Origin of the sequence: Kitasatospora sp. NPDC007106 (assembly GCF_040634455.1) — a bacterium.
Lineage (GTDB): Bacteria > Actinomycetota > Actinomycetes > Streptomycetales > Streptomycetaceae > Kitasatospora > Kitasatospora arboriphila.
Map to the genome: position 1 here is coordinate 1 of NZ_JBEYFP010000011.1, position 44040 is coordinate 44040.

Sequence of the window (44040 nt, forward strand, 5' to 3'; positions counted from 1 at the left end):
CAGCGGACGGGTCCTGGAGACCCCCGGCAACCAGACCGCCAACGGCACCGCCGTCCAGATCTGGGACTCCACCAGCGGCGCCAACCAGCACTGGACCTTCAGGTCGTCCGGGTCGCCCACCCCGGCTCCGACCCCGACCACGCCCGCGCCGGGCGGCACGTGCGCCCTTCCGTCGACGTACCGCTGGTCCTCGACCGGTGCGCTCGCGCAGCCGAAGAACGGATGGGCCTCGGTCAAGGACTTCACGAACGTGGTCTACAACGGCAAGCACCTGGTCTACGCGTCGGACGTCAACGGCTCCTCGTACGGCTCGATGATGTTCAGCCCGTTCACCAACTGGTCCGACATGGCGTCCGCCGCCCAGACCGGGATGAGCCAGTCCGCGGTGGCGCCCACGCTGTTCTACTTCGCACCCAAGAACATCTGGGTGCTCGCCTACCAGTGGGGCCAGTGGCCGTTCATCTACCGCACGTCCAGCGACCCGACCAACCCCAACGGCTGGTCCTCGCCGCAGCCGCTGTTCACCGGCAGCATCCCCAAGTCCAGCACCGGCCCGATCGACCAGACCCTGATCGCCGACGGCGAGAACATGTACCTGTTCTTCGCCGGTGACAACGGCAGCATCTACCGGGCGAGCATGCCGATCGGGAACTTCCCGGGCAACTTCGGCTCGTCGTACACCACCGTCATGAGTGACACGGTGAACAACCTGTTCGAGGCGCCGCAGGTCTACAAGGTCAAGGACCAGAACCAGTACCTCATGATCGTCGAGGCTCGGGGGGCGAACGAGCAGCGCTACTTCCGCTCCTTCACGGCCTCCAGCCTGAACGGTTCCTGGATCCCGCAGGCCGCCAGCGAGAGCAACCCCTTCGCCGGCAAGGCCAACAGCGGCGCCACCTGGACCAACGACATCAGCCACGGCGACCTGGTCCGCAACAACCCCGACCAGACCATGACCATCGACCCCTGCAACCTGCAGTTCCTCTACCAGGGCAAGTCCCCCACCGCGACCGGCCCCTACGACCGACTGCCGTACCGGCCCGGCGTCCTCACCCTGAAGCGCTGACCCCCGGTCCGCGGTGATCACGATCGGGTGCGGCCTGCCGGCACGTAGGAACGGGCCCGACTCGACCAGTTGACCGGTACTTCCGCACAGAGGAACCCCAGCCGTGCGTCGGCTGGGGTTCTTCTTTCGTGGCCTTTCCTCAGCGGGTTCTGCGAACGCCGGCCGTCGGCACGTCGGGTACCGGGGAACGTGCTGGGTTCGTGCTGAATCCCTGCTCGATGAAGATCAGTCAGGAGATCCGCGACGAGCACGGCGACGGCTCCACCGCGGTCGCCTCCGGCTACGACGCCGAGGCGCTGGCCGGCATGGCCGAGAAGTCCGCGGAGTTCGCCGCCCAGGGCAACCGGGTCTACCTGCCGCTGGCGGACTGAGACCGGTACCGACCGCGCTGCTCCGGGAGGTGGAGGGGGCTTCCCGGGGCAGCGCTCCGCCGTGCCCGCCCGACCCGGCCTTCCGTGCCCGTCCCGTCCCACCCGACCGGAACGGGCACGGAAAGTCGGGTCGGGCGGGCTCCGGCCTTCCTACGGTGGTGGTCGCAAGGGAAGGAGACCGGAGTGCTGGACCGGCTGAACCAGGTCATGGCCCACATCGAGGACCACCTCGACCAGCGGATCGAGGCGGCCGAGCTGGCCCGCATCGCGTGGACGTCCGAGTTCCACCTGCGGCGGATGTTCTCCGCGCTCGCCGGGATCCCGCTGTCGGAGTACGTCCGGCGCCGGCGGCTCACCGTCGCGGGGGCCGAGGTGCTCGCGGGCGAACGGACCCTGCTGGAGATCGCCGTGCGCCACGGCTACGGATCGGCCGAGGCGTTCGCGCGGGCGTTCCGGGCGATGCACGGCGTCGGCCCGGGCGAGGCCCGGCGGACGGGCGCGGCCCTGAACTCCCAGCCCCGGATGTCCTTCCGGCTCGTCGTCGAAGGGAGCACCACCATGAAGTACCGGATCGTCGAGAAGCCCGAGTTCAAGGTCGTCGGCCGCAAGGCCCGCGTCCCCCTGATCCACGAGGGCGTCAACCCGCACATCGCCGAGATGGTCCGGGGCATCCCGCCGGAGACCGTGCAGCGCATCGCCGACCTGTCCGACCAGGAGCCCGAGGGCATCGTCTCCGCGGTCGTGCACCTCTCCGACAGTCGGGAGGAGGGCGTCCTGCTGGACTACCACCACGCGGTCGTGACCGGCGCCGACGCCCCCGAGGACCTCGACGTCCTCACCGTCCCGGCCGGCACCTGGGCCGTCTTCGAGAACACCGGCCCCTACCCCCGGTCCCTGCAGTACCTCTGGCGGGACGTCTTCACCGAGTGGTTCCCGTCCAATCCGTACGCCACCCGGCCGGGCCCGGAGATCCTCCGCACCCGGCCGACGGCCGACCGGTCCGAGGCGACCAGTCAGCTCTGGATCCCGGTGGAGCGGACGGTGTTCTGACCCGCCGTCGGGCGCGGCGGCGCGCCCGTGTTCAGGCGCCTGCCGTGACGAGGCCGACCAGCAGGTCGAGCCGGGCGCGGTGGGCCGCGGGGCGGAGGCGGCTGCCCTCGGTGAGGGTGGCCAGGCCGTGCAGGGCGCTCCAGAGGAGTTCGGTGCAGGCCTCCGGGTCGGCGCCGCGGGCGGTGGCCAGGGGTTCCACCGCGTCGTGGAGCTCGCCGAAGACGGCCTTCAGCGGGGCCGGCGTCGCCGCGGTGCCGAGCGCGGGGCCCGTCCCGCGCGTGAACATGGCGGCGTAGACCGCGGGCCCGGCCCGGGCGAACTCCAGGTACGCGTCGGCGAGGGCCCGCAGCCCCGTGCGGGCGTTCCGGTGGCCTGCCCGGGCACGGTGCAGGGCGGTGGCCAGGTCTTCGAAGCCCTCGTCGGCCACGGCCGCGACGATCGCGTCCTTGCCCGTGAAGTGGCTGTAGAGCACCGGCTGGCTGTACTCGACCCGCTCGGCGAGGCGGCGGGTGGTGACGGCACCCCAGCCCTCCGCCTCGGCGAGTTCGCGGGCCGCCGTGACGATGAGCCGGTGCCGTTCCGCTCGTCCGCGCTCCCGGCGCCGTGGTGCTGCCACGCCTCGATCCTAGCATCGCTAGACATCTGAGCTTCGCTATGTCTAGCATCGATCCAAGATCTAGCATCGCTAGGGCACTTCGTAGGGGGAACCATGACCAGGCGTCACATCACCACCGCACTGGCCGCGCTGACCGGCGCCACCGTCCTGTTCTTCGGGCTGAACTTCCTGCTGAACCCCGGGGGCGCGGCCCCCGGCTTCGGCATCGACCCCTGGCCGCAGGGCAACGCGGGCGGCTACTACGTGGTGAAGGGGTTCCGTGACCTCGCCCTCGGCGGCACCGTGTTCCTGCTGCTCGGGCTGGGGCAGCGCCGGGTGCTCGGCTGGGTCGTCCTCATCGACGCGATCGTGCCGCTGGGTGACGCCCTCGCCGTGGTCACCCACGGCGGCTCGGTCGCGACGGCACTGGGCGTCCACGTCTCGGCCGCCCTGATCGTCCTGCTGTCCGCCGTCCTGCTGCTGACCGAGACGGCCGCCGCCCCGGCCGCGGTGACCGTTGCCGAATGACCGCGGCCGCATGACCGCTGCGCCGGGTCCGGGCCCCGAGGCGGGGGATTCCCGGACCCGGCGCACGTGTCGGCCAGGCCCGTACCCGGATCAGAGCCGGCCGTGGTCCTTGAGCACCCGGCGGGACTGCGCGAAGAGCATGCCGACGTTCACGGTGTTGCGGCAGACCACCACGGCGACGATGTCGTCGGCGCTGTCCACCCGGAGGAAGAGGTGCGCCAGGTTGTCGCTGTTGACCAGGATCTCCTGGAAGTAGTGGCGGTCGCTCACCACACCGCGCCGCTCCTTGAAGATGCCCTCGATCATCACCACGTTGCGGCCCTGGAAGAGGTCGAGGGTGGCGGCGGCCAGCATGTCGAGGACCTCCGGCGGGTGCGAGTCGACCGTCTCGACGGACAGCAGCATGCCGGTGGACATGTCGATGATCCCCGAGGCCAGGCACTCGGGTACCTCCGTGCGGAGGCCCTTGACCAGGGCGTTCACCCGGTCGGACATGCTCTGGAATCCCTGCGGTGTGCTCACGGTGCTCCTTCTCGTGGTCGGGTGGTGCGGTGGCGGCCGGACGGGACGCCGCGTCAGGACCGCGGCGCGGTCAGCAGACGGTCCATCCGGTCGGCGGCGGCCTGCGACTCGGTGTGCAGCCGGGCGATGTCCATCCCGGAGTCGCCGAGGACGGTCATCAGGCCCATCCGGCCGATCGGCTGGACCACCACGTAGCCGTGGCTGAACTGCGCCACCGTCCGGTGCAGCAGCCCCTTGCCGGTGGACTGCCCCGCCCGGCGGGCCAGGCCGAGCGCCGCGGCGGCGAGCGCGGCCAGGCTCTCGCTGTCGATGCCCTCCTCGGTGTCCGCGGCGACCAGCAGGCCGTCGACCGCGGCCACCGCGAGGTCGGTGACGCCCGCGACCCGGTCGCGCAGCGCGCGCATTTCGGCGAGCAATTCGCCGTTCTCGCTGCTCACATCTCTCCTGTTCTGGGAATTCACCGGCCGGCGCCGGACGGATTTCTCGGGCATGCCGAACCCGCCCGCCGACGGGCGGGAATCGCGGACGAATGTCCGGCGGTCGCGGCGGGCCGGTCAGGAATCGCGGGCGCGCCGGTGGCGCCCGGCGGCCGACCGCCACGCGAGGACGTCGTTGATGCCGCTGGCACCCCGCCGGCGGACGGGCAGCCGCCCCGCCGGCTGGTGCACCGGCACGGGGTCCGGCGGGCGGCGGGCCGCGGTCACCCCGGGCCGCCCGTCCGGCGCGGGCAGCGGGCCGGACGCCGGCGGGGCGGGCGGAACGACCTCCACCAGGCCCTCGGCCAGCAGCCGGGAGACCTCCACGGTGACCGCGTACAGGCCGCGGCCGAGCCGGAAGGCGATGTCCCGCGCGCTGCGCCGACCGTCCGCGCAGCGCAGGATCTCCCGGCGCTCGCCGGTGAGGCGGCCGGCCGGTCCGCCGCCCGGCTCCCGGTGCGTCCCGGTGGCCGGGCCGATCCGGTCGCGCAGCGGGCAGAGCGGAGGGCGGAGTGCGGCGAGCGCGCGGAGCCTGCGGTCCGTCTCGTGCAGCAGCCACTCCGGGTCCACGCCCTGCGGGGCGGGCAGGTGGTGCCGGGTCGGGCCACAGGCCAGGGTGCAGCCGTCGACCCGTCCGGCGGCCACCGCGAAGGCGCCGTCCAGGGCGGCCATCGTGCACATCAGCTGGAGTTCGGCCGCGCCGAGCAGGTCCCGGGAGACGAGTTCGGCGCCGGTCCGGTCGGCGGCGGCGCCCGCGCGGCAGGCGGCCTCCCAGTCGTCGGTGCTCACCCGGCCGGAGCGCAGCAGCAGGGTGGCGACGTCCGGGGCGCCGGGGGAGTCGACCGCGGTGACGACCCCGGAGGCGAGGTGGAACACCCCGCCGGGGTCGCCCAGCACGGTCAGGGTGCCCGAGGGGCGCCCGTCCGGGGTGCCGGCGAGCGCGGTGGCCAGCCGCCCGGCGGCGTCCGTCCGCACCACGGCGGGCAGTGCGGCGCCGCCCGCGGGGCGGGGTGCGGTCACGCCCGTGCTCCGCGGTCCGTGCGGCGATCGGAAACGGTCATAAAAGGCCGCGCACCGGCAGCGCGGAGAAATATTCGACCGGTCCCGGCGAATTCATGCACGACTCCCCCTCGGCGCAGACCGAATACCGGCGAATTCCCCGCCGATGGCAACGTGCGACATCCAACCGCCCGCCCCGATCCGTAGTCAAGCCATTCCGGTGCGTGATGGACAGCGGCAAATTCCCCGTGATATCCGGCGCGCGACCCGCGGAACGTCCACGGTGGGACGCGGTGGGGCTGCCGTTGCCCCGGCCCGGTTGGCAGACTGGCGGGATGACGTCGAGTTCGCTGGGCAAGGGCGCCAACGTGGTGGTCGGGGTGCCGGAGGTACGGGCCGCGTTCTCCTGGGCGCACGCGCCGGACGGGCCGGTGGCCCGGGTCTGGGCGGTCCAGCTGGGCGCCGACGGCCGGGCCCTCGGGGACGGTGCCGCGGTCGGCGGGGCCAATCCGGCCGACCCCTCGGGCCGGGTCCGGCAGGGCGGTGCCCGCACGGTGGACGCCGACCTCGCCGCCCTCGCGCCGGAGGTCGAGCGGATCCTGCTCTGCGTCACCGTCGACGACGGGTACCTCGGGCAACTGGCCGACCTGGAGCTGCTGCTGACGGACGGCCGGACGGGCGCGCCGCTGGCGCACTTCCCGATCGCCGCGGGCCGGGAGACGGCGGTCGTCGGCGGCGAGCTCTACCGCCGGTCGGGCCAGTGGAAGTTCCGCGCGGTGGGCCAGGGCTGGGCCACCGGCTGGGCCGGCCTCACCGCCGACCACGGAGCCGTCGAGCCGCGGACGGCCGTGGCACCTCCCGCAGCCGCACAGCCGCCCGTGCCGCCGATGCCCGCGCCGGTACCGCCGGCCCCGGCACCTCCCGTGCCGCCGTACCGGCCCGCGCAGCAGGAGCGGCCCCCGGCGGCACCGCAGGCGGAGCAGGCGCTGCCGGTGGACATCCGCAAGCGGCTCTCGCTGCGCAAGCAGCAGGTGGCGGTGAGCCTGGAGAAGCACGGCGCGGTCGGCGTCCGGGCCCGGGTGGTGCTGGTGCTGGACGCCTCAGGGTCGATGTCCGGCCTGTACCGCCGCGGCACGGTCGCCGGGGTGGTCGAGCGGATGGCCGCGGTCGCCGCGCAGCTGGCCGAGGACGGCCGGATGCACGCGTGGACCTTCGCCACCCACCCGGCCCGCCTGCCGGACCTGCACCTCGCCGAGCTGCCGGAGTGGATCCCGGCGCACGTCCGGGTCGGCGAGCTGACCCTGTTCGGGCGCCCGAAGAAGCCGCGGCGCGGTCTGCCGCCGGGCCAGGTCGACATGCGGTTCGTCGGCATCCAGAACGAGGAGCAGAAGGTCATCGCCGAGGTCCGTGCGCACGTCCGGGCGCATCCGGTGGCGGACCCGACGCTGGTGCTGTTCTTCTCCGACGGCGGCGTCTACCGGAACGCGGCCATCGAGCAGGAGCTGCGGGCGGCCGTGGAGGAGCCGGTCTTCTGGCAGTTCGTCGGCCTGGGGCAGGCCGACTACGGGGTGCTGGAACGCTTCGACACGCTGCCCGGTCGCCGGGTGGACAACGTCGGCTTCTTCGCCGTGGACGACATCGACCTGATCTCGGACCCGGAGCTCTACGACCGGCTGCTCACCGAGTTCCCGTCCTGGCTCGTCGCCGCCCGGCAGGCCGGCATCCTGCGCTGACACCGTCCGGCGGTTCCCGGCCGCACCCCGGAGCAGCGGCGGGCAGTGGGTGTCGGTCCACGCGCGGGCGGCCGCAGGCACGTCGGTGATCAGGGCGTCGGCGTGCCGGTCGGCCGCCGTCCGCCAGTCGGCCTCCCGGTCGGGCGTCCACACGTAGACCTGCCGGCCCGCGGCGTGCTCGCGGGCGATCCGTTCCGGGGTGGCGAGGGCCTCTTCGAGGGCGATGCCGGAAAGCCGCAGCCCGCCCGGGTCCTCGGCGTCGGCCGCGCCCTGGACGAGGACGACCGGCAGGCCGGGGGCCGCCGCGTGGGCCGCCCGCAGCATCGCGGGGTGGAAGGAGTACAGCACCACGTCGGCGCCGCTGGCCGCGGCGGCGCGGGCGGCCCGGGCCGCGTTCCCCGGGCTGTCCTGCTCCTTGATCTCCATGAGCAGTCGCGTCCGGGCGCCGGACAGCTCGCGGAGCAGCCGGTCGAGGGTCGGGACGGGCTGCGCGGGGCCGGGGCCGGCGGTGACGTGCAGGGCGGCGATCTGGCCGGCCGTCAGGTCGGCCACCCGGCCGTGGCCGTCGGTGACCCGGTCGACGGTGTCGTCGTGCATCAGCACCGGCACGCCGTCGCGGGTGGTCCGCACGTCGGTCTCCAGCCAGTCCGCCCCGCCCGCGAGGGCGGCCCGGAAGGCGGCCATGGTGTTCTCCGGGGCGGCCTCCGGGGCACCGCGGTGGCCGGCCACGGCGAGCGAGGGGCAGCGCGGTACGGGACCGGCGGGCACCGGTTCGGGGAGCACTCCGAGGCCCGTGGACGCCGCCCCGGCGGGGTCGTCCGCGGCCGTGTGGCGGGCCGTCCGCAGGCTGCCGCGGTGCACGCCGTCGCCGGGCAGGAGGAGCGCGGTGATCACCAGCGCGGCGGCGGCCACCGTCGCGGTCCGTGCCGTCCGCCGGGAGGTCCTCATGCCGGGGATGATGGGCCCGCGCGCCCGTCCGGGGGCCGGTGCCACGGGTGGTGTGCGCCGCTCGGCCCAGCCCGGCCGCCCGTCCGGGTGACGGCGGGGACGGCGGGGTGACGGAGCTGCGGGTGCGGGGGGCACGGCGGGTGCGGCGGGTGCGTCCCGGGTCGGGACCCCGCCTCCGCCGCCGGCTCAGTCGGAGACCTCGTCGGGCCCGGTGAAGCCGGGCGGGGTGTAGCCGGGGCTGGTGAACTCGGCCGTCCGCGGCTCGCGTCCCTCCTGGTCGGTGAGCCCCTCGACGCCGGGGCTGGTGAATCCGGCGCTGCTGTACCCGGGCCGGCTGTAGCCGGGGCTGAGGAGGTCGGGCGGCACCGGCCGGCCGGCGGGCTGCGGGGACAGCGCCGGGGTGGAGCCGAGGTTGTCGTGCAGGTAGGGGAGCAGCGCGCGCTCGCGCAGGGCGGTGTGCCAGGCCCGGCGGGCCTCGGCGACGTCCGCGGCGAGGTTCGGGTCCTGCCCGGCCGGGTTCGCGGAGCCGTCCCGCAGCGCGGTGAGCAGCAGGCCGACGATGCCGACGGCCATGGCGGCGGTGCCGACCGCGATGGCGGCCCAGCCGGCGGTGACCACGCTGCGGCCGAGCGGCAGGGCCGGCCGGGCGGCCCGCAGCGCGTACCCGATGGCGAGCAGCAGGGCGGCGGCGGACCAGGACAGGATCGGGGCGAGCACGGTGAGCACCGGGAACAGCCCGGCGCCCTCCTCGGAGCGCAGCCGGCCGGAGAGCTCGCCGCCGAGTCCGCCGCCCCCGTGGGCGGGTGCGGGTGCGGGTGTGCGTCCGAGGTCCGCGCGCAGCCCGAGGTAGTGGCGGTACTCGGGTGCGGCGGCCGAGGCCACCGTCTCCGCGTTGAGCATCGCCTTGGTGCGCAGCTGCTCGGTGTTGAGATGGGGTTCGGTGTCGCGCAGTGCTTCGAGGATGGTTGCGTCGCGCAGTGCTTCGTCGAGGATGCGCTCGTAGTCCGGGCGGTCCTCGGCGAGCAGGTGCGGGGCGTCGGTCATGGGGACCCCGTTCCGCTGATTCACGGAGGTGGACTGGTGCGACGCGGCGGCCCGGTGGCGGGCGGGCGGCTGCGTGGTGCCTCGATGGTAGGGGTGACCACCGAGGCTCAGACAGTCGCTTTCCGGATTTTCAGCGCCCGGGGCGGACGTTCCGGGCCGCTCGTCGACGCTCCGTCAGCTTCCGCCGACGCGGTGTCAGGAAAGTGCGGCGGAGTTCAGTCGCCGCCCGTTCAGTTCACCGGCAGCCGGGCGATCAGCAGGCGGCCCTCCATGGTGACCCCGCCGTCCATGGCGACGGCCAGCTCGTCCGCGTAGATGTACGGGCCGGGGACGTGCGGCGGCGCGCCGTCGTCGGCGTGCACCGCTCCGGTGAGGTACGGGATCGGGCTGTGGCCGTGCACCACGCGGTAGCCGCCGTAGGCGCCGAGCAGCTCGTGGACGGCGTCCGGGCCGTTCTCGCCGCGGAAGGCGAACCGCTTGGTGAAGCGGCGGAAGCAGTCCCACCACTCGTCGGCGCCCTCGTCCGCGAGCAGGTCGTGGACGGCGTCGTTGACCTCGGCGATCGACTCGCCGTACTCCAGGTAGGCGGTGGTGTCGGAGTGCAGCAGCAGGTGGCCGTCCTCCAGCGCCATCGCGGGCAGCCGGGAGAGCCAGCTGATGTGGTGCGACTCCAGCCGGTCGAGGTCGTGCTGCTGGCCGCCGTTGAGGCGCCAGGCGGCGAGGAAGGAGGCGGTGCCCGCGGTGGACTGGACGGGCTCGTCGCCGTACTTGGCGGCGCCGAGGAAGAGCAGTTCGTGATTGCCCATCAGGGCCCGGCAGTAGCCGCCGGCCGCGGCGGCCTCCGCGGCGAGCTGCATGACGAGCTCGATCACGCCGATGCCGTCGGGGCCGCGGTCGGTGAAGTCGCCGAGGAACCACACCCGGGAGCGGCCGGCCGCCCAGTGGCCGTCCGCGTCGATCAGCGAGGCCTGGCGGAGGGCGGCGAGCAGTTCGTCGAGGTAGCCGTGCACGTCGCCGATCACGTACAGCGGGCCGGGCGCCTCGCCGGGTTCGGGCTGCGGGTACGGGAAGTTCACCGGCTGCTCGGTCAGCGGGGGACCGAGCTCGATGGTCGGCGGGTCGTCGCCGGTCGCGGCGGCCATCGGCGGCTGCTCGTGGACGGCCGGCTCGTGCGGCGCCTGCTCGTGGCCGGCCGGCTCGTGGACGGCCTGCTCGTGGCCCGTCCGGTGCAGGGTGCCGAGCTGCACGGTGGCGTCGTGGCCGCCCGGGTGCACACCGTGGTGGGCCGGGGCGTGCCAGTGCTGCTCGAGGTAGTGCGCGCCGCCGTAGCCGCTGTAGGTCTCGTCGTAGCCGTAGCCGGCCGGCGGCTCGGCGGGTTCGTAGTAGGAGCCGTACGGGAGCACGTCGAGGTCCTGGTGGTGGCGGGGGCCTGAGTGGGGCGTTTCAGGCCCGGGGAAGCGGTCCTCGGGTGTCATTCGACCATCATAGGAAGACCACTCTCCCGGCGTCCTCACCTGGTGGGCATCCAATCCTTCGGAGCGTCACCGGGCCGGGCCGGACGGCCCGGTCCGACCCGGTCTGGGATGGTCTGGACCTCGCGCAGGGGCGGGCCGGCCCGGGCCCGGCCCGGCGCGGCGAGGACCGTGCCGGAGCTCAGCCCCCGCCCGGTGAACGGGGCGGACTGACCGTCCTGCGGGGGCTGCGCCGCTGCGAGGAGGCCCGGACGATCAGCTCCGTCGGCATCAGGGTGCCCGGCGGCGGGCCCGTCCCCGCGGTGCGGAAGCGCGGCGGGAAGAGCCGCGCCCCCTCGGCGCGTTGCCCGCCGGACGAGCCGGCGTCGACTCCCTCGATGGCGTCGATCAGCAGGTTGACCACGGTGGTGCCGATCTTGCGCGGCTTGAGCGAGAGGGTGGTGATCGGCGGCTCGGTGCCCGCGTACACGTCGCTCTCGCTGCAGCAGACCAGCAGCAGGTCGTCCGGGACGCGGAGGCCGTACCGGCGGGCGGCCGCCAGCAGGTCGGTGCCGTTCGGGTCGAAGAGGCCGTAGACCGCGTCCGGCCGGTCCGGCCGGGCGAGCAGCCGGTCGGCCGCCACGGCGCCGGCCGCCGGGTCGTGCGCCGGGTAGGCCTCGTAGACCGGCTCCTGGCCGACCCGCCGGCACCAGCCGAGGTACGCCTCGGTGGAGAGCCGGGTGTAGGTGTCGGTGCTGGTGCCGGTGAGCAGGCCGATCCGGCGGGCGCCGGCCTCCGACAGGTGGTCCAGGATGTCCAGCACGGCGGCCTCGTGGTCGTTGTCGACCCAGGCGGTGACCGGGCAGTTGCCCGGCTTGCCGTCGCTGACGACGGGCACGCCGGACCGGTAGAGCTCGGTCACCAGCGGGTCCTGGTCGGGCGGGTCGATGACCACCGTGCCGTCCAGGGCGATGTTGCTCCAGACGTCGTGCCGGGACGAGGCGGGGAGCACGACCAGGGCGAAGCCGCGGCCGAGCGCCGCGCTGGTGGCGGCCCGCGCCATCTCCGCGAAGTAGGCGAACTCGGTGAAGGTGAACGGCTCCTCGCCGTAGGTGGTCACGGTGAGGCCGATCAGGCCCGAGCGGCCGGTGCGCAGGGTGCGGGCGGCCGCGGAGGGGCGGTAGCCCAGGCGCTCGGCGACCTCGCGCACCCTGCTTCTGGTCTCCTCGGGCAGGCGGCCCTTCCCGTTGAGGGCGTCGGAGACCGTGGTGATCGACACTCCGGCCGCCGCCGCGACGTCCCGGATGCCGGCCCGCTCCAGGCGCCGCGAGGTGGACCGCCGTCCGCTCTGGTTGGCTGCTGCTGTCATGGCGGACCGATCGTATGGCGCATGACAGCAGGCTGTGACCGGCCCCGGCCACCGGTCTGAAGATACGTTTCTCCAAGAGTCGGAACGGATCACACCCTTCGATACCCGCTCCGATCCGGGCCTGTTACCTCTGACATGTGCCGTGGGAACGCGGCAGAATGGCTGATCTGCACCCGTAACCCGATCGGGCATCTCACCCGCATGGGTGAGCCCGGCCGGTATCGTGCGGGGCACCCGACCGGGGTGGCGCGGGTGTGTGGCGAGGGGCGGCGCGGGACCGGCGAACCCGGTGTGCGCGGCCCGGCACGCGCGCCCAAGACAGCACAGAAGGAGAACGACCGTGAGCGGTACCGCAGCGCAGGGGCCCCGGCTGAGGCCGACCCTGGACGGCATCCCCACCTACAAGCCGGGCAAGCCGGCCGGTGCCGACGCGTACAAGCTGTCCTCGAACGAGAACCCCTACCCGCCGCTGCCCGGCGTGCTGGAGGCGGCCACCGCCGCCGCGGGCTCGTTCAACCGCTACCCGGACATGGCCGTCACCGGCCTCACCGAGGAGCTCGCCGCCCGCTTCGGCGTCCCGGTCGAGCACATCGCCACCGGCACCGGCTCGGTCGGCGTCGCCCAGTCCCTGGTGCTCGCCACCGCCGGCCCCGGCGAAGAGGTGATCTTCGCCTGGCGCTCCTTCGAGGCGTACCCGATCATCACCCAGGTGGCCGGCGCCACCCCCGTGCCCGTGCCGCTGACCGCGGACGAGGAGCACGACCTCGACGCCATGCTCGCCGCGATCACCGACCGCACCCGGCTGATCTTCGTCTGCAACCCCAACAACCCGACCGGCGCCGTGATCCACCGCGCCGAGCTGGAGCGCTTCCTCGACGCCGTGCCCGGCCACATCCTGGTCGTGGTCGACGAGGCCTACATCGAGTTCATCCGCGACGCCGAGGTGCCCAACGGCATCGACGTCTACCGCGACCGGCCGAACGTCTGCGTGCTCCGCACCTTCTCCAAGGCCTACGGCCTGGCCGGCCTGCGGGTCGGCTTCGCGGTCGCCCACGAGCCGGTGGCCACCGCGCTGCGCAAGACCGCGGTGCCGTTCGGCGTCAGCCAGCTCGCCCAGGACGCCGCGGTCGCCTCGCTGCGCGCCGAGGAGGCGCTGCTGGAGCGGGTCGAGTCGCTGGTCGCCGAGCGCAGCCGGGTGCTGGCCGGGCTGCGCGCCCAGGGCTGGACGGTCGTCGACTCGCAGGCCAACTTCGTCTGGCTGCGGCTCGGCGAGCGCACCGTCGACTTCGCCGCCGCCTGCGCGGCCGCCGGCGTGGTCGTCCGCCCGTTCCCCGGCGAGGGCGTCCGGGTGTCGATCGGCGAGACGGCCGGCAACGACATCTTCCTGGCGACCGCGGAGGCCTTCCGCAAGGAGCTCTGAGTCCGGGTCTCCCCGAGGCTCCCCGACGGGCCCGCTGCCGGCGACGGCGGCGGGCCCGCCGCATGCCCCCGTCCGGGCCCTCCGGCACCCCGGCAAGTTCAGAAGCTCGGACGTAAAGACTGGGAACTTCCTGGGAGGCGGATCAACGCTTCATCCCCAAGGAGTAGAGAGAGCCACCCTGGCGCCGTGATGTGCGTGGATTGTCCGGATTGACGGTTCCAGGTGGTTCCCAGGAAGGCGCCAGCAACCGGAAAGAGCACGGGGCGAAGCTGTCCGCCATGAAGGTGCTCCCGCGACGGCGCCGTGCCGTCCTCGTCAACTCCGCGCTCGGTGTGGCCCTGCTCGGCGGGGCCGCGCTGGCGTACACCACCGTGGACTCCGGAACCAGCTCCGCCGCGAGCGGCACGCGGGTGCGGACCGCCACGGTCGCCAAGGGCACGGTCCTGGCCACCGTGTCCGGTTCCGGCACGCTCTCCTCGCCCTCCGACACCGGGCAGGACTTCGTCACCGGCGGCAAGCTCACCTCGGTCAAGGTCGCCGTCGGCGACACCGTGACCAAGGGCCAGGTGCTGGCCACCGTCGACACCACCGCCGCCCAGCAGGACGTCGACGCCGCCGAGTCCGCCCTGTCCACGGCCAAGGCCAACCTCACCAAGGCCAAGGCCGGCGAGACCGTCACCACCACGACCGGCGGCTCCGGCGGTTCGACCGCCGGCACCACCGGCGGCCGCGGCGGCACCAGCGCCCCGCAGACGCCGACCACCACGACCACCACCAAGGTCGACGCCGCCCAGGTCGCCCAGGCCCAGCAGCAGGTGGACTCCGCCGAGACGGCCCTCACCAACGCCGAGACGGCCCTCGCCGGCACCACCCTCAAGGCCACCGCGGACGGCACGGTCGCCTCGGTCGCCGGCAAGGTCGGCGACACCGTGAGCGGCACCGGTGGCTCCTCCGGCAGCGGCGCCTCGGGCACCGGCAGCAAGAGCAGCGGCACGGGCACGGGCACGGGCAGCAGCACGTCCTCCTCCACCACCCCCACCGGCTTCGTGGTGCTGACCAACCCGAGCGGCATGCAGGTGACCGCCAACTTCTCCGAGCTCGACTCGCTCAAGCTCAAGAAGGGCGAGTCCGCCACCGTCACCCTCAACGCGCAGTCCGACACCAAGCTGAACGCCACCGTGCTGTCCGTCAGCTCGCTGCCCAGCTCCTCCGGCGGCAACGGCAGCAGCGCCGTCCAGTACGGTGCGGTGCTGCAGATCACCAGCGACACCGGCAAGCTGCGCACCGGTCTGAGCGCGACCATCTCGGTCACCGTCGGCGAGGCCGACAACGCGCTCTCGGTGCCCACCGCCGCACTGGCCGGCACCGGCAGCTCCCGCACCGCCACCCTCGTCCACGAGGACGGCTCCACCGAGCGGGTGTCGGTCACCGTCGGCATCGAGGGCGACACCACCGTCCAGGTGGTCGAGGGACTCGCCGAGGGCGACAAGGTCGAACTGACCTCCACCACCGCCGCCACCGGCAACGGCTTCCCGAACGGTGCCTTCCCGGGCGCGGGCGGGGCGGCCGGCGGCCTCGGCGCCGCGGGCGGAGCCGGCGGCTTCGGCGGCGGTGCCCGCACCACCGGCGGCACCCGCACCGGCGGCGGCACCCGCTGATGGCCGCCACCAAGCCCCCGGTGATCCGGATCAGCCGGGTGACCAAGTCGTACGGCCAGGGCGACTCCGCCGTGCACGCGCTGCGCGGCCCGTCGGCACCGGGCACCGGCGAGCCGCTGGGCGTCAGCCTCGACATCGAGGAGGGCGACTACGTCGCGGTGATGGGCAGCTCCGGCTCCGGCAAGTCCACCCTGATGAACATCCTCGGCTGCCTGGACGTGCCCACCTCCGGCCGCTACCTGCTCGACGGCACCGACGTCGGCCACCTCGACGAGAGCCGGCTGTCGCTGGTCCGCAACCGCAAGATCGGCTTCATCTTCCAGTCGTTCAACCTGGTGCCCCGCACCACCGCCCTGGCGCAGGTCGAGCTGCCGCTCGCCTACGCCGGGGTGCGGGCCGCCGAACGGCGCCGCCGGGCCCTGGCCGCGCTGGAGCTGGTCGGCCTCGCCGACCGCGCCGGGCACAAGCCCAACGAGCTCTCCGGCGGCCAGCAGCAGCGCGTCGCGGTCGCCCGCGCCCTGGTCACCGCGCCCGCCATGCTGCTGGCCGACGAGCCGACCGGCAACCTCGACTCGCGTTCCACCGCCGAGGTGCTGGCGATCATCGACCGGCTGAACGCCTCCGGCCGCACCGTCGTGGTGATCACCCACGAGGACGAGGTCGCGCTGCACGCCAAGCGGGTGCTCAGGCTGGTCGACGGCGCGATCGTGGACGACGTCCGCCGCGCGCCGGTGGACGGGCCGCCGCCCGCCCTCGCCGCGGAGGTGCCCGCATGATCTTCTGGCAGATGATCCGCTTCGCGGTCGGCGGCCTGGTCGCCAACAAGGTCCGCTCGGCCCTCACCATGCTCGGCGTGCTCATCGGCGTCGCCTCGGTGATCCTGCTGCTCGCGGTCGGCAACGGCTCCTCGGAGGCGGTGAAGGCGTCCATCACCTCGCTGGGCACCAACGCGCTGACCGTCTCCTCCAACGCCGGCCGCGGGTCCGCCACGGCCGCCAAGGCGCTCACCGTGGCCGATGCCAAGGCGCTCGCCACCGACGCCGACAGCACGTCCATCAAGTCGGTGGCACCGGTCGTCACCACCACCGGCACCGCGCTGTACGGGAACATCTCGTACCAGCCGGGCTCGATCGTCGGCACCTACCCGGCGTACTTCGAGACGGCCAACCAGAAGGTCAAGGACGGCGACTACTTCTCCAACGACGACGTCCTCAACTCCCGCAAGGTGGCCGTGATCGGCGCCACCACCGCCAAGCAGCTCTTCGACACCGAGGAGCCGGTCGGCAAGCGGATCACCATCGGCGGCACCCCGTTCACCGTGGTCGGCGTGCTCACCCCGAAGGGCTCCACCGGCTTCAACGACCCGGACGACGTGGTGATCGCCCCGCTGCCCACCGTGCAGAACGCCTTCACCGGCTTCGGCTCGGTCAACCAGATCATGGTGCAGGCCGCCTCCGCCGAGGCCACCACCGAGGCGCAGAGCGACATCACCCGGATCCTGATGGGCACCCACGCCATCACCGACGTGACCAAGGTCGACTTCCGGATCAGCAGCCAGACCTCGCTGCTCACCGCCCGGGAGTCCACCACCAAGACCTTCACCGTGCTGCTCGGCGCGGTGGCGGCGATCTCGCTGCTGGTCGGCGGCATCGGCATCACCAACATCATGCTGGTGACCGTCACCGAGCGGACGAGGGAGATCGGCATCCGCAAGGCGCTCGGCGCCCCGCGCGGGGTCATCCTCGGCCAGTTCCTCACCGAGTCCACCCTGCTCTCGGTGACCGGCGCCGGCCTCGGCGTCGCCGCCGGCCTGATCGGCTCGCACTTCACGATCGTCGGCATCGAGCCGGTGGTCATCCCGGAGTCCGTCCTCGGCGCCTTCGGCATCGCCGTCGCCATCGGACTGTTCTTCGGCAGCTACCCCGCCAGCCGGGCCGCCTCGCTGCGCCCGATCGAAGCCCTCCGCCACGAGTGACCCAGGAGCATCCGACATGACCAGCGAGAACGAGCCCGGCCGCGCCCTCGGCCCGGTCGAGGCGACCGAGCTGCTGAACACCGCGCCCGACGCCCGCGACATCGCCGCGGAACTCGCCGCCCCGCCCCGCCCCCGCCTGCCCTGGCCCACCCTGGTGCTGGCCGGCGCGGTGATAGCCACCGCCGCCTTCGCCGGTGGCGCCTGGTACGCCAAGGGCGACGGCAACGGCGCCGGCCGACAGGCGGCGGCCGGCCGTCAGGGCGCCGGGCCGGGCGGCTTCGGCGGCTACGGCGGCGGTGCGGGCGGCTACGGCGGCCGGGCCGGGAACGGCGGCGGGAACGCGGCCGGCGGCAACGCGCCGGGTGGCCAGGGCGCCGGCTTCACCCGCGGCACCGTCGCCTCGGTGGACGGCACGACCGTCTACCTGACCGACGCCTCCGGCAACACCGTCAAGGTCACCACCGCCGACAGCACCAAGGTCACCCTCAACAAGGAGGGCAAGATCGGCGACCTGCAGCCCGGACAGACCGTCACCGTGCTGGGCCAGAAGGGCTCGGACGGTTCCTACACCGCCACCCAGCTCACCGAGGGGGCGGCGGGCGGCTTCGGCGGCTTCGGCGGACGCGGCGGCGGCACCGGCAACGGCGGTACGGGTACCGGGGCTTCGCAGGCCGGCGGCACCGGCAGCCGCTGACCCTCCGCCGTCCCCGGCCGGCTCCTTGACCATTTCTTTCATGGCGGACCTGACACGGCCTCACTAGGCTGTCCGGGCTCGACATGTACAGAGAAATCGGGGGAAACCGTGTCGGAGAACAAGCCTGCCCGCGGTGGCGGCGGCGCGACCGCGCTGGGCTGGGTGCTGACCATCGGCCTGAACGTGGTGGCGCCGCTGCTCACCTACAACAACCTGGTCGACCACGGCCACAGCGAGGTCACCGCCCTGCTGCTCTCCGGTCTGTGGCCGGTGGTCGACGTGATCGTCTACCTCGCCTGGCACCGGCGGGTCGACGAGTTCGCCGCGATCACCCTGGTGTTCCTGGCGATCACCGTGCTGGTCACCGTGGCCGGCCCGAACAGTGCCCGGCTCCTGCTGGTCAAGGACTCGCTGGTGACCGGGCTGTTCGGGGTGGTCTGCCTGGCCTCGCTGGCCGCGCCCCGGCCGCTGATGTTCTACTTCGGCCGGAAGTTCGGCACCGACGGCAGCGCCGAGGGCCTGGCCCGGTGGAACGGCCTGTGGCAGTTCGAGGGCTTCCGTCGGGTACAGCGCAACCTGACCCTCGGCTGGGGGCTCGGCTACGTCGCCGAGGCGCTCCTGCGGGTCGGACTCACCTACGTGCTGTCCACCGGCGCGATGGTCGCGGTGAACTCGGTGCTCTCCTACGGCGTCACCGGCCTCCTGGTGCTGTGGACGGTGCTCTACGCCAAGCGCGCCCGGGCCCGCGGCGCGGCGGCCGCGGCGGCTTCGGCGGTGACCGCCGGGTAGCCGGGCGGAGCGCTTACGATGGCGGGGGCGGCATCATCCAACTTTCATCAACCCCGCATAGCCTTCCCGGGCTATCGTCCGATGAGAAGATTTCGTGAGGACCGGGAGGCGTAGCGCACGTGTCAGGGACAGTACAGACCGCAGGCGGGGCGGCCGCTCCCGGTGAGGCGTTCCTACTGGTCGTCGACGACGAACCGAACATCCGCGAACTGCTCTCCGCCAGCCTGCGGTTCTCCGGCTTCCGGGTGGCCTCGGCGGCGACCGGCGAGGAGGCCCTCGCCGCCGTCGCCGCCGAACGGCCCGACCTCGTCGTCCTCGACGTGATGCTCCCCGACCTCGACGGCTTCACCGTCGTCGAGCGGCTGCGCGACCAGACCCGGTGGCCCGCCGCGGGCGAGCACGTGCCGGTGCTGCTGCTCACCGCCCGGGACGCCACCGGCGACAAGGTCCAGGGCCTGGCCCTCGGCGCGGACGACTACGTCACCAAGCCGTTCAGCCTGGAGGAGCTGATAGCCCGGATCCGGGCGATCCTCCGCCGGGCCGGCGGCCCCGCCGAGGACGGCCGGCTGATCGTGGCCGACCTCACCCTCGACCCGGTCGCGCACGAGGTGACCCGGGCGGGCCGCCCGGTCTCGCTCTCCCCCACCGAGTTCAAGCTGCTGCACTACCTGATGGCCAACGTCGGCCGGGTGGTGTCCAAGGCGCAGATCCTCGACCACGTGTGGGCCTACGACTTCGGCGGCGACCTTTCCATCGTCGAGTCCTACATCTCCTACCTGCGGCGCAAGCTCGACTCCGGCGCGTCCGTGCACGGGCCCAAGCTGATCCACACCGTCCGCGGCATCGGCTACGCGCTGCGCCGCCCGCCGCAGGCCTGACCGTTGCTCGCCCGACTCTCCCTGCGCGTCCGGCTGCTCGTGCTGGCCCTGCTGCTCGTCACCACCGGCCTGGTGGTCAGCGACACCCTGGTCATCGCCACCGTCGAGTCGCAGCTGGTCGAGCGCACCGACCAGCAGCTGCAGCGCTTCGGCGAACCGCTCTCCCGCCGGGTGCCCGGCCGGATGCCGTCCGGTGGCCAGGCGGGTGGCCAGGGCGCGGGTCAGGGCGGTCAGAACGGTCAGGGCGGCACCGGTCAGGGCGGTCAGAACGGCACCGGTCAGGGCGGCGGTCAGCGGGCCGGCGGTGCGGGTGCCGGCCAGGCCGACGGCAGCGGGGCGGGCGGCGGGGGCGGTGCAGGCCGGCGGATCAACCAGTTCCTGCCCAGCCAGTACGTCGTCCAGTACCTGGGCCGGGACGGCGCGGTGGAGATGGTGCTGCGCCAGCCGGTCACCGACTCCGACGGCGCCCCGTACCTCGGCGGGCTCACCGGCGGCACCCTGGAGGCCCGCAAGCGCACCGCCTTCGACGTTCCGGCCGAGCACGACGCGGGGGAGTGGCGCGTCCTGGTGCTGCCGGTCGACCCGGGCGCCTCGGTCGGCATGCCGGGCAGCAGCTCCGGCGCCGCCGTGACCGGGCAGGGCACCCAACTGCCCGCCTACGTGCTGGTGGCGGTCTCCCTGGACGACGTCCGCAGCACCGTCAACCGGCTGCGCACCGCCTTCCTGGCGATCGGCGGCGTGGTGCTGCTGCTGATCGCCGTGCTCGGCCTGTTCGCCGTCCGGGCCGGGCTGGGCCCGCTGCGCCGGATCGAGGAGGGCGCCGCCCGGATCGCCTCCGGCGAGCTGTCGCACCGGATGCCCGAGCTCGCGCCCGGCACCGAGGTCGGCCGGCTGTCCGCCGCCCTGAACGGCATGCTGGCGCAGATCGAGGCGGCGTTCGCGGCCCGGGCCGAGTCCGAGGCGCGGATGCGCCGCTTCGTCGCCGACGCCTCGCACGAGCTGCGCACCCCGCTGGCGGGCATCCGCGGCTTCGCCGAACTGCACCGGATGGGTGCGCTGCCGGACACCGACCGGGCGATGGACCGTATCGAGGCGGAGGCCGTCCGGATGGGCGGCCTGGTCGAGGACCTGCTGATGCTGGCCCGGCTCGACGAGGAGCGGCCGCTCGACCTCGCGCCGATGGACCTGCGCACCCTCGCCGCGGACGCCCTGCACGACCTGACGGCCCTGGACCCGGGCCGGCCCGTCTCGCTCACCGGCCCGGCGGGTGCGGGGGCGCCGCAGGCCGCACCGGTCATGGGCGACGAGGCGCGGCTGCGCCAGGTGGTCACCAACCTGGTCGGCAACGCGGTGAAGCACACCCCGCCGGGCACCGCGGTGCGGATCGGCGTCGGGTCGGTGGACGGCCGCTGCCTGCTGGAGGTCGCGGACCGGGGACCGGGCATGACGGACGACCAGGCCTCGCTGGTCTTCGAGCGGTTCTACCGGGTGGACGCCTCGCGCAGCCGCCGGGAGGGCGGGGGAGCGGGCCTCGGCCTGGCCATCGCCTCGGCCCTGGTGAGTGCGCACGGCGGCACCCTGAGCCTGGACACCGCGCCGGGCGACGGCGCCGCGTTCCGGGTGCTGCTGCCCCGCCAGCTCTGAGCGCGCCGGACGCCGGAGCCTCCTGTCAAGTGCCAGGTCGTCGAACCGACCCGCCTGGCCGCCGGTTGTGACCGCGCCGCGTTCCGTCGGATCATCCGATGGACGCACAACCACACCCCCGCCTCATCTGCCGATGTAGGAGTGGTGCATACTGCGCTTGTGAACGTGTTCACTTTCACAAGCGGACAAGCTTGGGATGCTTCGGCGTGGATGCGTGCTAGACACCCGTTTGTCCGGATGATGGCGGATTTGAGGAGAGCGCTGTGGACCTGGCAGTCGCGCACGAGACGGTCGCCAGATGGCAGTTCGGCATCACCACCGTCTACCACTTCCTGTTCGTCCCGCTGACGATCAGCCTGGCCGCGACCGTGGCCGGCCTGGAGACCGCCTGGGTCCGGACCGGCAAGGAGAAGTACTTCCACGCCACCAAGTTCTGGGGCAAGCTCTTCCTGATCAACATCGCGATGGGCGTGGTCACCGGCATCGTGCAGGAGTTCCAGTTCGGCATGAACTGGTCCGACTACTCGCGCTTCGTCGGCGACGTGTTCGGCGCCCCGCTCGCGATGGAGGCGCTGATCGCCTTCTTCTTCGAGTCCACCTTCATCGGCCTGTGGATCTTCGGCTGGGACCGCCTGCCGAAGAAGATCCACTGCGCCTGCATCTGGATGGTCGCGCTCGGGACGGTGCTGTCCGCGTACTTCATCCTGGCCGCCAACTCCTGGATGCAGCACCCGGTCGGCTACAGGGTCGACCCGGCCACCCACAAGGCGCAGCTCACCGACATCGCCCGGGTGCTCTTCCAGAACACCACCCTCGTCCAGGCCTTCCACACCCTCACCGCCGCCTTCCTCACCGGCGCCGCCTTCGTGGTCGGCATCGCCTCGTACCACCTGTGGCGGGCCAAGCGCGGCAAGGAGACCGACGGCCGGAAGACCGCCGCGATGCGAACCTCGCTCCGGGTGGGCCTGGCCATGGCCGTGGTGGCCGGCCTCGGCACCGCCGTCAGCGGCGACACCCTGGCCAAGGTCATGTTCGAGCAGCAGCCGATGAAGATGGCCGCCGCCGAGGCCCTCTGGGACACCCAGTCGCCCGCCCCGTTCTCGATCTTCGCGGTCGGCGACGTCTCGCGCGGCCACAACTCGGTCGAGCTGGAGATCCCCGGAATACTGTCCTTCCTCGCCCACAGCGACTTCTCCAGCTCCGTCCCCGGCATCAACGACACCGCCGCCGCGGAGGCCGCGAAGTACGGCGGGCAGCCCCAGGACTACATCCCGAACATCTTCGTCACCTACTGGGGCTTCCGCCTGATGATCGGCTTCGGCATGACGTCCTTCGTCGCCGCGCTGATCGGCCTGTGGACCACCCGCCGCAGGTTCTGGCTCGCCGAGGAGTACCGCACCGGCGAGGAGGAACCGCCCCGCCTGATGCTCACCAAGAACGCTGAGATGAACACCTTCTTCACCAGGTGGAGCTGGCGGATCGGCATCTTCACCATGGGCTTCCCGCTGATCGCCAACAGCTTCGGCTGGATCTTCACCGAGATGGGCCGCCAGCCCTGGGTCGTCTTCGGCCTGATGAAGACCGCCAACGCCTCCTCCCCCAGCGTCGGCGTCGGCCTGCAGACCGGCTCGCTGATCACCCTCACAGCGCTCTACGCGATCCTCGCCGTCGTCGAGGTCCGACTCCTCGTCAAGTACGCCAAGCCCGGCCCCGACACCTCGGAGCGGCCGCCCGCGAAGGACCCGGTGCTGCGCGGCCCGTCCGACGGCGACGACGCCGACAAGCCCCTCGCCTTCGCCTACTGAGGACGGAAACGGCATGCACCTCCACGACCTCTGGTTCATCCTCATCGCCGTCCTGTGGACGGGCTACTTCTTCCTCGAAGGGTTCGACTTCGGCGTCGGCATCCTCACCCGCACCCTTGCCCGGAACACCGCCGAGCGGCGCGTCCTGATCAACACCATCGGCCCGGTCTGGGACGGCAACGAGGTCTGGCTGCTGACCGCCGGCGGCGCCACCTTCGCGGCCTTCCCCGACTGGTACGCCACCCTGTTCAGCGGCTTCTACATCCCGCTGCTGGTCATCCTGGTCTGCCTGATCGTCCGCGGCGTCGCCTTCGAGTACCGGGCCAAGCGCACCGAGGAGAACTGGCAGCGCAACTGGGAGCTGGCCATCTTCTGGACCTCCCTGATCCCCGCCTTCCTCTGGGGCGTCGCCTTCGCCAACATCGTCCACGGCGTCGACATCGACGCGCAGAAGAACTACACCGGAACCTTCTGGGACCTGCTGAACCCGTACGCGATCCTCGGCGGGCTCACCACCCTGGTGCTCTTCACCTTCCACGGCGCCGTGTTCACCGCGCTCAAGACCGTCGGAGAGATCCGCGAGCGGGCCCGGGCCCAGGCCCTGCGGCTCGGGCTCGCCACCGCCGTCCTCGCCGCCGCCTTCCTGATCTGGACCCAGGTCGACTCCGGCGACGGCTGGAGCCTCGCCGCCCTCGTCGTCGCCGTGCTCGCCCTGCTCGGCGCCCTGGCGGCCAACCAGGTCGGCCGCGAGGGCTGGGCGTTCGCCCTCTCCGGCGCCACCGTGGCCGCCGCCACCGCGATGCTCTTCCTCTCGCTCTTCCCCGACGTGATGCCCTCCACCCTGAACCCCGCCTGGAGCCTCACCGTCGAGAACGCCGCCTCCTCGGCCTACACCCTCAAGGTGATGACCGTCGTCGCCCTGGTCTTCACCCCGATCGTGCTGCTCTACCAGGGCTGGACGTACTGGGTGTTCCGCCGGCGGATCGGCGTCCAGCACATCCCCGCGGCAGTGCACCACTGATGAAGCCCGTCGACCCCCGGCTGCTGCGGTACGCCGCCGCCACCCGCGCCTTCCTCGCCGGCTCCGTCCTGCTCGGCGGAGCCGGGGCCGTCCTGGTCGTCGTCCAGGCCGGCCTGATCGCCGAGATCGTCGTCCGCGCCTTCCAACAGCACCGGTACGACCTCACCGGACCGCTGCTCGCCCTGGCCGCCACCGCGGCCGGGCGGGCCGCCGTCGCCTGGCTCACCGAACTCACCGCCCACCGCTCGGTCGCCCGGGTCAAGTCCACCCTGCGCGGCCGGCTGCTCGACCACGCCACCGCACTCGGCCCCGACGCCCTCGACGGCCGCCGCACCGGCGAACTCGCCGCCCTCGCCACCCGCGGGATCGACGCCCTCGACGACTACTTCGCCCGCTACCTCCCGCAGCTGGCCCTCGCCGTCGTCGTCCCCGCCGTCGTCCTCGCCCGGATCCTCGGCGCCGACTGGGTCTCCGTCGCGATCATCGCCGTCACCCTGCCGCTCATCCCGCTCTTCATGGTGCTGATCGGCCTCGCCACCCAGGCCCGCACCGACCGCCAGTGGCAGCAGCTCGCCCGGCTCTCCCACCACTTCCTCGACGTGGTCGCCGGCCTGCCCACCCTCAAGGTCTTCGACCGGGCCAGGGCCCAGGCCCGCACCATCGCCCGGATCACCGACGAGCACCGCCGCGCCACCCTGCGCACCCTGCGGATCGCCTTCGTCTCCTCCTTCGCCCTGGAACTCCTCTCCACCCTCTCCGTCGCCCTGGTCGCCGTCTCCGTCGGCTTCCGGCTGGTCGACGGCACCCTCGACCTGGAGACCGGGCTGCTCGTCCTCGTCCTCGCCCCCGAGGTCCACCTGCCGATCCGCCAGGTCGGCGCGCTCTACCACGCCAGCGCCGAAGGACTCAGCGCCGCCGGACAGGTCTTCGACCTGCTGGAGACCCCGCTGCCCGCCGCCGGCACCCGCCCCGTCCCGCCGCTCGCCGACACCCCGGTCGAACTCGACGCGGTCACCGTGCTGCGCCCCGGCCGCAGCACCCCCGCCCTGGACGGCGCCACCCTCACCCTCGAACCCGGCACCACCACCGCCCTCACCGGGCCCAGCGGCGCCGGCAAGTCCACCCTGATCGCCGCGCTGCTCGGCTTCGTCCGGCCCGACGCCGGCACCGTCCGGGTCGGCGGCCACGACCTCGCCGACCTCGACCCCGAGGAGTGGCGCCGCCAGATCGCCTGGGTGCCCCAGCACCCCCACCTCTTCGCCGGGACCGTCGCCGAGAACGTCCGGCTCGCCCGCCCCGGGGCGACCGACGGCGAGGTCGCCGCCGCGCTCGCCGCCGCCCACGCCCTCGACTTCGCCGACCCCGACACCCTGCTCGGCGAAGGCGGCGCCGGCCTCTCCGCTGGCCAGCGGCAGCGCCTCGCGCTCGCCCGCGCCCTGCTCACCGACCGGCCGCTGCTGGTCCTCGACGAGCCCACCGCCCACCTCGACAACGCCACCGAGGCCGCCGTCGTCGACGCCGTCCGCGCCCTGCACGGCACCCGCACCGTCCTGCTGGTCGCCCACCGGCCCGCCCTGCTGGCCGCCGCCGACCGCGTCCACCACCTGCCCGGCCCCGCCGCCGACGCCCCGGCGGAACCGCTGCCCGCCGCGCCCGCTGCCGTCCGACCCGTGCAGGTCCGGCCCGCCACCGAGGACGGACCCGAGCCCCACCCGCCGACCCGGCCCCGGCTCGCCGGCGCCGTCCTGCTCGGCACCCTCGCCCTCGGCTGCGCGGTCGCCCTCCTCGGCACCTCCGGCTGGCTGATCTCCCGCGCCTCCGAGATGCCGCCGGTGCTCTACCTGATGGTCGCCGTCACCTCCGTCCGCGCCTTCGGCATCGGTCGGTCCGTCTTCCGCTACGCCGAACGGCTGGTCTCCCACGACGCCGTCCTCAAGGCGCTGGCCGGCGACCGGGTCGCCGTCTACCGCCGCCTCGAACGGCTCGCCCCCGCCGGGCTGCCCGCCTACCGCCGCGGCGACCTGCTCGCCCGGCTCGTCGCCGACGTCGACGCCGTCCAGGACCACCACCTGCGCTGGCGGCTGCCCGCCGCCGTCGCCGCGCTCGTCTCGGCCGGCTCCGCCGCCGCCCTCGGCCTGCTGCTGCCCGCCGCCGGAGCCGTCCTCGCCCTCGGCCTGCTGCTGGCCGGCGCCGCCGTCCCCGCCCTCGCCGCCCGGATCTCCGGCCGCGCCGAACGCCGCCAGGCCGCCGCCCGCGGCGCCCTCACCACCGCCGTCCTCGACACCCTCACCGGCACCGCCGAACTCACCGTCGCCGGCGCCCTCCCCCGCCGCCTCGCCGCCGCCCGCGACGCCGACGACCGGCTCACCGGCCTCGCCGCCCGCTCCGCCGCCGGCACCGCCCTCGGCGCCGGACTCACCACCCTCGTCACCGGACTCACCGTCGTCCTCGCCGCCGCCGTCGGCGTGCACGGCGTCAGCACCGGCGCCCTGCCCGGGGTCTGCCTCGCCGTCGTCGTCCTCACCCCGCTCGCCGCGTTCGAGGCCGTCGCCGGGATGCCCACCGCCGTCCGCTTCCGCGAGCGCAGCCGCACCGCCCGCGCCCGCCTCGACGAGGTCCTCACCGCCCCCGAACCCGTCACCGAACCCGCCGAACCCAGCCCGCTGCCCACCGCCCCCCTGCCGGTCGCCGTCCGCGGCCTCACCGCCCGCTGGCCCGGACAGCACACCGACGCCCTCCACGACATCGACCTCGACCTCACCCCCGGCCGCCGGGTCGCCGTCGTCGGCCCCTCCGGCTCCGGCAAGACCACCCTCGCCCACGTCCTGCTGCGCTTCCTCGACCAGACCGCCGGCAGCATCACCCTCGGGCCCGACGCCGCCGACACCCGCACCCTCACCGGCGAGGACGTCCGCCGGGTGATCGGCCTCTGCGCGCAGGACGCCCACGTCTTCGACAGCTCCCTGCGGGAGAACCTGCGGCTCGCCCGGCCGGACGCCGACGAGGACGCCCTCCGCGGGGCGCTCGCCGCCGCCCGCCTGCTGCCCTGGGTCGACACCCTCCCCGACGGACTCGACACCATGGTCGGCGAACACGGCGCCCGGCTCTCCGGCGGCCAGCGCCAGCGGCTCGCCCTCGCCCGCGCCCTGCTCGCCGACTTCCCCGTACTGATCCTCGACGAGCCCGCCGAACACCTCGACCTGCCCACCGCCGACGCCCTCACCGCGGACCTCCTCGCCGCCACCGCCGGCCGCACCACCCTCCTCATCACCCACCGCCTCGCCGGCCTCGACGACACCACCGTCGACGAGGTGATCGTCCTCGACCACGGCCGCATCGCCGAACGCGGCCGCTGGTCCGACCTCATCACCCGCCCCGGCTCCCACCTCGCCACCCTCGCCCACCACGAACTCACCCCCGCGGGACGGCGATAGCCACATCAGGGGCGCGGGGAACTGCGCAGGCCGGGGCCGGGCACACCTGCGGGTCGGGGGCAGCCAAGACAGGGGCGCGGGGAACTGCGCAGGCCGGGGCCGGGCACACCGACTGAACCGGGCCTGGCCTCGGTTCGCACGGTGGCCCGCATCCGACGTGCGCAGTTCCCCGCGCCCTAGGTGGTGCCCTCTGCAGGTACCTGCGCCCCTGGGGTGCCCTCCGGGGGTGTCCTCCGGGGTGTCCTGCGGGCCGGTCGGGTGCGGCATACGCTCGGCTGCATGGAGTCGCCTGCCGGCCGGGACCGGGACCGGGACCGGAGCCGGGGTCGGATCTCGGAGATCTCCTCGCTGGGCCTGGACACCCTGGTCAGCGAGGTGTCCGAGCGCCTGCAGTCGGCCGCCGCGGTCACCGACCGGATGCAGCGGCTGCTGGAGGCCGTGGTCTCGGTCGGCGCGGGCCTGGACCTGCACGTGACGCTGCAGCGGATCGCCGCCGGCGCCGCCGAGCTGGTCGACGCCGAGTACGCCGCCCTCGGCGTGGTCTCCCCGCAGGGCGGCCTCTCCGACTTCATCCACGTCGGCATCGACGACGCGACGGCGGCGCGGATCGGCGAGCTCCCGGCCGGCCGCGGCATCCTGGGCGCGCTGATCGACCGCCCGGAGTCGCTGCGCCTGGCCGATCTGCGGAAGGATCCGCGGTCGTCGGGCTTCCCGCCGCACCACCCGCAGATGACCTCGTTCCTGGGGGTGCCGATCCGGGTCCGCGGTGAGGTGTTCGGCAATCTGTACCTGACCGAGAAGCAGGGCGGCGGCGGTTTCACCCCGGAGGACGAGCAGGTGGTCCAGGCGCTGGCGACGGCCGCCGGGGTGGCGATCGAGAACGCCCGGTTGTACGAGGCGGGGCGCCGCCGGGAGCGGTGGATCGCGGGTGCGGCGGCGGTGACGACGGCGCTGCTCTCCACGGACGAGGCCGAGGTCGCGCTGACTGTCGCCGCCGAGCAGGTCCGGGACCTGGCGGACGGCGCGCTGGGGATGATCCTGCTGCCGACCTCGGACGGCCGGCTGCGGGTGGCGCACGCCTCGGGCGAGGCCGCCGAGTTCGTCCGGGGGGAGCTGATGCCGCAGGGCGGTTTCGCCGGGCGGCTGCTGGCGGGGGAGAGCGTCTACTTCGAGGACATGTCCACGGATCCGGACGTGGTGATCCGGTTGGCCCGCCGGTTCGGTCCTGCGTTGGCGGTGCCGATGGTGTCGGCGGGCCGGGTGCTCGGCGGGCTGGTGGTGTGGCGGACGCGGGGGGCGGCGCCGTTCACCGACGGGGAGAAGCAGCTCGCGCAGACCTTCGCCTCGCAGGCGGCGCTGGCGCTGCGGCTCGCCGAGGGCCAGCGGGACCAGCAGCGGCTGGCGGTGTTCCAGGACCGCGACCGGATCGCCCGTGACCTGCACGACCTGGTGATCCAGCGGCTGTTCGCCACCGGGATGATGCTGGAGGGGGCGGCTCGCCGGGCGGTCGTCCCGGAGGTGCGGGAGGGCATCGGCAAGGCGGTGGACGAGCTGGACGCGACGATCCAGGAGGTCCGCACCACGATCTACGCCCTGCAGCACGACACCGGGAACGAGCCGGACACCCTGCGCACCCGGGTGCTGCGGGAGGCCAGCCAGGCCGCGGCGGCGCTCGGGTTCAAGCCGTCGGTCGGGTTCACCGGGCCGGTGGAGAGCCTGGTGGGGGCGGGTACGGGCCGTCAGCTGCTGGCCGCGCTGCGGGAGATGCTGTCCAACACGGCCCGGCACGCCCGCGCGTCCCGGGTGGCGGTCGAGGTCGACGCGACGGTGCACCTGAACGCCGAGGGGCGGCCGCTCACCGGCGATCCCGAGGTGCTGGAGAGCGGGCGGCCCGGCGTGCTGCTGACGGTCACCGACGACGGCGTCGGCATCCCGGAGGGCGGCCGCCGCAGCGGGCTGCGCAACCTCGCCCGGCGCGCGGAGGCGCTGGGCGGCGACGCCTGGCACGAGCCCGGCCCGCGCGGCCGCGGCACCCGGGTCCGCTGGTCGGCCAGGCTCTGACCTCCCCGGCAGCGCCGCCCGCTTCTCAGAAGAGCGTCTCGATGACGGCCGCCACGCCGTCGTCCTCGTTGCTGACGGTGTGCTGGGCCACCGCGGCGAGCACGTCCGGGTGGGCGTTGGCGACGGCGTACGAGGCGCCGGCCCAGGCGAGCATCTCCAGGTCGTTCGGCATGTCGCCGAAGGCGACCACCTCGGAGCGGTCGATGCCCTGCTCGCCGCACCAGCGGGCCAGGGTGCTGGCCTTGGTGACGCCCGCGGCGCTGATCTCCAGCAGGCTGACCGGGCTGGACCGGGTGATCTCGGCGAGGTGCCCGGCGGCCTCGCGGGCGCGGACGAGGAAGGTGTCCGGGTCGAGGTCGGGGTGCTTGGCGAGCAGCTTGAACAGGCCGTCCACCCGGCCGTCGGCGATCAGCTTCTCGGCGTCCGCGACCGGGTGCTCCTTGTCGGACTCCCACATCACCAGGGTGTACTCGGGCTCCCGCGCGAACCCGCCGGGGAACTCGAAGGCGAACGCGGTGCCGGGCAGCCGCTCGCGCAGCGCGCGGACCACCGCCAGGGCCTCCTCGGTGCCGAGCGGGAAGGTCTCCAGCAGCTCGCCCCGCCGGACGTCGACGACCGCGCCGCCGTTGGAGCAGATGGCCACCCCGTGGCCGCCGATGTGTCCGCTGAGCTGGGCCATCCAGCGCGGCGGGCGGCCGGTCACGAAGACCACCTGCAGGCCGGCCCGCTCGGCCGCGGCGAGGGCCGCCGCCGTCCGGTCGGAGACGGTGCCGCCGCTGCACAGCAGGGTGCCGTCCAGGTCGGTGGCGATCAGGCGGGGGCGAGGGGTGGTGGGGGTCACCGGTCCATCTTCGCGTACCGGGCGGCGGCCCCGGGAGGGGGCGGTCCCGGGAGGGCCGGGGCGGGCCCTCCCGGGACGGGCGGTCAGGCGGCGCGCAGGGTCAGCGCGGCGGTGTGCAGCGTGCCGCCGGTCTGGAACTGCAGGTGCAGCCGCCAGTCGCCCGGCTTCGGCAGTTCGGCGTGGAAGGTCAGCTCGGGGCCGCCCGCCGCGCCCCGGGCCGCCTGCGGGTGCAGGTGGGCGAAGGCCTGGTCGCCGGCGTGGAAGGCGGTCAGGTGGGCGAAGGTGTCGAGGTAGGGCTGCAGGTCGGTGACGGGCCGGCCGTCCTTGCTGACGGTGACCTTCAGCTCGGTGGCGGTGCCCGCGGTGGGCGTGCCCGCCACGGTCAGCGTGTAGCCGTCGACGGTGGTGGTGGCGGCGGCGGCGGGCAGCGGGGTGTCGGCGGCGGTGCCCGGCACGGTCACCGGGCGGCTGAGCACGAGGCCCGCGCCCTTGCCCGGGCCGGCGTCCGGCACGAACGAGGCGTACACCCGCCAGCTGCCCGGCCGCAGCCCGGCGAGCGGCGCCGTCCAGGTGCCGTCGGCGGCCATCGCGGGGTGGAGGTGCTGGAAGCCGGTGAGGTCCGAGCGGATCGCGTAGAAGTGCATCGGCTTGGTCTGCTCGGGCTGGAAGGCGGTCAGCCGGGCGCCGTCCGGGCCAGCCACGGTGAACCGCAGTTCGGCGGGGGAGCCGCCGGGCAGTTCGGCCGCGGCCAGGTCCAGCCGGTAGCCGCCCTGTTCGGCGGCGAGTCCGTCGCCGGCGGCCGCTTCGTGGCCGCCCGCGTCGTGTCCGGGCATGTCGTGGCCGGTGGTGTCTCCGGTTCCGGCCGCGCCGGAGGCCGTGGCGTGGGCGTGGCCGCCCGAGCCGTGGTCCATGCCGGACATGCCGTCGCCGCTCGCGGCGGAGCCGCAGCCGGTCAGGGCGAGGGCGAGCAGGGCGGCCGCGAGCACGCGGGTTCGGCGGTTCTTCATGGTCACAGGTGTGCTCCGAGGTGTGCGGGCCCCGTCGGGGCCCGGTGAGGGCGGACGGCAGCGCCCGGATCCCCGCCGGGACCCGGGTGGCGCCTTCACCTGCGCGCCACGCACACCTTCAGCAGCAGCCCGCGCCCGCCGTCCGGGGGCGCCCGTCCGCTCTCCCCGGCCGTGGGTGCGGCACCCGGGCCGTCCGGTCCGGCCGCCGCACCGTCCCCGCACAGCGGGGCCGGACCCGGCGCGGGCAGCGGTGCGCCGCCCCGCGCCTGGGTGGAGACGCAGTGGCCGCCGGTGCCGTACGGCTGCGGCGCCCGGACGGCCGGTCCCCCGGCAGCCCGGACGGCCGACCCGTGGGGGTGCGCGGCGACGGCCGGCACGCCCGTACGGCGGTCGGTGTGGCAGCCGTCGGCCGCCGAGGCGGGGCTGCCGTGCATCAGGAAGAGGCCGAGCAGCAGGGCACAGAGCACGGCGGTCCTGGCACCGGTCGTCCTGCCGTGCACTGCGCCCCCCTCCGCCGTGGTGTCCCGTCCCGGCCGACGATACCCCCTCCCCGTATCGGCGGCCGGTGCGGACACTCCACGGCGGGCCGGCCCGCGCCGCCGCGGACTACTGCGGAGGCAGCTTGCCCAGCAGGGCGGCCAGCACCGTGCGGGACTGCTCGCGGGCGGCGGCCACGCCCTGCGCCTGCTCCACCGCCACGAACACCTCGACGACCGTCGCCCCGCGGCGGGCCGCGACGTGGACGAACGGGAACTCGGCCGCGCCGCCGCTCAGCGCGGAGGTCTGCCCCTCCTCGGCGTAGACCTCGTCGGCGGCGGTGGTCCGCGGCGGGGCGACCTCGCGGGTGGCCCGGTACTTCCGGCCGTACTGGTCGTCGGTCACCTCCTGGCACCGGCGGGCGTCGGTGCGCAGCGCGGACACCGCCTCGTGCGCGTCCTCGGCCCGCACGTACACCTCGGCCGCCGAACGGCCGAGCACCGCGGCGTTCGCGCCGGCCGCCGACCGGCGCACCGTCCGCGCCATCGCCCCGATCAGGCCGGTGCCCTGGGAGTTCGGCACGTACGCGCAGGAGGTGTCGACCATCCGCTCGGCCAGGGCGGCCACCTCGTAGGGATCGCCGGGTACGAACCCGGCCGCCCACTCCTGCGGCTTCAGCGCCACCGAGGCGGCGAGCGCCGGGGCGTCGGGGGCCTCCCGCACCGCGGGCGCACTCGAGCCGGCCGCCCCCGTGGCGGACGGCGCGGCGGCGGACGGTGCGGCGGTCGCGGTCGTGGACGAGGGGGCAGCGGCGCCGCTCGAACCGGACCCGCTGCACGCGGAGAGCAGGAGGACGGAAGCGAGCCCGCAGACAGCGGTTGTCCTTCGTATGAATGGATGTGTCACGGAGGACAACTAAATCATCATCAGATCGCCCCGGTGGGTAACGGTTTGCGATCGTCGCAGGCGGTCGGGGCGCACTTCGCGCGACGGCGCGTGCGCCCCGGCGCGCCGCGGTTCACCCCAGCTGGGCCAGGCCCTCGGTGGCGATCTCCTCGAACACGGCGAGGTCGTTCTCGAAGATCGAGTCGGGGACGGGCCAGTGGATCACCAGCTCGGTGATGCCGATCTCGCGGTAGGTGCCGGCCCAGTCCACGAAGGCGCCCAGCGACTGCAGCGGCTTCTCCGCCGTCGAGCCCTGGAGCAGCACCTTCTCCAGCTCGGCCACGTCGCGGCTGCGGGCCTCGCACGCCGCCGTCAGCTTCGCCAGCTGCGCGGCGATCACCGCGGGCGCCTGCTCCACCGGAACGTCCGCCGGACCCTTCGGGTCCCCGTACGTCACCCAGCCCTGGCCGTACTCGGCCGCGAGCCGCAGCCCGCGCGGGCCGGTCGCCGCCACGTAGAACGGCAGCCGCGGCGTCTGCACGCAGCCGGGGATGTTCCGGGCCTCGACGGCCGAGTAGTACGTGCCCGCGCTGGTCGTCGAGTCCTCGCGCAGCAGCTCGTCCAGCAGCGGCAGGAACTCGCCGAACCGGTCCGCCCGCTCCTTCGGCGACCACGCCTCCTGCCCGAGCGCCGTCGCGTCGAACCCGATCCCGCCGGCCCCGATGCCCAGCGTCATCCGGCCGCCGGACACGTCGTCCAGCGTGATGAGCTCCTTCGCCAGCGTCACCGGGTGGCGGAAGTTCGGCGAGGTCACCAGCGTCCCGAGCCGCATCCGCTCGGTCGCCGTCGCGGCGGCCGTCAGCGTCGGGACCGACCCGAACCACGGCTCGTCCCGGAACGACCGCCAGGACAGGTGGTCGTACGTGTAGGCGGCGTGGAAGCCGAGGTCCTCGGCACGCCGCCAGATCTTCTGCCCCTCGCTCCACCGGTGGATGGGGAGGATCACGGTGCTCAAGCGCATGCCCTCGACCCTACGGGACCCCCGGCGCGACAGCCGTGGCGGCGGCCGCGAGGTCGGCGGGCAAGGTGCTCGACCACCGCTGCGAACGAGGCACGGTCGTCCCTCTCGACGGCCGGGTTCGGCTCCCGGTCGACGAAGTGCGATCGGCGGGCCGGCGCGTGACGTCAAAGCCTTCGAATCAAAAAGATTGACGGACGATCGGAGAAGGCAGGATCACGACATGACTCCGCGTGATCATGATCTTCCTGACGGTGTCGACGCGAGGAGTCCGTCCGTCGATCGCCGAACGGCACGTTCCGGCTCATGCGCGGTGGGGCACTCGCCGTCCTCGGAATCGTGCTGATCGTCGGCACCGCGCTGGGCTGGTTCCCGCTGGGGGACGATCCATTCGTACGCCACGTGCCCCAGCTGGCAGGAGTCCTGATGATCGGACAGGGAGCGCTCTGGGTCGCCCGGTCGCGGACGGGCCAGGACGGCTCCCGACCTTGAGCGCCCGGTGACCTGAGGAGCCGGCTCGCCGGGAGGTCTCCACCGCAGCACGTGACGGCTCGGCCCGCTCCCGGTCCTTCGTCCCCGACCCCCCGGCGGCGGGCGTCGGCGGCGCCTTCTACGCTTCGGTCTCGCGCCGCGGCCGCGGCGGGTCGAGGGAGGGGACCGGCAATGAGCAGTGGCGGGGACTGGCGGGGGCCGCACCACGGGCCCGGTGCTCCGGGCGGGGTGCCCCGGGGGTACGTCGTGGAGGCGCCGAAGCCCGGGGTGGTGCCGCTCCGGCCGCTGGGCGTCGGCGAGATCATCTCGGGCGTCTTCACGACCGTGCAGCGCTACCCGGCCGCCCTGCTCGTGCCGGTGATGTGGACGGCCCTGGCCGCCGTCGCGGCGTTCGGCGCGTTCGCCGCCGTCGCCGCCGTCGCACTGGACGGGCCGTGGCAGGCCGTCCACAACGACGAGCTGCCCTCCACGGCGGACGCGGTCGCCGTGGCGGCGACCGTCGCCGGCGCCTTCCTGCTCCTCCTGGTGGTCCTGACGGCGCTCTCCGCCGTCTCCTCGGCGACCGCCACGGTGGTGGTGCGGTACGCCGTGATCGGCCGCAGGATCTCCACCCGGGAGGTCTGGGCCGAGGCACGGCCGATGCTGTGGCGGGTGCTGGCGACGCAGCTGCTCACCGGCCTGATCTGCGCGGGCGTCCTCGTGGTCTCCTTCGTGCTCCCGGTGCTCGCCGGGCTGCTGTTCGGCTCCGAGGCGGGGATCGTCCTGGGCGCGCTGTTCTTCCTCCCGGGCTGGGTGGGCGCGGTCTACGTGCAGGTGCGCCTGGTCCTGGAGGTGCCCGTCCTGGTTCTGGAGGACGCCCGGCCGGTCGCCGCGATCCGCCGCGCCTGGCGGCTGAACGAGGGCAACTGGTGGCGCAGCCTGGGCATCCCGTACATCGTCGGACTGGTCGGTTCGTTCGCCGCCCAGATCGTCGCGGTGCCGTGCATGGTGGTCGGCATGTTCGTGCTGTTCGCCTCGATGGGGAGCACGGCGGCGGGAGACCCGTACGCGCAGGCGTCCCCGCCGAGCGTGGCCGCACTGGTGACCTTCGCCTTCTGCACGGTGATCGGCGTCGTGCTCGCCACCGCACTCACCGTCCCGCTGACCCCGCTCACCAACGGCCTGCTGTACATCGACCGCCGGATCCGGCGCGAGAGCCTGGACGTCGCCCTCGCCGAGGCGGCGGGCCTGTCCGCCCGGCCGGCCGCGTACGTTCCGGGCCAGCCCGGCGCCCCCGCCGCCGAACGACCCGGCCCGGCCGAACCCGCCCCGGCCGGACCTGCGGCGGACGGGCCCGCGGCGGACGGGCCCGCGGCGGACGGGCCCCCGGCGGACGGGCCGACGGGGAAGCAGGAGCCCGGCGAGGACTGACACCGGCAGAACCGCCGCTCGTTGCGGTTCGATCACGACGTGTCGGACATGGGTGGACCTCGCGCGGAATGTCTCCGGGAACTCGATTGTCGGCCGGGTCGCCGCGCTCTCATAATTCCGTGTCACGCGTGGTCAGAGGCTCGGACGGCGGCGAACGGGGGTGCCCGTCCGGAGCCCGCGCGCGGCAATCCGCCTGCCTTTTACGGGGAGTCCCTTGTCTGCGCCCGAAAACGCGCCCGTGCCCGAGAGCGCGCCCGCGCCCGAACCCGCCGGAGCTCCGGCCGCGCCCGAAGCTCCGGCCTCACCGGGCGCCGAGATGCCCGCACCCGCCGCTGCCCCAGAGGGTTCTGACGGCCAGGCCGTTCCGGCCCGCGCCGTGACGGTGCGGCAGCTTCCGCGCGCGGCCCGGGTGGTGCTGGCCGCGGTCGGCCTGCTCGCCGTGACGGCGGCCAGTGCCACCGCCACCGTGGCCGTCGGACGGTCCGACGACCCGCCGCGGGCCGTCGCGGCACCGTCCGCCGCCCCGGCGGCCACGGTCTCCGCCACCCCCTCCGCGGCGCCGTCCCCGGCGCCGTCCCCGGCGGCGCCCTCGCCCTCGCCGACGCCCTCGCCGACGCCCTCCCCGGCGAGCACCGTGCACGGCACCGTCGACGGCTCCACGCACGGCGGCGACATCCGCTACTTCCTGCTGCCGCTGCCGGCCGGCGCCGAGTCCTACGGGGCCTCGGACGGCACCACGCTGAGCACCGACGACGTCGCCGGGCAGTTCGGCAACGCGTCGGAGATGCCGGAGATCCTCCGCTCGTACGGCTACAAGGACGACGCCGCGGATCGCCGCTACCGCACCGCCGACGGCACCCAGGAGGTGTACGTCCGGCTGCTGCGCTTCAAGAGCCGGCAGATGGCCAAGGAGTTCGCCGACGGGCTGAGCTTCAAGCACGGCGACACCTTCGACATCGCGGGCGACGACAACGCCAAGGGCATCATGCTCAAGCCCGAACAGGAGGCCTGGACGGGGAAGATGGTCGGCGTCTCCTTCTCCGGTGACGTCCAGTACGAGATCACCGTGTACGTGAAGGGCACGCCCGACAGGGCGCTGCTGGTCGACGCGATGAAGCGCCAGCGCGAACGGCTGGCCACCGGTGGCTGAGCCCAGGCCGGAGACGGATCCGGCGACCTCCCCCTCCGAGCAGGAGCACCCCGTGACCACCGACATCCCGGCGTCCCCCGACACCGGCACCGAGACCGGCATCGACACCGGCACCGAGACCGACACCGAAGCCGCGGCCCCGGTCGTGCCCGGCCGGGCCCCGCGGACCGCCCGGCTGCTGCTCGCCGCCGTGCTGCTCGGGCCGGTGCTCGGCGCCGGCATCGGCTACGCCGTCCAGGCCGCCAGGCCCGAGACGCCGCTGCCGCCGCTCGCCGTCGAGGCCCTGCACTACCCGGCGCAGCCGCTCGACCCGGCCGCCGCCGCGGCCGCCGAACCCAAGCCGCTCGCCATCGACGGCGACCTGCGGAAGCTGCTGATCGGGCGCCCTGCCGACGCCGAGGAGTGGGACAACTACGGCTACGGCGACACCGGCGTGGGCTGGCTCAGCGCCGGCGACAAGGCGATGATGGTCGGCGATTCGGCCGGCGAGTTCCGCCGCCTGATGCAGCACCACTTCCGGCGGGACGCACTGCTCGCCTACCGCCGCGGCGACGTGCACTACCGGATCGAGCTCATCCAGTTCGGCGCGGACGACATCGGATCGGCCGCCTCGGCGTTCACGATCGTCGTCCCGAAGAACGGCGGGACGATCGAGGGCACCGTCAACGGCCACTACGAGGCCCCCGCGGAGCCGGAGCACTACGCCGACAGCACCGAGGAGTACTACTCCGCCCAGGCGACGGCCGTCCGCGGATCCGTCGTCATGCGGATCGAGATGTTCTCCCCGAAGCCCGTCGACGGCCAAGAGATCAAGAACCTGGCGATCCGTCAGTGGGAGCGGCTGAAGTGAGCGACACCACCATGAACCCGGCCGCCCACGAGCTCGCAGCGGAGCCCGCCGCCGAGCTGCCGCCGGCACCCCCCGAGCAGCCCGATCCGACCGTGCAGCCCGATCCGACCGTGCAGCCGGCACCGACCGCACCGCCGGCATCCGCCGGGCCGGGGCGGGCGCGGGTGCCGTTCGCCGTCCGGGCCACCGCGTCCGTGGCGGCCGCGGCACTGCTCGGCGTCGGCATCGGTCTCGGCATCCTCCACACCGAGCAGGACGAGCGGCCCGCGGCGTCCGCGTCCGCGGCCCCCTCGGGTGCGCCGTCCGCCTCGGCCACGCCGTCCTTCGGCGCCAAGCAGGGCGGCAGCCACTTCGGTTCCATGCGGGACCTGCTGCTCCCGGTGCCGGCCGGCTTCCACCTGGGCCCGGACTCCGGTCAGTTCGGCAACGACACCGAACTGACCGAGGAACAGCGCAAGGCGTGGGTCGAGGACGAGGTCCGCGGCCTGCCCGCCAAGCTGCAGGACGGCGTCCGCAAGGCCTGGCAGCAGTCCGTCCTCAAGGGCGGCGGCGTGCGTGGCCTGGCGTCCGACGACGGCAGCCTGCAGGTGACCGTCTGGCTGCTGCAGTACCACCAGGACGCCGTCCGGGCGCACGACGCCTGGGTGGCGGCGCTCGGCTCGGACTCCGGGCTGTTCCGCGGCGGACCGCAGATCCCGGGCCACCCCGAGGCGCACTGCTACCTGCCGCACCTGGCCCCGGGCGCGGAGATCGACGAGCTGGAGTGCTCGGCCGCGGTCGGCGACCTGCGGGTGGTGCTGAGCGTGCAGGGCATCGCCCCGCTGCCGAAGGACCGCATCGTCCCCCTCTTCGCCCAGCAGCTCGACCGGCTGGCCATCCCCGGAGCGTCCGCATGACCGACACCACCGCCCCCGTGCCGCCGGCCCCGGAACCCGCCCCGGAAGCCCCCACCACGGAAAATCCCACCACGGAGATGACCGCCGTCGAGGCGTCCGTGGCCGGGACGCCCGCGCCCGGCGACGCCTGGGGCCGCGCTCCCGAACTGCTGGAGTCGGCGGGCGCCGACCGCCCCCGCAGCCGGGCCACCCTGCTCCGCTGGGGCGCGGCCGCCCTCGTGCTGCTGCTGTCCGGCACCGGGGCGGCGCTCGCCGTCGCCGCGCCGGACCGCACCGACATCCCGGGCCTGGCCACCCCCAACGACGGCCGGTACGCCTTCCCGCCGCTGACGCTCCCTCCGCTTCCGTCGGGCAAACCCGCACCGGACGACGCGGCCTCGTACGGCCGCCACTTCGCGGACCTGCGCGGTCTGCTGCTGCCGCTGCCCGAGGGCGCGGTGCCGGAGCGGCCCGCCGCCGGCGCGCCCGCACCGGCAGCACCGGCGAGCGGTGCCCCGGCGAGCGGTGCCCCGTCCCCCGGTACCTCGGCGAGCAGTGCGCCGTCCGCCGGTGCCCCGTCTGCCGGTGCCGCCGGTGGCGTGTCCTTCGTCGCCTGCGCCGACTACACGGCGGGCAACGCGGCGAAGGCCCGGCTGGACGCGGGAATGACCGAGTTCGCCTGCCGGGCGGCCACCCGCAGGACCTGGACGGCGGCCGACGGCACCCGCACCGACATCTGGCTGTTCCGGTTCGGCTCGCGCGGGGAGGCGAGCGGCATGCTGGCCGAGCTCGGCTCGTCCCTGCCCGCGGGCGTGCCCGAACTCGGCTTCTCCGACGTCGAGGTCGACCCGTCGCTCGGCGTGGCCACCCTGTCCGTGCGGGCGTCCGAGGAGAAGGCGAAGGGGCAGCCCACCGCCCGCGCGGCCTTCCTGGCCCAGGGCGACGTTGCCGTGAGCATCGTGATGACCAACCCGGCCGGGGTGCCGCTGCAGGCCTACCGGCAGGTGACCCTGCTGCAGTCGCAGATGCTGCGGTGATTCCAGGCTGATGCCGGGCTGATGCCTGGCCGACGATCCCGTCCGGGCAGGTCACGGGCGGCGGCGACCCCTAGGGGACGTCGCCGCCCCGTCATACCGGAGGATCACGCCGGGCTCGTCATCCCAGCTCATTCCCGTGGGGGCGCCGCACCACTACGTTGAGGGGCGTGTCCACAGTCATCGCAACGGACGGCCTCACCAAGAGGTTCCCCCGGGTCACCGCCCTCGACCAGCTGACCGTAGAGGTGCAGCCCGGGGTGGTCGGCCTGGTGGGCGCCAACGGGGCGGGCAAGTCCACCCTGATCAAGATCCTGCTCGGGCTCTCCCCGGCCACCTCCGGCACCGGCCGCGTGCTCGGCCTCGACATCGCCACCGAGGGCGCCGCGATCCGCGAGCGGGTCGGCTACATGCCCGAGCACGACTGCCTGCCGCCGGACGTCTCCGCGACCGAGTTCGTGGTGCACATGGCCCGGATGGCCGGCCTGCCCGCCGCGGCCGCCCGCGAGCGCACCGCCGACATCCTGCGCCACGTCGGCCTGTACGAGGAGCGCTACCGCCCGATGGGCGGCTACTCGACGGGCATGAAGCAGCGGGTCAAGCTCGCCCAGGCACTCGTCCACGACCCGCAGCTGGTGCTGCTCGACGAGCCGACCAACGGCCTCGACCCGGTCGGCCGCGACGAGATGCTGGGCCTGATCCGCCGGGTGCACACCGACTTCGGCATCTCGGTGCTGGTCACCACGCACCTGCTCGGCGAGCTGGAGCGCACCTGCGACCACCTGGTGGTGATCGACGGGGGCCGGCTCCTGCGGTCCTCCTCCACCGCCTCCTTCACCGAGGCCACCCAGGTCCTCGCGGTCGAGGTGACCGACCACCCGCAGGACGCCCTCGCCGACCCGGACGCCGCCGTCCGCGAGCGGCTCGCCGCGGCCGGGCTCTCCGTCGCCATGGACGGCTCCCGGATCCTGCTCGTCGAGATCCAGGACGACAGCACCTACGACACCGTCCGCGACACCGTCGCCGACCTCGGTCTCGGCCTGGTCCGCCTGGAGCAGCGCCGCCACCGGGTCGCCGAGATCTTCACCCAGCCCGCCGACCGCGCCGAGCGGACAGGAGGTCCCGCAGATGCATCCGTCTCCTGACGCCCGCACCGCCGCCGACGGCGGAGTGATCCACAACATCGGCTACCGCCGTTACGAGGGCCCCAGGCTGGGCCGCGGCTACGCCACCCGTTCGCTGTACCAGCAGAGCCTGCGCGCCGCCTTCGGACTCGGCCGCTCCGGCCGCTCCAAGGTGCTGCCGATGGTGGTGCTGGCGCTGCCGCTGCTCCTCGCCCTGATCGTGGCCGCCATCCAGATCTTCATGAAGATGGAGAAGCCGATCCTGGACTACACCGGGCTCCTGGGCTGGATCGGCGTGCTGACCTGGATCTTCCTCGCGGCCCAGGCGCCGGTGCTGCTCTCCCGCGACCTGCGGCACCACACCGTCCCGCTGTACTTCTCCCGCCCGATCACCCGCGCCGACTACGTGCGGGCCAAGTTCGCGGCGATGACCAGCGCGATGATGATCGTCATGGCCGGCCCGCTGCTGGTGCTCTACCTCGGCGCGCTGCTCGGCCGGATGGACTTCGGCCACCACACCGTCCACCTGCTCTACGGCTTGGTCACCGCCCTGCTCTACGCGGTCGTCTACTCCGCGATCGGCCTGCTGATCGCGGCGAGCACGCCGCGCCGCGGCTTCGGCGTCGCGTCGATCATGGGCGTGATGGCGGTCAGCAGCGTGATCGCCCGGATCGTCTACGTGCTGGCCGGCGGCGAGTGGGCGGAGGTCCCGGAGAAGGCCAACTGGGCCGCGATGCTCTCGCCGAGCTGGCTCGTCGAGGGCTTCACCAACCAGGTCTTCGGCCTGGTCGCCAACTCGCGCGTGGTGCACGCCCCCGGTGCCGGTGCCGCCCTGCTCTTCGGCGCCGAGATCCTGCTGCTCGCCGCAGCCTGCTACTGGTTCACCGACCGCCGCTACCGGAAGATCTGAGAGCTCGCCATGGCCGTCATCACCATCGACCGGGTCTCCCGCTGGTTCGGCAACGTCGTCGCCGTGAACGACGTCTCCATGCAGATCGGGCCGGGCGTCACCGGCCTGCTCGGCCCCAACGGCGCCGGCAAGTCCACCCTCATCCACATGATGAGCGGCTTCCTGCCGCCGTCCGCCGGCGAGGTCTCCCTCGACGGCGTCCCGATCTGGCGCAACCAGGAGGCGTACCGGGCGATCGGACTCGTCCCCGAGCGCGAGTCGATGTACGACTACCTGACGGGTTGGGAGTTCGTCCTCGCCAACGCGGAGCTGCACGGCCTCGCCGACCCGGCCGCCGCCGCCCGGCGCGCCCTCGGCCTGGTCGAGATGGAGTACGCCCAGGACCGGAAGACCGGCACCTACTCCAAGGGCATGAAGCAGCGGGTCAAGATGGCCTCCGCGCTCGTCCACGACCCCGCCGTGCTGCTGCTCGACGAGCCGTTCAACGGCATGGACCCGCGCCAGCGCCTCCAGCTGATGGAGCTGCTGCGCCGCTTCGGCGCCGAGGGCCGCACGGTGCTCTTCTCCTCGCACATCCTGGAGGAGGTCGAGCAGCTCGCCCGGCACATCGAGGTCGTGGTCGCCGGACGGCACGCGGCATCCGGCGACTTCCGCAGGATCCGGCGGCTGATGACCAGCCGCCCGCACCGCTACCTGGTCCGCTCCAGCGACGACCGCCGGCTGGCCGCCGCACTGATCGCGGACGGCTCCACCGCCGGCATCGAGTTCGACGGACAGGAGCGCGCCCTGCGCATCCAGGCCGTCGACTTCCAGGGCTTCACCACCCTGCTCCCCCGGGTCGCCAAGGACGCCGGCATCCGGCTCTACACCGTCTCCCCGGCCGACGAGTCGCTGGAGAGCGTCTTCTCCTACCTCGTCGCCTCCTGAGCCGTCCCGGACCGTCCCCGGACATCCCCGGACAGTCCCCGAACCGGCCGGACCCGCCGGCACCCACGCCCGAACCACGCCCGAAGGAAGGCCGAACCGTGAACGTGACCGTCGCCAGGCTGACCGTGCGCGGCCTGCTGGGGCGCCGCAGCGGCATCCTGCTGCTGGTCGTCCCCGCCCTGCTGCTGCTCGTCGCCGTCATCGCCCGGCTGACCGCCGACACCCCGGAGGACCTCGCCGCCACCGTCCTCGGCCGGCTCGGCATGGGCACCCTGCTGCCGATCCTGGCGCTGGTGGTCGGCACCGGCGTGATCGCCACCGAGATCGAGGACGGCTCGATCGTCTACCTGCTCGCCAAGCCGCTGCCCCGGCACTGGATCATCACCACCAAGCTGACCGTGGCCGTCGCCGCGACCTGGCTGCTCGCCGCCGTGCCCACCCTGATCGCCGGCCTGGTGCTCTGCGGCACCCGGGACGGCCTGGCCGTCGCCTACACCGCCGGCACACTGGTCGCCGGCACCGCGTACAGCGCGCTCTTCCTGCTGCTCGGCGTCGCCACCCGGCACGCGGTGGTGGCCGGACTCGGCTACGCGCTGGTCTGGGAGAGCCTGGTGGGCAACTTCGTGCCCGGCGCCCGGACGCTGAGCGTCCAGCAGTGGGGCCTGTCGGTGGCGAAGTCGATCGCCGCCCGGGGCTCGATCGAGGCGGACGTGGCGCTCACGGTCGCCGTCCCGCTGCTGGTCGTCGTCGCGGTGGCCTCCACCCTGCTGGCCGCCGTCCGCCTCGGCGGCCTCACCCTCGCCGGGGAGGAGTGAGGCAGCCGCGGCACGGGGACGGGGACGTCAGCGGACGGTGACGTCCCGTCCCGCTCCCCAGCCCGCCGCGGCGGCGGCGCCCGCCAGCACCAGCAGCAGGGCCAGCGGCACCGTCCACCCGCCGGTCGCCTGGTGCAGCGCACCGGCACCGACCGGCCCGGCCGCCGCCACCAGGTAGCCGACGGCCTGCGCCATCCCGCTCAGCCGGGCGGCGCCCGCCGCGCTGTCGGTGCGCAGCACGATGAAGGCCAGCGCCAGACCGAGCGAGCCGCCCTGGGCGACGCCGAGGACGGCGGCCGCCGCCCACGCCCCGGAGACCGGGGCGAGCAGCAGGACGGCGATGCCGGCGCCGTTGAGCACGGCCATCGCCGCGGCCAGCGCCCGCTGGCGGGTCATCCGGCCGGCGACCAGCGGCACCAGGAAGGCCCCGGCCACCTGCACCAGGTTGGAGAAGGCGAAGACCAGGCCGGCCTCGCCGCGGTCCATCCCGTGGTCGGCCAGCACCGTGGGCATCCAGGCGACCAGGCTGTAGACCAGCAGCGACGAGATCCCCATGAAGGCGCTGATCTGCCAGGCCGCCCCGGAGCGCCACGGGCCGCGGCCCGCCGTGCCGTGAGCCGTCCGCGGCGCGGCCGCGGGGACGGCCCCCCCGCTGCCGAAAACGCTGACCCACACGGGGGCGGGGTAGTGGTGC

39 protein-coding genes and 2 pseudogenes are annotated in these 44040 nt (G+C 74.0%); 27 read left to right on the plus strand and 14 right to left on the minus strand.

All coding sequences use genetic code 11. The features are described 5' to 3' along the window. From ABZ641_RS02475 to ABZ641_RS02485, 3 genes are all read left to right on the plus strand, one after another. On the plus strand, positions 1-1066 hold a 1066-nt coding region (locus ABZ641_RS02475), incomplete at its 5' end, for a non-reducing end alpha-L-arabinofuranosidase family hydrolase (RefSeq protein WP_359978617.1). Positions 1067-1284: 218 nt separating this feature from the next. Next, positions 1285-1437, plus strand: coding sequence for a thiamine biosynthesis protein ThiC (locus ABZ641_RS02480; RefSeq protein WP_359978666.1), 153 nt, complete (start codon positions 1285-1287; stop codon positions 1435-1437). A 183-nt stretch (positions 1438-1620) separates the two neighbouring features. After that, positions 1621-2487, plus strand: a complete 867-nt coding sequence (locus tag ABZ641_RS02485; RefSeq protein ID WP_344624335.1) for an AraC family transcriptional regulator — start codon at positions 1621-1623, stop codon at positions 2485-2487. Positions 2488-2518: 31 nt separating this feature from the next. Here the strand turns inward: ABZ641_RS02485 and ABZ641_RS02490 are convergent, their stop codons facing one another. Next, positions 2519-3103: a TetR/AcrR family transcriptional regulator gene (locus ABZ641_RS02490; protein ID WP_359978620.1), complete on the minus strand. Its 585-nt coding sequence runs from the start codon at positions 3101-3103 to the stop codon at positions 2519-2521. 93 nt (positions 3104-3196) lie between these two features. On the opposite strand from ABZ641_RS02490, the gene ABZ641_RS02495 reads away from it, so the two are divergent. Next, positions 3197-3610 (plus strand): DUF4267 domain-containing protein, encoded by a 414-nt coding sequence (locus ABZ641_RS02495; RefSeq protein ID WP_359978623.1) that lies wholly within the window; start codon positions 3197-3199, stop codon positions 3608-3610. A 90-nt stretch (positions 3611-3700) separates the two neighbouring features. On the opposite strand, the gene ABZ641_RS02500 is transcribed toward ABZ641_RS02495, so the two are convergent. The 3 genes from ABZ641_RS02500 to ABZ641_RS02510 all read right to left on the minus strand — a co-directional run bounded on the left by ABZ641_RS02500 (position 3701) and on the right by ABZ641_RS02510 (position 5628). Next, positions 3701-4105 (minus strand): hypothetical protein, encoded by a 405-nt coding sequence (locus ABZ641_RS02500; protein ID WP_344624403.1) that lies wholly within the window; start codon positions 4103-4105, stop codon positions 3701-3703. 80 nt (positions 4106-4185) lie between these two features. Beyond that, positions 4186-4569 (minus strand): roadblock/LC7 domain-containing protein, encoded by a 384-nt coding sequence (locus tag ABZ641_RS02505; RefSeq protein ID WP_344624338.1) that lies wholly within the window; start codon positions 4567-4569, stop codon positions 4186-4188. A 117-nt stretch (positions 4570-4686) separates the two neighbouring features. Further along, complete coding sequence (locus tag ABZ641_RS02510) at positions 4687-5628, minus strand: MarR family transcriptional regulator (RefSeq protein ID WP_359978626.1); 942 nt, start codon at positions 5626-5628, stop codon at positions 4687-4689. 314 nt (positions 5629-5942) lie between these two features. Here ABZ641_RS02510 and ABZ641_RS02515 point away from each other — a divergent pair, with 314 nt between their 5' ends. Beyond that, positions 5943-7340, plus strand: coding sequence for a VWA domain-containing protein (locus ABZ641_RS02515; protein ID WP_359978629.1), 1398 nt, complete (start codon positions 5943-5945; stop codon positions 7338-7340). Positions 7341-7424: 84 nt separating this feature from the next. On the opposite strand, the pseudogene ABZ641_RS02520 reads toward ABZ641_RS02515, so the two are convergent. The 4 genes and pseudogenes from ABZ641_RS02520 to ABZ641_RS02535 all read right to left on the minus strand — a co-directional run. Next, positions 7425-8288 (minus strand): annotated as a pseudogene (locus ABZ641_RS02520) (glycerophosphodiester phosphodiesterase family protein); the annotation flags it as partial. Between the two features lie 186 nt (positions 8289-8474). After that, positions 8475-9332 (minus strand): hypothetical protein, encoded by an 858-nt coding sequence (locus ABZ641_RS02525; protein WP_344624341.1) that lies wholly within the window; start codon positions 9330-9332, stop codon positions 8475-8477. A gap of 230 nt (positions 9333-9562) precedes the next feature. Further along, positions 9563-10807: a metallophosphoesterase gene (locus ABZ641_RS02530; protein WP_344624342.1), complete on the minus strand. Its 1245-nt coding sequence runs from the start codon at positions 10805-10807 to the stop codon at positions 9563-9565. A gap of 178 nt (positions 10808-10985) precedes the next feature. After that, positions 10986-12152, minus strand: a complete 1167-nt coding sequence (locus ABZ641_RS02535) for a LacI family DNA-binding transcriptional regulator (protein WP_344624343.1) — start codon at positions 12150-12152, stop codon at positions 10986-10988. Positions 12153-12492: 340 nt separating this feature from the next. Between ABZ641_RS02535 and hisC the strand changes: the two genes are divergently transcribed. The 12 genes from hisC (at position 12493) to ABZ641_RS02595 (ending at position 29531) form a co-directional block, all read left to right on the plus strand. Continuing rightward, positions 12493-13572, plus strand: coding sequence for a histidinol-phosphate transaminase (gene hisC, locus ABZ641_RS02540; protein ID WP_344624344.1), 1080 nt, complete (start codon positions 12493-12495; stop codon positions 13570-13572). Between the two features lie 278 nt (positions 13573-13850). Further along, positions 13851-15230, plus strand: a complete 1380-nt coding sequence (locus tag ABZ641_RS02545; RefSeq protein WP_359978633.1) for a biotin/lipoyl-binding protein — start codon at positions 13851-13853, stop codon at positions 15228-15230. Further along, a complete protein-coding gene (locus ABZ641_RS02550) occupies positions 15230-16006 on the plus strand; it encodes an ABC transporter ATP-binding protein (protein WP_344624346.1) in 777 nt (258 codons plus the stop codon). The genes ABZ641_RS02545 and ABZ641_RS02550 overlap by 1 nt, the downstream gene beginning before the upstream one ends. After that, positions 16003-17205, plus strand: coding sequence for an ABC transporter permease (locus ABZ641_RS02555; protein WP_359978636.1), 1203 nt, complete (start codon positions 16003-16005; stop codon positions 17203-17205). Before ABZ641_RS02550 ends, ABZ641_RS02555 begins: the two co-directional genes overlap by 4 nt. A gap of 16 nt (positions 17206-17221) precedes the next feature. Continuing rightward, a complete protein-coding gene (locus ABZ641_RS02560; RefSeq protein ID WP_359978638.1) occupies positions 17222-17899 on the plus strand; it encodes a DUF5666 domain-containing protein in 678 nt (225 codons plus the stop codon). A 108-nt stretch (positions 17900-18007) separates the two neighbouring features. Continuing rightward, positions 18008-18688 carry a VC0807 family protein gene (locus ABZ641_RS02565; protein WP_344624349.1) on the plus strand — a complete coding sequence of 227 codons (681 nt, stop codon included), beginning with the start codon at positions 18008-18010 and terminating at the stop codon, positions 18686-18688. Positions 18689-18807: 119 nt separating this feature from the next. After that, a complete protein-coding gene (locus ABZ641_RS02570) occupies positions 18808-19566 on the plus strand; it encodes a response regulator transcription factor (RefSeq protein WP_359978641.1) in 759 nt (252 codons plus the stop codon). A gap of 3 nt (positions 19567-19569) precedes the next feature. Continuing rightward, the gene (locus tag ABZ641_RS02575) at positions 19570-21210 is read left to right on the plus strand and encodes a HAMP domain-containing sensor histidine kinase (RefSeq protein ID WP_359978643.1); all 1641 of its coding nucleotides are present in this window, start codon (positions 19570-19572) and stop codon (positions 21208-21210) included. 263 nt (positions 21211-21473) lie between these two features. Beyond that, positions 21474-23015, plus strand: a complete 1542-nt coding sequence (locus tag ABZ641_RS02580) for a cytochrome ubiquinol oxidase subunit I (protein ID WP_359978646.1) — start codon at positions 21474-21476, stop codon at positions 23013-23015. Positions 23016-23028: 13 nt separating this feature from the next. Further along, complete coding sequence (gene cydB, locus ABZ641_RS02585; protein WP_344624352.1) at positions 23029-24036, plus strand: cytochrome d ubiquinol oxidase subunit II; 1008 nt, start codon at positions 23029-23031, stop codon at positions 24034-24036. Beyond that, positions 24036-27470 (plus strand): thiol reductant ABC exporter subunit CydD, encoded by a 3435-nt coding sequence (gene cydD / locus ABZ641_RS02590; RefSeq protein ID WP_359978649.1) that lies wholly within the window; start codon positions 24036-24038, stop codon positions 27468-27470. Before cydB ends, cydD begins: the two co-directional genes overlap by 1 nt. 279 nt (positions 27471-27749) lie before the next feature. Beyond that, the gene (locus ABZ641_RS02595; RefSeq protein WP_359978652.1) at positions 27750-29531 is read left to right on the plus strand and encodes a GAF domain-containing protein; all 1782 of its coding nucleotides are present in this window, start codon (positions 27750-27752) and stop codon (positions 29529-29531) included. A 25-nt stretch (positions 29532-29556) separates the two neighbouring features. Here ABZ641_RS02595 and ABZ641_RS02600 read toward each other — a convergent pair whose 3' ends face one another. From ABZ641_RS02600 to ABZ641_RS02620, 5 genes are all read right to left on the minus strand, one after another. After that, on the minus strand, positions 29557-30372 hold the full coding sequence (locus tag ABZ641_RS02600; protein ID WP_344624355.1) for an HAD family hydrolase: 816 nt from the start codon (positions 30370-30372) through the stop codon (positions 29557-29559). Between the two features lie 83 nt (positions 30373-30455). Beyond that, positions 30456-31379, minus strand: coding sequence for a hypothetical protein (locus ABZ641_RS02605; protein ID WP_344624356.1), 924 nt, complete (start codon positions 31377-31379; stop codon positions 30456-30458). Positions 31380-31474: 95 nt separating this feature from the next. Continuing rightward, the gene (locus ABZ641_RS02610) at positions 31475-31846 is read right to left on the minus strand and encodes a hypothetical protein (protein ID WP_359978656.1); all 372 of its coding nucleotides are present in this window, start codon (positions 31844-31846) and stop codon (positions 31475-31477) included. Positions 31847-31985: 139 nt separating this feature from the next. Next, positions 31986-32579: a hypothetical protein gene (locus ABZ641_RS02615; protein WP_344624358.1), complete on the minus strand. Its 594-nt coding sequence runs from the start codon at positions 32577-32579 to the stop codon at positions 31986-31988. Between the two features lie 295 nt (positions 32580-32874). Continuing rightward, positions 32875-33762 (minus strand): LLM class flavin-dependent oxidoreductase, encoded by an 888-nt coding sequence (locus ABZ641_RS02620; protein WP_344624359.1) that lies wholly within the window; start codon positions 33760-33762, stop codon positions 32875-32877. 303 nt (positions 33763-34065) lie between these two features. Here ABZ641_RS02620 and ABZ641_RS02625 point away from each other — a divergent pair, with 303 nt between their 5' ends. The 10 genes from ABZ641_RS02625 to ABZ641_RS02670 all read left to right on the plus strand — a co-directional run bounded on the left by ABZ641_RS02625 (position 34066) and on the right by ABZ641_RS02670 (position 43346). Next, entirely contained in the window at positions 34066-34251 is a 186-nt protein-coding gene (locus ABZ641_RS02625; RefSeq protein WP_344624360.1) for a hypothetical protein, read from the plus strand. A gap of 171 nt (positions 34252-34422) precedes the next feature. Next, entirely contained in the window at positions 34423-35661 is a 1239-nt protein-coding gene (locus ABZ641_RS02630) for a hypothetical protein (protein ID WP_359978659.1), read from the plus strand. 376 nt (positions 35662-36037) lie between these two features. Beyond that, positions 36038-36811 (plus strand): hypothetical protein, encoded by a 774-nt coding sequence (locus ABZ641_RS02635; RefSeq protein WP_344624362.1) that lies wholly within the window; start codon positions 36038-36040, stop codon positions 36809-36811. Between the two features lie 52 nt (positions 36812-36863). After that, positions 36864-37661 carry a hypothetical protein gene (locus tag ABZ641_RS02640; protein ID WP_344624363.1) on the plus strand — a complete coding sequence of 266 codons (798 nt, stop codon included), beginning with the start codon at positions 36864-36866 and terminating at the stop codon, positions 37659-37661. After that, a complete protein-coding gene (locus ABZ641_RS02645; RefSeq protein ID WP_344624364.1) occupies positions 37658-38557 on the plus strand; it encodes a hypothetical protein in 900 nt (299 codons plus the stop codon). Before ABZ641_RS02640 ends, ABZ641_RS02645 begins: the two co-directional genes overlap by 4 nt. Beyond that, entirely contained in the window at positions 38554-39573 is a 1020-nt protein-coding gene (locus tag ABZ641_RS02650; RefSeq protein ID WP_344624365.1) for a hypothetical protein, read from the plus strand. Before ABZ641_RS02645 ends, ABZ641_RS02650 begins: the two co-directional genes overlap by 4 nt. Before the next feature lie 167 nt (positions 39574-39740). After that, positions 39741-40715, plus strand: a complete 975-nt coding sequence (locus tag ABZ641_RS02655) for an ABC transporter ATP-binding protein (RefSeq protein WP_344624366.1) — start codon at positions 39741-39743, stop codon at positions 40713-40715. After that, on the plus strand, positions 40699-41604 hold the full coding sequence (locus tag ABZ641_RS02660) for an ABC transporter permease (RefSeq protein WP_344624367.1): 906 nt from the start codon (positions 40699-40701) through the stop codon (positions 41602-41604). Before ABZ641_RS02655 ends, ABZ641_RS02660 begins: the two co-directional genes overlap by 17 nt. 9 nt (positions 41605-41613) lie before the next feature. Then, positions 41614-42531, plus strand: a complete 918-nt coding sequence (locus ABZ641_RS02665) for an ABC transporter ATP-binding protein (protein ID WP_344624368.1) — start codon at positions 41614-41616, stop codon at positions 42529-42531. 98 nt (positions 42532-42629) lie between these two features. Further along, positions 42630-43346 (plus strand): ABC transporter permease subunit, encoded by a 717-nt coding sequence (locus ABZ641_RS02670; protein WP_344624369.1) that lies wholly within the window; start codon positions 42630-42632, stop codon positions 43344-43346. A 27-nt stretch (positions 43347-43373) separates the two neighbouring features. Here ABZ641_RS02670 and ABZ641_RS02675 read toward each other — a convergent pair. Then, positions 43374-44040 (minus strand): annotated as a pseudogene (locus ABZ641_RS02675) (MFS transporter); the annotation flags it as partial.

Bases quoted from the DNA above. Each gene is read 5' to 3' on its own strand.
- ABZ641_RS02480 (WP_359978666.1), top strand. From the start codon at position 1,285: ATGAAGATCAGTCAGGAGATCCGCGACGAGCACGGCGACGGCTCCACC.
- ABZ641_RS02495 (WP_359978623.1), top strand. From the start codon at position 3,197: ATGACCAGGCGTCACATCACCACCGCACTGGCCGCGCTGACCGGCGCC.
- ABZ641_RS02500 (WP_344624403.1), bottom strand. From the start codon at position 4,105: ATGTCCGACCGGGTGAACGCCCTGGTCAAGGGCCTCCGCACGGAGGTA.
- ABZ641_RS02515 (WP_359978629.1), top strand. From the start codon at position 5,943: ATGACGTCGAGTTCGCTGGGCAAGGGCGCCAACGTGGTGGTCGGGGTG.
- ABZ641_RS02525 (WP_344624341.1), bottom strand. From the start codon at position 9,332: ATGACCGACGCCCCGCACCTGCTCGCCGAGGACCGCCCGGACTACGAG.
- ABZ641_RS02530 (WP_344624342.1), bottom strand. From the start codon at position 10,807: ATGACACCCGAGGACCGCTTCCCCGGGCCTGAAACGCCCCACTCAGGC.
- ABZ641_RS02535 (WP_344624343.1), bottom strand. From the start codon at position 12,152: ATGACAGCAGCAGCCAACCAGAGCGGACGGCGGTCCACCTCGCGGCGC.
- ABZ641_RS02545 (WP_359978633.1), top strand. From the start codon at position 13,851: ATGAAGGTGCTCCCGCGACGGCGCCGTGCCGTCCTCGTCAACTCCGCG.
- ABZ641_RS02550 (WP_344624346.1), top strand. From the start codon at position 15,230: ATGGCCGCCACCAAGCCCCCGGTGATCCGGATCAGCCGGGTGACCAAG.
- ABZ641_RS02555 (WP_359978636.1), top strand. From the start codon at position 16,003: ATGATCTTCTGGCAGATGATCCGCTTCGCGGTCGGCGGCCTGGTCGCC.
- ABZ641_RS02560 (WP_359978638.1), top strand. From the start codon at position 17,222: ATGACCAGCGAGAACGAGCCCGGCCGCGCCCTCGGCCCGGTCGAGGCG.
- cydB (WP_344624352.1), top strand. From the start codon at position 23,029: ATGCACCTCCACGACCTCTGGTTCATCCTCATCGCCGTCCTGTGGACG.
- cydD (WP_359978649.1), top strand. From the start codon at position 24,036: ATGAAGCCCGTCGACCCCCGGCTGCTGCGGTACGCCGCCGCCACCCGC.
- ABZ641_RS02595 (WP_359978652.1), top strand. From the start codon at position 27,750: ATGGAGTCGCCTGCCGGCCGGGACCGGGACCGGGACCGGAGCCGGGGT.
- ABZ641_RS02605 (WP_344624356.1), bottom strand. From the start codon at position 31,379: ATGAAGAACCGCCGAACCCGCGTGCTCGCGGCCGCCCTGCTCGCCCTC.
- ABZ641_RS02620 (WP_344624359.1), bottom strand. From the start codon at position 33,762: ATGCGCTTGAGCACCGTGATCCTCCCCATCCACCGGTGGAGCGAGGGG.
- ABZ641_RS02625 (WP_344624360.1), top strand. From the start codon at position 34,066: ATGCGCGGTGGGGCACTCGCCGTCCTCGGAATCGTGCTGATCGTCGGC.
- ABZ641_RS02630 (WP_359978659.1), top strand. From the start codon at position 34,423: ATGAGCAGTGGCGGGGACTGGCGGGGGCCGCACCACGGGCCCGGTGCT.
- ABZ641_RS02650 (WP_344624365.1), top strand. From the start codon at position 38,554: ATGACCGACACCACCGCCCCCGTGCCGCCGGCCCCGGAACCCGCCCCG.
- ABZ641_RS02660 (WP_344624367.1), top strand. From the start codon at position 40,699: ATGCATCCGTCTCCTGACGCCCGCACCGCCGCCGACGGCGGAGTGATC.
- ABZ641_RS02665 (WP_344624368.1), top strand. From the start codon at position 41,614: ATGGCCGTCATCACCATCGACCGGGTCTCCCGCTGGTTCGGCAACGTC.